Below are 57,671 nucleotides of genomic sequence, written 5' to 3' on the forward strand. Positions count from 1 at the left end.
TTGTCACCGCATCCTACGTGCTGATGCTGTGCTTGCCGCCGCCGTAGGATGCGGTAAGCCGAAGGCGCACCGCATCGTGCGAATCGGGAGCACGGCGATGCCGGAGCGCGACGATGCGGTTGTCACCGCATCCTACGTGCTGATGCTGTGCTTGCCGCCGCCGTAGGATGCGGTAAGCCGAAGGCGCACCGCATCGCGCGAATCGGGAGTACGGCGACGCCGGAGCGCGACGATGCGGTTGTCACCGCATCCTACGTTAGGCCTTCGATCCTGCGTCCGGTCCTCGCGTCGCGACACGACGAAAGGTCGCGGCACGCGCCGCGTAGCTACGTTCTCGTCATTCCCGCGAAGGCGGGAATCCAGTGACTTAGACTCGCTCCGGGTTGCATGCGGGCGCAACGAAGCCGCATCAGTAAGAAGCCTGGGCCGGATTTCGAGCACTCGGCCACGCCTCTGTTACTCGGCGCCCATGGCTGAAGTCACTGGATTCCCGCCTACGCGGGAATGATGGCCATGAGGGTTCTGCCGTCCGGCACCCTTCATTCGCACCAATGCACATGCAACGGCGACCCACGCCCCGCCTCCAGCGCCGCCAGCACCGGATAGCGCTGCACGTCGCCGCTGCGCAGCGCGGCTTCGAACACCTCGCGCTTGCGTTCGCCCTGGATCAGCAGCAGCCGCGTCTGCACGCGCGCCAGGCCGGCCGGGGTCAGGCTGATCCGGCGCGGCCACTGCCGCGCGCCCGGGGCGTCCTGGGCGTCGACGGCGATGTAGGCCTGACGGCTCTCCAGCGCGCGGGGGAGATCGTGGCTGTTCGGGAACAGCGAGGCGGTGTGGCCGTCCTCGCCCATGCCCAGCACCGCGGCGCTGGCGCCGAGTTGGGCGTGGGCGTTGGCGGCGGCGACCGCGTCCTCGATCCGGCGCCCGGCCTGGGTCAGCGGTTCGAAGCGGGCGGCGGCGGCGTGATCGTGCAGCAGATGGGTGCGGACCATGCGCGCGTTGCTGTCGGGATCGTCCGGCAGCAACCAGCGTTCATCGACCAGGCCGATGTCGACCCGGCTCCAATCCAGCGGCGCCTTGGACAGCGCGCGGTACACCGGACCGGGCGTGCCGCCGCCGGACAGCAGCAGGCGCGCACGCGGACGCAGCGACAGGTCGCGGCGCAATTCCGCCGCGATCGCGACCGCACAAGCCCAGGTCCACACATCGCGGCCCCGATGCGCGTGCATCACGTAGGCGGTGGTTTCCGGCTCCGGAGGGCCGGCCGGCACGGGCGACGGATCGTCGAGCATCCACCGATCTTCGCACGATCCACCTCAGCGTGGCGTGTGCCTGGCCAAGGCCGCCGCACCCAGCAAACCGGGCTGCGGATGGGTGACCGCGAGCGTGGGGATGCGCGCCATCGCCGGCGAAAAACGGCCCTTGTGCTCGAAACGCTGGCGGAAACCGGAATGCTGCAGCCAGGGCATCAGGCGCGGCACCAGCCCGCCGGGCAGGAACACGCCGTCCCAGGCGCCCAGGGTCAGCACCAGGTCGCCGGCGGCGGCGCCGTACACGGCGCAGAACACGTCGATCGCGCGCAGGCAGCGCGCGTCGCCTTCACGCGCCATCGCGGTGATGTCGGCCGGCTGCAGCGGGCCCGGGTCCTCGCCGGCGATCTGGCTCAGCGCGCGGTGCAGGTTGACCAAGCCGCTGCCGCTGACCAGACGCTCGTTGGAGACCCGTCCGAACTCGCCCGACAGGCGCTGCAAGATCTCGATTTCCTCGGGCGTGCCGGGCGCGAAGCTGACGTGGCCGCCCTCGGTCTGCAAGGGGTAGTAACGGCCGTCGCGGCGGATCAGACCGCCGACGCCCAGCCCGGTGCCGGCACCGATCACCGCGTAGGTGCGGTCGCCTTCTTCGTCGGCGCCGCGCCAGGCGTTGCCGCCGATCGCGACCACGTCCTGCGCGCGCAAGAGCGACACCGCCATCGCCTGGGCGGCGAAATCGTTGACCAGTTGCAGGCGTTCCAGGCCCAGGGCCTGGCGCGTGCGCGCGGCCGAGATCACCCAGGGATGATTGGTGATGCGCGCCTCGTCGCCGTCGACGCGGCCGGCCACGGCGAATACGGCTTCGCCGGGGGTGGCGCCGATGCGGTCGAGGTAGTGGCGCGCGGCGTCGGCCAGGGACGGGAAGTCGGCGACCGCGAACACCTGCACGCTGTCCTCGTGCAGCGGCTGTTCGCGCTGCGGCGTGGCCAGGGCGAAGCGCGCATTGGTGCCGCCGATGTCGGCCAGCAGCGTTTCCGCGGCGGCCGCGCTCACGGCTGGCCTCCACGGCCCTGGCGCAGCGACGCCGGCAGGAAGTCCGCGGCCTCGCCCGGGCCCCAGGAGCCGGCCGGGTACTCGATCACCGGCTGGGCGGTGCCGCTCCAGGCGCGTTCGACGCTGTCGATCCATTGCCAGGCCGATTCGACCTCGTCGTCGCGCACGAACAGGGTCTGGTTGCCGCGCAGCGCGTCCACCAGCAGGCGTTCGTAGGCGATCCGGCGTTGCGGCGAATTCGACATCGACAGGTCCAGCGACATCGGCCGCAGTTCCAGCGCGCCCCATTCGGGCGCGGCCAGGCTGCCCATCAGCCCCAGCTCCACGGTTTCGTCCGGCTGCAGGCGCATGCGCAGGCGGTTGGGGCGTTCGCGTCCGCGCGCGGGGCGCTCGAACAGCCAATGCGAAACCGGCTTGAACGAGACCACGACCTCGGTCGCGCGCGCGGCCAGGCGCTTGCCGGTGACCAGCCGGAACGGCACCCCGGCCCAGCGCCAATTGTCGATATAGGTGCGCAGGGCGACGAAGGTTTCCACCGGCGACTCGTGGACGAAGCCCTTGACCGCGCGGCCCTCGACCACGCCGGCGCCGTAGCGGCCGCGCACGGTGTCGCGGGCGGCGTCGGCGGCGCTCATCGGGCGCAGCGCGCGCAGGGTCTTGCGCTTCTCCTCGCGGATGCTGTCGGCGTCCAGGTTGGACGGCGGTTCCATCGCGATCAGCGCCAGCAGCTGCAGCATGTGGTTCTGGACCATGTCGCGCAGGGCGCCGTAGCCGGCGTAGTACTCCTCGCGGCCGTCGACGCCGGCGGTCTCGGCGACCAGGATGTCGACCGATTCGATCCAGCGGTGCTGCCACACCGCTTCCAGCAGGGTGTTGCCCAGGCGCAGCGCCAGCAGGTTCTGCACCGCGGCCTTGCCCAGGTAATGGTCGATGCGGAAGATCCGCGACTCGTCCAGGCAGGCGCGCAGGGCGGCGTTGATCGCGCGCGCCGAGGCCAGGTCGCGGCCGATCGGTTTTTCCAGCACCAGGCGCGAGGGATCGGCGAGCACGCCGGCCGCGCCCAGGCCCTGCGCCACCGGCACGAACAGGTCCGGCGGCGTGGCCAGGTAGCTCACGCTGGGGCGGTCGGCGTAGCGCGACAGCGCGGCCGCGATCGCGGCGGTGTCGCGCAGGTCGACCGCGACGTAGGCGATGCAGCGCAGCAGGCCGTCCACCGACGCGGCATCGTCGGCGGCCTCGGCCGCCATGCGTTCGCGCAGCCAGGCGCGGAAGTCCTCGTCGCCCATCTCCTGCCGCCCGACCGCGATCAGGCGGAAGTCGGGCGGCAGCAGGCGGTCGCGCCACAGGTGGATCAGCGACGGAAACAGGTAGCGCTGGGCGAGATCACCCGTGGCGCCGAACAGCAACAGGGTGTCGTGCATGGCGCCGGCGCCTGGTTTGGTCGGGACCGTTGTGGTCGAAGTGCTTAAGGTAGCGGCTCGGACAGCGAACGGCCATGCGTGGCGATCACCTTCGAGTACCACTTGGCGCTGTCCTTGGGCGTGCGGTCCTGGGTCGCGTAGTTCACGTGGACCACGCCGAAGCGCTTGGAATAGCCCAGCGACCACTCCAGGTTGTCCAGCAGCGACCAGACCATGTAGCCGCGGATGTCGCAGCCGGCCTGGATCGCGTCGTGGATCGCGCTGATGTGCTTTTGCAGGTAGTCCATGCGCAGCGGGTCGCGCACGCGGCGCTCGCCGCTGGCGTCGGGCTCGGCCACCGGCGGATCGAAGAAGGCCGCGCCGTTCTCGGTCACGTACATCGGGATGTCGCCGTAGCGCTGCTTGAACCAGGTCAGGGTGTCGGTGAGGCCCTGCGGGAACACTTCCCAGCCGGTCTCGGTGTAGGTGCCCGAGGGCTGGCGCACCACGCCGGTGTTGAGCGGGTAGCTGACCGCGTCCTTGGTGACGCTGCGGGTGTAGTAGTTGATGCCGACGAAGTCGAGCTTCTGCTGGATCAGCGCGTAATCCTCGGCCGGCCATTCCGGCCAGGCCTCGCCGAAGATCTCGCGCAGTTCCGGCGGGTAGGAGCCGAGCAGGGCAGGGTCGAGGTACTGCTCGTTCATGTAGGCGTGGGCGCGCTTGACCGCGGCGGCGTCGGCGGCCGACTCGGTGGCGGCGTACTTGGGCTCGATGTTCACCACCAGGCCGATCTCGTGCCGGCCGATGGCGCGGTAGGCCTGGACCGCGGCGCCGTGCGCGCGCATCAGGTTGTGCGAGGCGATCGGGGCCTCGAAGCGGCTGCGGTGGCCGGGCGCGAGCGCGCCATGCAGGTAGCCGCCGTCGGTGATCACCCAGGGTTCGTTGAGGGTGACCCACTTCTTGACCCGGCCGTCGAGCGCGCGGTACAGCACGCTGCCGTATTCGGCGAACCAGTCGGCGCAGTCGCGGTTGAGCCAGCCGCCGCGGTCGTCGAGCGCGGCCGGCATGTCCCAGTGGTACAGGGTCAGCAGGGGCTCGATGCCGTTGGCCAGCAGTTCGTCGACCAGGCGCGAATAGAAGTCCAGGCCGGCCTGGTTCACCCGGCCGGTGCCCTCGGGCAGGATCCGCGACCAGGACACGCTGAAGCGGTAGGCCTGCAGGCCCAGGCGCTTCATCAGGGCGACGTCGTCCTTCCAGCGCCGATAGTGGTCGCAGGCGACGTCGCCGGTATCGCCGTTGAGGGTCATCCCCGGCGTATGGGCGAAGCGGGTCCAGATGCTGGGACCGGCGCCATCGGCGAGCGGGGAGCCCTCGATCTGGTGGGCGGCGGTGGCCGCACCCCACAGGAACCCCTCGGGAAAGACACGAACTTGGCTCATCGCTGTTTGGCCTCCGGTGCCATCAAACGCGCATGTAAACGGTTACATGGCAGAATAGCCCAGGGCGGCGACAATTGCATCGTCGCCGGGGCCACGATTGGGAGAATTCATGGCGAAGGTCACGCTTGAACGTCTGCGCAAGGTCTATCCGAACGGGTTCGTCGGCGTCGACGAGGCCAGTTTCGAGATCCGCGACGGCGAGCTGCTGGTGTTGGTCGGCCCCTCGGGCTGCGGCAAATCGACCCTGCTGCGGATGATCGCGGGCCTGGAGACGATCAGCAGCGGCGAGCTGCGCATAGGCGACCGCCGGGTCAACGAGGTCCCGCCCAAGGACCGCGACATCGCCATGGTGTTCCAGAGCTACGCCCTGTACCCGCACATGACCGTGGCCGAGAACCTGGGCTTCGGCCTCAAGCTGCGCGGCGCGTCCAAGGCCGAGATCGAGGCGCGCGTGAACGAGGCCGCGGCGACGCTGGAGCTGCAGTCGATGCTGCAACGCAAGCCGGCCGCGCTGTCCGGCGGCCAGCGCCAGCGCGTGGCCCTGGGCCGGGCGCTGGTGCGCCAGCCGCAGGTGTTCCTGCTCGACGAACCGCTGTCCAACCTGGACGCCAAGCTGCGCATGGGCATGCGGGTGGAGATCGCGCGCCTGCATCGCCAGCTCGGCACCACCATGGTCTACGTCACCCACGATCAGATCGAGGCCATGACCCTGGGCCAGCGCATCGTCGTGCTCAAGGACGGCAAGATCCAGCAGATCGACACGCCGATGGCGCTGTACCGGCATCCGGCCAATCTGTTCGTGGCGACTTTCCTGGGCAGCCCGAAGATGAACCTGCTGTGGGGCGAGGTGATCGAACGCGACGGCTTGCGGCTGCGCATCGCCGAAGGCGTGGAATTGCCGTTGCAACCCGACGAGGCCCTGCGCGAGAGCGTGCGCGGCTACCTCGGCCGCCGGCTCACCGTCGGCCTGCGCCCGGAGGACATGCACCTGGCCGAGGCCGCGCCCGAGCGCCTGTCGGCGCGGGTGGAAGTGGTGGAGCCGGTCGGCAACGAAGCCTTCCTCAATCTGGGCTGTGGCGGCTGCGACCTGGTGCTGCGCCTGCCGCCCTACGATCTGCCCGCGCCTGGCGACACCGTGCACCTGGGCTACGTGCCCGAGCGCATGCATTACTTCGATCCCGAGACCGAGCGCAGCCTGCGCGCGCCGGCGGCGGCCGGTTGATCGCGGCGCGTCCCCCCAGGAGTCGAACATGCGGATCGATCAGGCCACGGCCATCCGTGAAGGCGCGATGTTCTGCGTGCCGCTGGCCGCGGGCGCCGGCTACGGTTACGGCTACGTCGCCCTGGCCCGCACCGGCTGGGGCTATCTGTACGATGTGTACGACCGCATCGGTCAGGCCGAAACGCCGCCGGACGGCATCGAGGACGCGAGCCTGGCGGTGCGCAACCTGCTCGGCAGCGGCGGCGAGTTCCTCGCGGCGACTTACAACCCGCGGCCCTGGCGTTTGCTGGACCGGCAGGTGCGTGCGATCGCGCCGCTCGGCCCGGCGCTGTTCCAGGTCGGCAGCAAGATCCTGGACATGCGCGACGGGCGGCAGGTGATCGATGCGTCCATCGAACTCAAGGGCTTGCCGTACAAGGAATACCCGACCGACGACGAGCACTCCTACCTGGTCACCGCGCGGCTGTTGGGCTGCGACTACCGCTACGACCAGGAGCGCGGCGCCTACGAACTGCTGCGTTGAGCGCGCGCAGGCTCAGGCGGAGCCTTGCGCGGCCAGGGCCGCGTCGGCGCGCAGGGTCTGGCGCTTGAGGCCGACGATCGCGATCAGCAGCAGGGCCATCGGCGCCAGCGACAGGTAGAACGCGGTCTCGCCGCCGGCGCGCGCGAACAGCTGGCCGGTGATGAAGGAGCCGGTGGTCCCGCCCAGGGCCGAGAACACCACGATCAGGCCGGTCATCGCGGCGTGGCGCGACTTCGGCAAGGCGCTGAGTACCACCGAATTGATCGCCGGATAGATCGGCGCCATGAACAGGCCGATCAGCGGAAACACGTAGGCCGCGGCCGGAGCGCGGGTCCAGCTCGCGTTCGGGTCCGGGCGCATGCCCGCGGCCAGCGGCAGCGCCAGCAGCACCAGCGCGGCCATCGCCAGCACGCAGGCGATCAGCAGCCAATGCCAGGGTACGCGCCGCAGCAGCAGGCCGGCGCCGAGCCGGCCCAGCGCCAGCGAAACGGCGAAGATGCTCGCGGCCTGCACGCTCATGGTGGTGGGCAGGTGCAGGATCTCGCGGTTGAAGGTCGGCAGCCAGGTGCCGATGCTCTGTTCGATCAGCACGTACAGGAAGGCCGACGCCAGGAACACGCCGATCAACGGCTGCGCGACCAGGCGGAACATGTCGAAGAAGGCCTCGCCCGGCGCGTGGCCGTCGCGCGCGGCGGTTTCGTCCAGGCGGCTGACCGTCAGCAGCAGCGCGGTGGCCGCGGCGACCGCGGCGATCACCCAGTACACCCGCAGCCAGCGCGGGTCGGCCGGCGATTCGGGGTTGATGAAGCTGGCGAACAGCCAATAGCCGGCGAGCACCCCGACCATGAACCAGCCCTCGATGGTGCTGGTCAAACTGGCGTGCTGTTGCTTGCCGTCGGTGAGCAGGCCGATCGAGGAATACACCGAGACCTTGGCCAGCGCGAACGAGGCGCCGACCGTGGCGAACAGCAGCTTGGTCGCCCAGAACGCGTGCAGCAGCGGCATCAGCGCGCAGGCCGCGGCGACCAGGCTCAGGCCCAGGATCATCGCGCGCCGATAGCCCAGGCGCGGCAGCAGCGAGGCGGTGAGGAAGGACACGATCGCGATCGGAAGGTCCTTGAAGGCCTCCAGGAAACTGGCGTCGGCCTTGTTCACGCCGAAGCCCTGGATCGCCTGCAGGATCACGGTGCCGACGCTGTTGAGCAGCACCGCGAACACCATGTAGGTCAGGATCATCGCCAGGATCATGCGGCCGCGGTGGCTGCCGGTGGAGGTCATGCGCTGCTCCGGCGCGCTGCCCTGCGGGGCCGCGCGCTGTGGTTAAAAAGACCGTTCGCGACGGTCGCCGGTGCCGCCTGCGCCTTGGAGGGAGGGATGCGCAGGCGGCGGCTCCGGGATCGCGCCGCGAACGGGCTTCGAAAACCGCGCGCCGGTCGGCGCGAGGCGGTCGAAAGCGACGGAGTCAGCATCGCATGCCGCCGCGTCGCCGCCGCGTTCACCAGCGGTAGGCCGCCGACAGCTGGTAGGAACGTCCCGCGATCGGCCGGCCCAGGAACACCCCGCCAGTGGCCGCGCCGGGCACGCGCACGTTGCCTTCGGTCAGGCCCAGCTCGTCGGTCACGTTGCTGCCGCTGGCGGTGAACTCCCAGTGCTCGCCCACGTGCAGGTTCGCGCCCACGTCCAGCGTGTGGTACGAGGGCAGCTCCTGGGTGTTGGCCAGGTCGGCGTAGCGGTCGCCGATGTGCGAGTAGGTCGCGAACAGCTTGAGATCGCCGACCGGCAGGGTCCAGTAGTAGCTCGGGGTGATCCGGAACTGGGCCTTGGGCTGGCGCATCACCTGGTTGCCGGTGAACTCGCGGTAGTTCTCGTACTGGGCGTCCAGCCACACGCCGGTGGCGCGCAGCTCGAAACCGCCGAAGGGACGGATCGCGCCCTCGACTTCGACGCCGTAGGCGCGCGAATCGCCGACCGTGGTGAAGTTGGTGCCGTCGTCGAGGAAGGCCTGGAACGGCGAATTGGTGAAACTGTTGTAGAACGCGGTCAGGTACAGGTCGTAGACCGAATTGCCGGCCTTGAAGCCGAGCTCGTACTGGTCGACCTCCTGCACCTTGGTGTTGCCGTCGCGCAGGCCGTCGAAGGTCGGCAGCTTGTAGCCGGAGTTGGCGCGCGCGAACAGGCTGGCGCTGTCGTTGAGCTTGAAGTTCAGGCCCAGGGTCCAGGAGAAATGCTTGTCGTCCTGGTCGATGCGGCGGGTGCTGGGCAGCGAGATCGAGGTGTTGTTGTCGTAGAGCGTGTTGGGATTGCCGTCCAGATCGACCGTGGCGGTGTTGTGGACGGTGCCGTCGACCTGCTGCCACTCGTAGCGGATGCCGCCGTCCAGGCGCAGGCGGTCGTTGATCTGCCATTCGTCGGCCAGGAACACCGCGGTGTTCTGGCCGTCGTAATCGCCGCGCAGCGAGAAGAACGAGGTGCCGACGAAGCCGTCGCGGGTGACCTGGCGGCCGTCGGCCAGGGTCACGTCGATGCGGCGCGCGTTGTTCTGCGCGGTCAGCAGCATATTGTTGCCCAGGTACCAGGTGTCCTTGGACGAATAGCGCGCGTAGTAGACGCCGGCGGTGAGGGTATTGCCCTCGAACAGGTCGCGGCTGAAACGCAGGTCGTTGGTGAAGGACTCGATTTCCTTGTCGACCACCCAGAAACCGGCGGTCAGCACCTGCTGGTTCGGATCGACCGCGCCGCCGCCGTTGGTGTAGGTGGCGGTGCCGGGGCTGCCGAAGGAGGCGATGTAGCTGCTGATGGTCTGCGGGCTGGCGCCGGTGAACAGGCCGTTGGTGGGCGCGCTGCCGCTGACGTAGTTGACCCGGTCGCTGATGGTCCAGTCGCCGAGGTAGAAGTCCATCGAGGCGCCGAACACGTCCAGGTTGATGCCGCGGCCGTCGGCCAGATCGCGGCTGACGGTCTCGCCGTTGGCGCCGGTGGGGATGGTCACGCGGCGGAAGTCGTTGCCCAGCAGGGTGCCGGACTGCGCGTCCAGGCCCGGGAAGCTGGACAGGTCCTTGCCGTTGTTGCGCGAGAGCAGCGGGATCGGGGTGAAGAAGGCGTTCTTGTCGTCGGTGTGGCGCGCGTACAGGGTCACCTCGCCGCTGTCCCAGCTGCGGGTCAGGGTGGCGCTGAATTGGCCGCCCTTGTCGGCCGGGAACTGGGTGTCGCGCACGCCGTCGGTGACCCGGTAGAAGCCGCCGATGCTGTAGTACCAGCCTTCGCCGAGCTTGCCGCTGTTGAACACGTCGACCCGGCGCAGGTTGTCGCTGCCGGCGGTCACGCGCAGGCTGCCTTCGGTTTCTTCGCCGCCCTTTTTCTGGATGAAGTTGACCGTGGCGCCGGGCTGGCCGTTGGAGAAGATCGGGCTGGGACCGCCGCGCAGCACTTCCATGCGGTCGATGGTGTCGTCCATGCGGAACAGGGTGGAGTTCTCCAGGAACGACAGGGTCGGCGGCGGGAACAGCGGCGCGCCGTCCATCTGCACGGTCACGAACGGGGCGTCGCCCTCCGAGGGCATGCCGCGCACGAAGATGTTGGCGCCGGTGCTGCCGCCGGCCGATTCGGCCCAGATGCCGGGCACCACCTTGAGCGCGTCGGCGGTGCTCAGCGGCACCGCTTCCTGCAATTGCTCCAGCGAGGCGGTGGTGATGGAGAAGCTGGCGTCGCGCTTGCGCACGCCCTTGAAGCGGGCGGTACCGCTGACCACCACCGAGTCCAGGGTGGTGGCTTCGCTTTCGCCGGCGGGCGGCGCGTCCGTGGCCGGCGCGGCGTCCTGCGCGCGCACGAGGCCCGGGCTCAACGCGGCGGCGATGGCCATCGACAGGGCGTAACGGATCAGAGACTGCTGCTGCATGGTGTTCTCCCCACTCCTCAGAATGTCAGGTTGTGTACGTCGGTGCGCCGGCGGGCGGCGCGTCGATGCGGTGGATGTTCAGCGCGATACGAAGACGTCCAGGTCGAAGGCGGCGATCGCGGGCAGGTGGGCGTCCGCGCCCGGCAGCGCGGCCGGATCGCCGATGCCGACCGCGGGCATGCCGGCGGCGCGGATCGCGACGATGCCGGCGGCCGCGTCCTCGATGCCGATGCAGCGCTCGGGCGGCACCCCCAGCGCCTGCGCCACGCTCAGGAAAATGTCCGGGGCCGGCTTGGCGCGCGCGATGTGGGCGGCATCGGCGACGTAGTCGAAGCGGTCGGCGATGCCCAGCCGCGCCAGCAACGCGGCCGCGTTCTTGCTGGCCGAGGCCAGGCCGAGCTTGAGCCCGCGCGCGCGCGCCGCGTCCAGCAGTGCGGCCGCGCCGGGGTAGAGGTCCTGCGGCCCGACGCTTTCGATCGCGGCGCGGTAATAGCCGTTCTTGCGCGCGGCCAGTTCGCGCCGTTCGGCTTCGTCGTAGGGCCGGTCCGCGCGTTCCAGGATGATCGCCAGCGAGGCTTCGCGGTCGACGCCCTTCAGGCGCAGGTTGACGGTCTCGTCGAAGGGCACGCCGATCTCGTCGGCCAGGCGCTTCCAGGCCAAGTAATGGGTGTGCGCGGTGTCGGTGAGCACGCCGTCCAGGTCGAAGATCAAGGCCTGGGCCGGGCGCGGGAAAGCGGTTGGTGCCGCGCCCCGCGCGTGCGCGAGCGGCCGCTGCTGCGGTGTGCCCGCGCTCAGGCGCAGGCGCTGTCCGGCGTGCACGATCTCCAGCGGTTCGCCTTCGATCAGGCGGTACACGGCCTGGTCGCGTTCGATGCCGACGTGCAGCTCGCGGCCGCGCCAGCGCAGGCCGAAGCCGTAGCCGTTCCAGCGCGCGGGCAGGCCGGGGGCGAAATGCAGTTCGCCCTCGATCGCGCGCATGCCGGCGAAGCCCTGGGTGAGCGCCAGCCAGCTGCCCGCCATCGCCGCCATGTGCACGCCGTGGTCGGTGTTGCCGTGCAGATCGTCCAGGTCCACGCGCAGGCTGGCGTCGAAGTAGTGCAGGGCGCGGTCGGCATGCCCGACTTCGCTGGCGAGGATGCCGAACATCGACGCCGACAGGGTCGAGTCGTGGGTGGTCACCGCCTCGTAGTAATCGTAGCTGCGGCGCTTGCGCGCCAGCTCGATACCGGCGCCGGCCAGCACCAGCGCCATCACCACGTCGGCCTGCTTGCAGACCTGGTAGCGGTAGAGCGTGAGCGGGTGGTAATCCAGCAGCAGCGGACGGTGTTCGCCCTGGCGCGGCGGGAACGGCCAGCGCGGCTTGTCGAGGAATCCGTCGTCCTGCGCGTACACGCCCAGGCTTTCGTCGTAGGGCAGGTACATGGCCTCGGCCGCGCGCTGCCAGTCGGCGACCTCGTCCGCGTCCAGGCCCAGGCGCGCGTCCAGCGCGGCGGCCGCTTCCGGCCGCAGCGCATGCAGGCGCCGCCACACCGCGACCGCGCGCAGCAGGTGCTGCTGGGCCATGCGGTTGGTGTAGTAGTTGTTGTCGACCATGGCCGTGTACTCGTCCGGCCCGGTGACTTCGTGGATGCAGAACGCGCCGCCGCGGCGCGGGTTGTAGTGACCGATCTGCGGCCAGATGCGCGCGGTCTCGAACAGCATCTCGGCGCCGCCGTCGAACAGGAAACCGACGTCGTCGCTGGCGTCCAGGTACAGGCCGATCGCGTAGGCGATGGCGGCGTTGATGTGGTACGCGGCCGAGCCGGACGGGTAGTGGGCGGAGCATTCGCCGCCGGCGATGGTGCGCCAGGGGTAGAGCGCGCCGGCCGGGTGGTTCATCTCGCGCGCATGCGCGCGCGCCGCGGCGAGCATGCGGTGACGCGCCTGCAGCATCGCGCGCGCCACCTCCGGCGCGGTGTAGGCCATCACCGGCAGCACGAAGGCCTCGGTGTCCCAGAAGCAGTGGCCCTCGTAGCCTTCGCCGGTCAGGCCCTTGGCGGCGGTGCCGGACACGCCGTCGCGGCCGGCCGACTGCCACAGGTGGAACAGGTTGAAGCGCAGCGCGAGTTCGCTGTCCGGATCGCCGTCGATGGACAGCTCGGCGTCGCGCCAGAACCCGGCCATGGCGCCGGCCTGCAGCGCGGCCAGGGCTTGGTAGCCGGCGTCGACGGCCGCCGACAGCGCGGCATCCACGCGCGCGTCCAGGCCGGCGGCGTCGGCGGCGCTGGCGTAGGCGACGAATTTTTCCAGGGCGACGCCGGCGCCCGGCGTGAGCTGCGCTTCGTAGCGCTGGGCGACGCGCGCGTCGTCGGCCTCGGCGGCGACGAAATGCAGCGTGGCGGCGGCCGGCGGGAACCGATGGCGCTGGCCGCACAGGACCGCGCCGGTGCCGCGATGGGTGCGCTGGCCGTAACGGGCCTGCACGGCGTCGGCGCGCGCGCCGTGGGCGAGCAGGCCTTCGCTGCCGGACACGCCGATGCGCGGGTCGTCGCCCTGGGCCGCGGCCTGGTGGCCGCTTTCGATCGCCGAAACCAGCGCGATCGGACCGGTGTAGTCGACCGAAGTCGCGCGGTAGCGGATCGCGAGCAGGTCGCAGGCGCCCGGATGCACGTTCAGCGGCACCACCCGCTCGGCTTCGATCTCAAGGGTCGCGCCGTTCGCGCTGCGCAGACGCATGCGGCGGCGCAGGGCGCCGGTGTGCAGGTCGAGCTCGCGTTCGAAGGCGAGCACCTGGGCGGTATCCGGGTCCAGACGCTCGTCGCCCAGCCAGATTTCGATGCGCTTGCCGTCGGCGACCGGGACGCGGGTGTCGGTGCTCAGGGCGAAGCCGCGGAAGCGCTCGTGGTAGTGGATCGGGTTCTGTTCGTAGACCGCGGCCAGGTAGCTGCCATCGCCGTCGCCGCGGCCTTCCTCGAAACCGCCGCGCACGCCGAGCGAGCCGTTGGCGAGCGCGAACAGGCTGGCGTCGCGCCGCCGGCGCTCGGGTTCGTAGCGGTCCTGGCGCAGGCGCCAGGCGCGTTCGGCGTCTTCGGCGTCTAGGTCGGAGAGAGCGGGGGAATTCTGATCGGTCACGCGTCGCTGGCCTGCTTGCTGGACCGCCGGTCGGCGGCTGGAGGCGGACGCTAGAGGTGCATTGTTATCGATGTCAAGTTATCGATAACAAATCGTCGCGAAGGATCGGCGGGCGGCGCCGGACGGCCGCGGATTCAGCTACCCGGTCTGCGCAGCAATATGGGACAAGCAGTTGATTTAAAGCGGATTGGCATCTGCCGGATCGTCGCTGCCCGGCACCGTAAGCGCGGTGTCGACGGCGACCGCCGCCACCGCCATCGCGCTGCGCCGCAGCACGCCGCTGCGCCGCGGGCCGGCCGGTTCAGGTCACCCGCACCACCAGGTTGGTGGCGAGGATCTCGGACTGCGCGGGCTGGCCTTCGATCAGGGCCAGGATCTTGCGCGCCAGCAGCACGCCGGCGTCGGTGAAGTTCTGATGCACCGAGGTCAGCGGCGGCAGATAGGTCGCGCCCAGGGGCGTGTCGTCGTAGCCGATCACCGACACGTCCTCCGGCACGCGCCGGCCGCGCTCGATCAGGGCCCGGATCGCGCCGATCGCCAGCAGGTCGCTGGCCGCGAACAGAGCGTCGAACTGCGGATGCTGGTCGAGCAGGGTGTGCACCGCGGTCGCGCCCGCGCTCACGGTCAAGCCGGACACCGGCGGCATGAGCGGGCTCAGATCGTGGCGGGCGAGGGCGCGGCTGTAACCGTCCAGACGCTCGGCGAACTCGCCGTGGGCGGGGTCGCCCAGGAATACCGGCCGGCGCCGGCCCAGGGCGATGAAGCGTTCGGCCGCGAGCGCGCCGCCGCGCTGGTTGTCGCTGCCCACCACCACCTGCGACTCGTGCCGGCTGACCGCGCCCCAGACCACCATCGGCCGGCCCCAGCGCTGGACCTGGTGCATGGCGTCTTCGTGCGCGCCCTGGCCGAGCAGGATCACGCCGTCGGCGGCCTGCACGCTGGGCAGCGCGCCGCCCTGCAGCGAGGTCAGCAGCACCGCGTAGCCGGACGAGGTCAGCTCCTGGCTGATGCCGCCGAGCAGGTCCAGGGGATACGGCCCGGACATCTGGCGCTCGATGGTCGGGGTCATCTCCACCACCACCGCCACGGTCATGCTGCGGCGCAGGCGCAGATTGCGCGCCGAGATGTTGAACATGTAGCCCTGGCTCTCGGCCAGGGCCTTGATCTGGGCGCGGGTCTCGGGGTTCACCAGCGGGCTGTCGCGCAGCGCGCGCGAGACCGTGATCGCCGAGACCCCGGCCAGCTTGGCCAGGTCGGCCATGGTCGGGCTGTCGCCGGGTTCTTTCTTGCGGCGTTGGGCGCGGGGTCGGCTCATCGGCCTGGCTACCTTGCGTTGCGGACGGTCGCGGACCGCGTCCGGGTCCGTGCGTCATCAATAGCATGACCGCCGTTGCGGTTCGCAGTCCCCGGCGGCGGCGGAAGCCTGTGCCGATCCGGGCCGCCGCGGCGCCGGCGACGGCCCCGGCGAGGCCGGCCCGGGCCCGTTATACTCACGAGGCTGTGCGGCGTTTTCACCGCATATCGTCTATAGTAATCAGTAATTTAGACGAACAACTTCATCTTCCTTGGTATCTACGGCGGCGCCCTCGCGGGCGCGCCAGAGGCAACCCCGCCGCATGCGTCTGTCCACGATCAAGCTCTCCGGTTTCAAGTCCTTCGTCGATCCGACCACGTTGCACCTGCCCACCAACATGACCGGCGTGGTCGGTCCCAACGGCTGCGGCAAGTCCAATATCATCGACGCGGTGCGCTGGGTGATGGGCGAGAGCTCGGCCAGCCGGCTGCGCGGCGACTCGCTGACCGACGTGATCTTCGCCGGCTCCTCGGCGCGCAAGCCGGTGTCGCAGGCGATGGTCGAGCTGATCTTCGACAACTCCGACCACACCATCACCGGCGAATTCGCGGCCTTCAACGAGATCTCGGTCAAGCGCACCGTCAGCCGCGACGGCACCAGCCAGTACTACCTCAACGGCGGCAAGTGCCGCCGCCGCGACATCACGGATCTGTTCCTGGGCACCGGCCTGGGGCCGCGCAGCTACTCGATCATCGAGCAGGGCATGATCAGCCAGATCATCGAGGCCAAGCCCGAGGAGCTGCGCGTTTATCTCGAGGAAGCCGCCGGCATCTCCAAGTACAAGGAGCGCCGCAAGGAGACCGAGACCCGCATCCGCCACACCCGCGAAAACCTCGACCGCCTCAACGACCTGCGCGAGGAAGTCGGCAAGCAGCTCGAGCACCTGCGCCGCCAGGCCCGCCAGGCCGAGCAGTATCAGGCGATCCAGGCCGAGCGCCGGGTCAAGGACGCCGAATGGAAGGCGCTGGAGCATCGCGCCCTGGACCAGAAGCTGCAGTCGCAGCGCGAGAAGCTGTCGCAGCAGGAAACCCGCCTGCAGCAGCTGATCGCCGAGCAGCGCGAGGCCGAGCGCGAGCTGGAGACCGGACGCGTGCGCCGCGAGGAGGCCGCCGAGGCGCTCAACAAGGCCCAGGCCGCCAGCTACGAAGTCGGCGGCGCCCTGGCCCGCATCGAGCAGCAGATCCAGCACCAGCGCGAGATGACCACCCGCCTGCAGCGCGCGCGCGACGAAGCCGCCGCGCAGCTGGCCGAACTCGGCAGCCACATGGGCAGCGACCAGGAACGCCTGGACGCGCTGCGCGCCGCGGTCGAGGACGCCGAGCCGCGCCTGGAAGCCCTGCGCGACAACGACGAGGCGCGCCAGGAAGCCCTGCGCGACGCCGAGACCAAGCTCAACGACTGGCAGCAGCGCTGGGACGCGCACAGTCGCGCCCAGTCCGAGGCCGCGCGCGCGGCCGAGGTCGAGCGCACCCGCATCGAGGGCCTGGACCGCCAGAGCCTGGACGCCGAACGCCGCCGCGAGCTGCTGTCCAACGAACGCACCGGCCTGGACCTGGGCGCCCTGGCCGCGGCCTTCGAACAAATCCAGAGCCAGCACGACGTCCAGAAGGAGTCGCTGGAAGGCCTGACCCACGAGCTGGAAACCCGCAAGGGCAGCGTCACCGAACTGCAGGAGCAGCAGCGCGGCACCCAGTCCGAACTGGCCGAAGTGCGCAAGCAGGCCCAGGCCGCGCGCGGCCGCCTGTCCTCGCTGGAAACCCTGCAGCACGCCGCGCTGGGCCAGGAGCAGGGCGCGGCGGTGAACTGGCTCAAGTCGCGCGGGCTGGACAGCGCCGCGCGCGTGGGCGAACGCCTGGACGTCGATGCGGGCTGGGAGAACGCGGTCGAAAGCGCGCTCGGCCAGCTCATCGAGGGCGTGCTGGTCGAGGCGCCCGAATCCCTGGTCGACGCCATCGGCGAACTCGCCGACGGCCGCCTCAGCCTGGTCTCGCCCGAGGCCGACGACAGCGCCTACGCGCCGACCTCGCTGGCCGCCAAGGTGCGCGGACCGCGCGCGATCCGGCGCCTGCTCGCGCGCCTGCACACCGCCGAGGACTTGGCCGCGGCGCGTGCGCTGCTGCCCTCGCTGGGCGAAGGCGATTCGGTCATCACCCGCAGCGGCGAGCGCCTCGGCGCCGGCTGGGTGCGGGTGCTGCGCTCCGGCGCCGCCCAGCAGGGCGCGCTGCTGCGCGAGCGCGAGATCCAGACCCTGCGCGGCGAGATCGAGACCCTGCTCAACCGCGAGCGCGAACTCGAATCGCTGCTGGTGCAGTTGCGCGACCGCACCCTGGCCGCCGAGCAGCAGCGCGAAGACGCCCAGCGCGGCCTGTACATGGCCCACCGCGGCGTGTCCGAACTGGCCGGCCAGCTGCAGAGCCAGCAGGGCCGCCTGGACAGCGCGCGCGGCCGCATCGAGAAGATCGAGGCCGAGCTGGAACAACTGATCCTCACCCTCGACGGCAGCCGCGAGCAGGCCCGCGACGCGCGTGCGCGCCAGGAAGCCGCGGTCGAGCGCATGGGCGAACTCGAGGACGCGCGCCTGGCCCTGGAGGCCGAACGCCGCAGCCTGGGCGAGGCGCGCGACGCCGCGCGCAACGCCGCGCGCGAATCGCGCGACATGGCGCATGCGCTGGCCCTGACCCTGGAAGCCCAGCGCACCCAGATCGTCGGCCTGTCGCAGGCCCTGGACCGCATGGGCGGCCAGCGCGGCCAGCTCGACAACCGCCTGGGCGAACTCGCCGCGCAGCTGGCCGAGGGCGACCAGCCGGTGCAATCGCTGGAAACCCAGCGCCAGGTCGCGCTGGAACAGCGCGTGCTGGCCGAACAGACCTTGACCAGCGCGCGCAGCCACCTCGACGGTATCGACAACGACCTGCGCCGCTTCGAGCAGACCCGCCATCAGCGCGACGAGCAGGCCCTGCAGCAGCGCGAGGCCATCGGCCAGCGCCGCCTCGAACAGCAGGCCCTGGTGCTCAAGGCCGAGACCCTGTCGGCGGCGATCGCCGAGGCCGGCTTCGTGCTCGAGGACGTGGTCAACACCCTCACCGACGACATGCAGCCGCAGGTCTGGGAGCGCACCGTCGCCGAGCTCGATGGCAAGCTGCGCCGCCTGGAACCGGTCAACCTGGCCGCGATCGCCGAACACGCCGAGGCCGCGACCCGCAAGGATTACCTGGACGCGCAGTACACCGACCTCACCACCGCGCTGGAAACCCTGGAAGACGCGATCCGCAAGATCGACCGCGAGACCCGCGGCCGCTTCAAGGACACCTTCGACCGGGTCAATTCCGGCGTGCAGGAACTGTATCCGCGCCTGTTCGGCGGCGGCCACGCCTACCTCGAACTCACCGGCGAAGATCTGCTCGACACCGGCGTGGCGATCATGGCCCGCCCGCCCGGCAAGCGCGTGTCCAACATCTCGCTGCTGTCCGGCGGCGAGAAGGCGATGACCGCGGTGGCCCTGGTGTTCGCGATCTTCCGCCTCAACCCGGCGCCGTTCTGTCTGCTCGACGAGGTCGACGCGCCGCTGGACGAAGCCAACGTCGGCCGCTTCACGGCGATGGTCAGCGAGATGAGCGAACAGGTACAGTTCCTGTTCGTGAGCCACAACAAGGCGACCATGGAAGCCGCGCAGCAGCTGTCGGGCGTGACCATGCGCGAACCGGGCGTGAGCCGTCTGGTCTCGGTGGACCTGGCCGAGGCGACGCGTCTTGCGGGCGCGGCCTGAACTGCTCCGGGAATCGGGAATTGGGAATCGAGAATGGTTTTAAAGCATTCTTCTCCGTTCTCACGTTGTTTTAATTCGATCATTCGGAATCTGGAATAGGAAGCAGGGAGTCGACAGCGACGCAACGCTTTGACGATTCCCCATTCCCCATTCCCCATTCCCGCTTTACAAAGGAGCAATCGATGTCCGAAGTGACCCTGCTGCGGATCGGCATCCTGATCGCCGGCTTGATCCTGATCGGCGCGATCGTGTTTTTCGGTCGCCCGCGCAAGCCCGGGCAGGGCAAGCGGCTGCCGCGCGAGAGCGGCGCCGACGCGCACAAGGGCGACAGCGGTCGTCGCGAACCCACCCTGGGCGAACTGATCGAAGGCGACGCCGGGGCCGCCGCGGCCGGCGAAAGCACCCGCCAGGCCGAACTGGAACTGTTCGAGCGCACCCTCGAGGGCGGCGCCGCCAGCAGCGAGCTCGGCCGCCGCGCCACCGAGGAATTCGACAAGATCGTCACCCTCTACCTAGCCGCGCGCGCCGGCGCCAAGCTGCACGGCCCCGACATCGTGGTCGCGGCCGAAAAGGCCGGCCTGGTCTACGGCCACATGGGCGTGTTCCACCGCCTGGTCGAAGGCCACCCCGAGCGCGGCCCGGTGTTCAGCGTCGCCAATATCATGAAGCCCGGCAGCTTCGACATGGCCCAGATCCAGACCCTGGAAACCCCGGCGATCGCGTTCTTCCTGACCCTGCCGGCGCCGGTGCCCGCGCTCGACGCCTGGGAAACCATGCTGCCGACCGCGCAACGCATGGCCGAACTGCTGGACGGCGTGGTCCTGGACGAACAGCGCAACGCGCTCGGCCGCCAGCGCATCGCCCACCTGCGCGACGAGCTGCGCGCCTACGACCGCCAGCGCGAAGCGCCGCCGCTGACGCGGCCCACGCGCTGGTAAGGGACGCCGCGCGCTAGCTCGGAAGGGCGACGTCGCGGCTCAAAAGCAAATCCCCCTCAATCCCCCTCTTCAAAGGGGGAAGACAATCGACTTCGCAAGGCCGGCGGCATCGCTGCGACAAGGCCGGCAATATCAGCTGCGACGAAGAGCGCGGCCGCCGTCGCCCGTTGCCCGTTGCTGTTCCCCCCTTTGGAAAAGGGGGGCAGGGGGGATTCGCTCCACCCCACGCAAACTCACCTACCCAGCATCCCCAGATTCGCTCAAACCGGTCAAAATGCACCGATAGCGCTGCAACCGCAGCGCCCTGGATCGCCCGCGATGACCGACTCCGCCAAAGCCGCGCAACGCGCCGCCGCCCTGCGCCAGCAGCTCGAAGACGCCAACTACCGCTATCACGTGCTCGACGACCCCAGCATTCCGGACGCCGAGTACGACCGCCTGCTGCGCGAGCTGGACCAGCTCGAAGCCGCGCACCCCGAACTGCTCAGCCCGGATTCGCCGACCCAGCGCGTCGGCAACGCGCCGTCCTCGGCCTTCGCCGAGGTCCGCCACGCGATCCCGATGCTGTCGCTGGGCAACGCCTTCAGCGACGAGGAAGTGGCCGATTTCGAACGCCGCATCGAAGAGCGCCTGGAGCGCAGCTCGCCCAGTTTCTCGGTCGAGCCCAAGCTCGACGGCCTGGCGATCAGCCTGCGCTACGAGCACGGCCGCTTCGTCCAGGGCGCGACCCGCGGCGACGGCGCCACCGGCGAGGACGTCACCGCCAACCTGCGCACCGTCAAGGCGATCCCGCTGCAACTGCGCGGCAAGGGCTGGCCGGAGGTATTGGAAGTGCGCGGCGAGGTCTACATGCCGCTGGCCGCGTTCAAGGCCTACAACGAGCGCGCGCTCAAGGACGGCGGCAAGGTCCTGGCCAATCCGCGCAACGGCGCGGCCGGTTCGCTGCGCCAGCTCGATCCGCGCGTCACCGCGCAGCGTCCGCTGGCGTTCTACGCCTACGCGGTCGGCGTCGTCGAAGGCTATGAACTGCCGGCCACCCATTCGGCCACGCTCAAGCAACTGCGCGAGTGGGGCTTCCCGGTCAGCGCCGAAAGCGACGTGGTCGCCGGCACCCAGGGCCTGCTCGGCTACTACCGCCGCATCGGCGAAAAGCGCGACAGCCTGCCGTTCGACATCGACGGCGTGGTCTACAAGCTCGACGACTACGCCGGGCAGCGCGAGATGGGTTTCGTCTCGCGCGCGCCGCGCTGGGCGATCGCGCACAAGTTTCCGGCGCAGGAGCAGGCGACCACGGTCGAATCGATCGAGATCAACGTCGGCCGCACCGGCGCGGTGACGCCGTGGGCGCTGATGGCGCCGGTGCAGGTGGGCGGCGTGGTCGTGACCCGCGCCACCCTGCACAACGCCGATCAGGTCGCGCGCCTGGACGTGCGCAACGGCGACACCGTGATCGTCCGCCGCGCCGGCGACGTGATCCCCGAGGTGGTGCGGGTGGTGATCGAACAGCGCCCGCCCGGCACCCGGCCCTGGGCCATGCCCGAGACCTGCCCGCAGTGCGGTTCGGAGCTGGTGCGCGAGGAAGGCGAGGTGGTCTGGCGCTGCTCCGGCGAGCTGATCTGTCCGGCCCAGCGCAAGGAGGCGATCATCCATTTCGCCTCGCGCCGGGCCATGGACATCGAGGGCCTGGGCGAGCGCTATGTCGAGGTGCTGTCGGACCTGGGATACGTGCAGTCGGTGGCCGACCTGTATCGGCTCGGCCTGGACGACTTGCTGGAGATGAAGCGCCGCGCCGACGAGCGCGACGGCACCACGCCCGAAACGGTCAAGGCCGGCAAGGTCGCGACCAAGTGGGCCGACAACCTGATCGAAGCCATCGACCGCAGCCGCGCGACCACGCTGGAACGCTTCCTGTTCGCGCTCGGCATCCAGCACGTCGGCGAGAGCACGGCCAAGGCCCTGTCGGTGTGGTTCGGCGACCTCGAGTTGATCCGGCGCCTGCCGTGGCCGCTGTTCAAGCGCGTGCCAGACATCGGCGGCGAAGTCGCGCGTTCGCTCGGCCATTTCCTGGATCAGCCCGGCAACCAGCAGGCGATCGACGACCTGCTCGCGCGCGGCGTGACCATCACCGACACCCATGAGCCTTCGCCCAAGCTCGGCCCGGATCTGAATCTGGCGACCCTGCTGGTCGATATGGAAATCCCCAAGGTCACCCGCATCCGCGCCGAACAGCTGGCCGCCGCGTTCGCCGACGCGGCCAAGCTGGCGGCCGCGCCCGAGCACGCCTACGTCACCGCCGGTCTGCCCGCCGACAGCGCGCAGGCGTTCGCCCTGTGGCGCGACGACGCCGACAACGCGGCCCTGCTGCAACGCGTGGGCGCGGCACTGGCGCAATTGCAGGCGCGCCTGCCCGATGCGGCCGCGGCGGCCGCGGCCGCCGGCCCGCTGGACGGCCAGACCGCGGTGCTCACCGGCAGCCTCAGCGCCTTGTCGCGCGACCAGGCCAAGGACCACCTGGAAGCGCTGGGCGCCAAGGTCGCCGGCAGCGTGTCCAAGAAGACCAGCTTCGTGGTCGCCGGCGAGGCCGCCGGTTCCAAGCTCGACAAGGCCCAGGAGCTGGGCGTGCCGATCTGGGACGAGGCGCAGCTGCTCGCTTTCCTGGCCGAACACGGCCGCTGGCCGACGTGAGCGGCGCCTACGAACGCGACTGGCGGCCGTCGGCGAGCTTCGAGGCGCTGCGCCTGCGCGCCGCGCTCAATGCGCGCATCCGCGCGTTCTTCGCCGAGCGCGGCGTGACCGAAGTCGAGACCCCGGTATTGTCGGTGGCCGGCAATACCGATCCCAACATCGCCTCGTTCTCGCTGCAGTTCGGCGGCCGCACCGACGGTGCGCCGCGCACGCGCTGGCTGCGCACCTCGCCGGAGTACCCGCTCAAGCGCCTGCTCGCGGCCGGTTTCGGCGATTGCTACGAGCTCGGCCGCGTGTTCCGCGACGGCGAGGCCGGCGGCCGTCACAACCCCGAATTCAGCATGCTCGAGTGGTACCGGCTCGGTTACGACCATCACGACCTGATCGCCGAGGCGGCCGAACTGATCCAGGCCGCGCTGGCCCTGGTCGGGCGCGAGGCGGGGCTGGAGCGCGTGGCCTATCGCGAGCTGTACCGCCAGCGCCTGGGCCTGGATCCGCTCACCGCCGGCGAGGCCGAACTGCGCGCGGCCCTGGGCGATGTGCGGATCGATCCCGAAGGCCTGCTTCGCGACGACTGGCTGGACCTGTTGATGACGCATCGCCTGCAGCCGGGCTTCGCCTCCGACCGCCTGCTCGCGATCTACGACTATCCGGCCTCACAGTGCGCGCTCGCGCGCGTGCGCGCCGGCGAACCGCCGCTGGCCGAACGTTTCGAGCTCTATCTGGGGCCGCTGGAACTGGCCAACGGCTATCACGAACTCGCCGACCCCGACGAACAGGGCGCGCGCTTCGGGCGCGACCTGGCGCTGCGCGCGCAACGCGGCGCGCCGGCGCCGCCGCGCGACGAGGCCCTGCTGGCCGGACTGGCCGCGGGCCTGCCGGACTGCGCCGGCGTCGCGCTGGGCGTGGATCGATTGCTGATGGCGATGCTGAACGTTCCCCGCATCGCCGACACCCTGGCCTTCGATTTCGCGCGCGCATGACAAGCCTGAACGCAAAGCGCCGGCGCGCGCAGTTGCAGGATCTTTTGATTGACCATTCAGGAGCGCGGGGTAGAGTGATCGCGTATCGCACGGGGGAGGTCGCAATGCGCACACGTTATGCCGCGGCACTGTCGCTGGCGCTGGTCCTGGCGGCCTGCGCGGGCAGCGCCATGGCCCAGGCCGGCGGCGAGCGGCTGTACGGCGACCGCGTATTGCGTTGCGAATCCGACGGCGAAACCCCGCGCCAGTGCCCGGCCGATACCAGCGGCGGCGTGCGCCTGGCGCGGCGCCTGTCCGACAGCGACTGCGTCGAGGGCAAGAGCTGGGGCGTCAACCGCAGCGGCGTCTGGGTCGCGCGCGGCTGCAGCGCCGACTTCGTGCTCGGCCAGGGCGGCAGCGGCCGCGACAGCCGCAGCGGCGACCGCGTGCTGCGCTGCGAATCCAAGGGCGGGCGCTGGAACCACTGCCGCGCCGACAGCGCCAACGGCATCCAGTTGGTGCGCCAATTGTCCAAGCGTCCCTGCATCCGCGATCAGAACTGGGGCGTCGATGCCCAAGGCCTGTGGGTCTCCGGCGGCTGTCGCGGCGAATTCCAGCTGCTGTCCGGCGGCGCGCCCGAGCCGGTCGCCAGCGCGCCGCGCGGCAAGCTGGTGCTGTGCGAGTCGATCAAGAGCCAGGCCCAGCGCTGCGCGGTCCAGACCGGCGCCGGCGTGCGCATGCACAAGCAGCTCTCGCGCTCGCAATGCGTGGAAGGGCGCAGCTGGGGCTTCGACGGCAACGGCATCTGGGTCGAGGACGGCTGCCGCGCCGAGTTCGAAGTCGATACGCCGCGCGGCGGCTGAGACATCGCGGCGGCGCCGTGGTCGCCTGCCATCGCCCGGGGCGACCGTCGAGCCTCTCGCACGGCATACTTGCGCCCAGCGCGCCCTGGTCCGGCCGCGGCCCCCGGGTATCGTTAAGCGGCAGATAAACGCATCCCGATCGGGTCCGGCGCAGCGCCGAAATCTTGAACTTGCGTTAAGCGGACGTGGATAGAGTTGCAGCCAACTGACAAAGGAGTGACGGACATGTTCGTACGCATCGTTTCCTGTTTCGCCCTGGCGCTGGGTTTCAGCGCGACCGCACAGGCGGCGCCGCAATACGATTCCGGTTACTACGGCGGCGGCCAGCAGACCATCCGCTGCGAGTCCGACGACGGCCGCAACCGCCAGTGCTACGCCGACACCCGCGGCGGCGTGCGCCTGGTCCGTCAGCTCTCCAAGTCGCAGTGCATCCAGGGCAGCACCTGGGGCTACAACCGCGACACCATCTGGGTCAGCAACGGTTGCCGCGCCGAGTTCGAGCTGGGCCGCGGCGACGGCGGCTGGAACGGCGGTGGCGGTTGGAATGGCGGCGGCAACAACGGCGACACCGTGCGCTGCGAATCCGACGACGGCCGTTACCGCACCTGCGCCATCGGCGGCAATCGCGCGCGCCTGGTCCGCCAGCTCTCCAAGTCGCCCTGCGTGGAAGGCCAGAGCTGGGGCTCGCAGCGCGGCAGCGTGTGGGTCAGCAATGGCTGCCGCGGCGAGTTCAGCAGCGGTCGCGGCGGTGGCGGTTGGAACGGCGGCGGCTGGAACGGCGGCAACAACCAGTGGCGCACCGTGGTCTGCGAATCCAACGACGGCCGCCAGGGCCGCATGCGCCGCTGCAACACCAGCATCCGCGACGGCGCGCGCCTGATCCGGCAGATGTCCAAGGGCGCCTGCATCGAAGGCCAGACCTGGGGCTGGGATCCGAACGGCATCTGGGTGCAGATGGGCTGCCGCGGCGAGTTCAGCGTGCGCTGATCGCGTCCGCCGGACGGCCGACCGAGACGGGCTCCGCGGCGACGCGGGGCCCGTTTTCGTTATGGCGCTTACGCGCCGGCCGCCGGGCTGTCGCGAGCCCGAAACCAGGCGCCGGCGCCGCTGCGATAAACTTGGGCCATGAACGATATCGATTTCGACCGCTACGACCGCATCCGCCCGATCCGTTGGACCGGCGACGCCCTGGAGCTGCTGGATCAGCGCCGCCTGCCGTTCCATGTCGAGTATGTGCGTTGCCAGGACAGCGACGCGGTCGCGGCCGCGATCCACGCCCTGACCGTGCGCGGCGCGCCCGCGATCGGCATCGCCGCGGCCTGGGGCACGGTCCTGGCCGCGCGCGATGTCCAGGCCGACGACGGCGCCGCCGCCTTGGCCGCGCTGGAGCCGGCGATGCAGCGCCTCAACGCCGCGCGCCCGACCGCGGTCAATCTGGCCTGGGCGCTGGCGCGCATGCGCCGCAGTCTGAGCGGTGCGGGCGCCGATTGGCGCGAACTGCTGGCGCGCGAGGCCCAGGCGATCGCCGACGAGGACCTGGCCGCCAACCGCCGCATGGGCGCGCTGGGCGCGGCCCTGATCGTGCCCGGCAGCGGCGTGCTCACCCATTGCAACACCGGCTCGCTGGCCACCGCCGGCTTCGGCACCGCGCTGGGCGTGATTCGCGCAGGCGTCGCCCAGGGCCGCATCGATCAGGTCTATGCCGGCGAGACCCGGCCCTGGCTGCAGGGCGCGCGCCTGACCGTGTGGGAACTCCAGCAGGACGGCATCGCGCCGACTCTGATCGCCGACGCCGCCGCCTCGCATCTGATGAAGAGCGGCCGCGTGCAGTGGGTGATCGTGGGCGCCGATCGCATCTGCGCCAACGGCGACACCGCCAACAAGATCGGCACCTATCAGCTGGCGATCGCCGCGCGCCATCACGGGGTCAAGTTCATGGTCGCCGCGCCGTCCTCGACGGTCGACATGGCCACCGCCTCGGGCGAGGCGATCGAGATCGAGGAGCGCGACCCGGCCGAGTTGTTCGCGGTCGGCGGGGTGCGCACCGCGGCCGAACTGGTGGGGGCCTGGAACCCGGTTTTCGACGTCACCCCGCACGATCTGATCGACGCCATCGTCACCGAGCGCGGCGTGATCGAGCGCCCCGACGCGCAGGCGATGCGGGCCGCGTTCGGGGCCTGATCGCGGCGCCTCGCGCGCGGCCTCGCCAAAGCCTGGAAAAGCACTCGCAAGTGCTTGTTTCTGCGTGGGAATCGGGCTGCCGTCCGACCCCGTTTCGTGCTATCATTTCCTGTCCTTTTGATGCCGCCCCGAGCGAGCCGCAAAACAGGCCCGCACGGGCAGGTTTTCGGCGCCGTCCAGGGCGCCTAGCAAAACCGCTCAGCACGGAACCCTGATGGCCGAACTCGCCAAGGAAATCATCCAGATCAATCTCGAAGACGAGATGCGCCGCAGCTATCTCGATTACGCCATGAGCGTGATCGTGGGGCGCGCGCTCCCCGACGTCCGCGATGGTCTCAAGCCGGTGCACCGTCGCGTCCTGTACGCGATGAGCGAACTCGGCGCGCACAGCAACAAGCCCCACTTCAAGTCGGCGCGTATCGTCGGCGACGTGATCGGTAAGTACCACCCGCACGGCGATCAGTCGGTTTACGACACGCTGGTGCGCATGGCCCAGCCGTTCTCGCTGCGCTACCTGCTGGTCGACGGCCAGGGCAACTTCGGTTCGGTCGACGGCGACTCCGCCGCCGCGATGCGTTACACCGAATCGCGCATGGCCAAGCTCACCCACGAGCTGATGGCGGACATCGACAAGGAAACCGTCGACTTCCAGCCCAACTACGACGAAAAGGAACTCGAACCCACGGTCATGCCGACCCGGGTGCCGAACCTGCTCGTCAACGGCTCGGCCGGTATCGCCGTGGGCATGGCGACCAACATCCCGCCGCACAACCTGTCGGAAGTGATCAACGCGACCATCGCCCTGATCAACGAGCCGGAGTTGGACGTCGACGGGCTGATGGAATACATCCCCGGCCCGGACTTCCCGACCGCGGGCATCATCAACGGCACCGCCGGCATCATCGCCGCCTACCGCACCGGCCGCGGCCGCGTGCGCATGCGCGCGCGCGCCGAGATCGAGGTCAACGAGGACACCGGCCGCGAGGCGATCGCGGTCACCGAGATCCCGTACCAGGTCAACAAGGCGCGGCTGATCGAAAAGATCGCCGAGCTGGTCAAGGAGAAGAAGCTCGAGGGCATCAGCGAGCTGCGCGACGAGTCCGACAAGGACGGCATGCGCATCTTCATCGAGGTCAAGCGCGGCGAATCCGCCGAAGTGGTGCTCAACAACCTCTATCAGCAGACCCAGATGGAGTCGGTGTTCGGCATCAACATGGTGGCGCTGGTCGACGGCCGCCCGCAGTTGCTGAACCTCAAGCAGATCATCGAGGCCTTCATCCGTCACCGCCGCGAAGTGGTGACCCGCCGCACCATCTTCGATCTGCGCAAGGCGCGCCAGCGCGCGCACATCCTGGAAGGCCTGACGGTCGCGCTGGCCAACATCGACGAGATGATCGAGCTGATCAAGACCTCGGCGAATCCGAACGAGGCGCGCGAGCGCATGCTGGCCAAGACCTGGGAACCGGGCCTGGTCGGCGCGCTGCTGGCCGCCGCCGGCGCCGAGGCCTCGCGTCCGGACGATCTGCCCGCGGGCTGCGGTTTCGCCGACGGCCGCTATCAGCTCACCGAGGCCCAGGCCAGCCAGATCCTGGAAATGCGCCTGCACCGCCTGACCGGGCTGGAGCAGGAGAAGCTCACCGACGAATACAAGCTGCTGCTGGAGACCATCCGCGGCCTGATCGAGATCCTCGAGAATCCCGACGTGCTGCTGGAAGTGATCCGCACCGAGCTGCTCAACCTGAAGGAAGAGTTCGGCGATGCGCGCCGCAGCGAAATCCGCGCCAGCGAAGAGGATCTGGACATCCTCGACCTGATCGCGCCGGAAGACGTGGTGGTCACCCTGTCGCATTCGGGCTACGCCAAGCGCCAGCCGGTCAGCGCTTACCGCGCCCAGAAGCGCGGCGGCAAGGGCCGCAACGCGGCCGCGACCAAGGACGAGGACTTCATCGACAAGCTGTGGCTGGTCAACACCCACGACACCTTGTTGACCTTCACCAGTTCCGGCCGCGTGTTCTGGCTGCCGGTGCACCAGTTGCCGGAGGCCGGCCCGAACGCGCGCGGCCGCCCGATCATCAACTGGCTGGCGCTGGAAGCCGGCGAGCAGGTCCAGGCCGTGCTGCCGGTGCGCGAATACGACGACCAGCACTTCGTGTTCTTCGCCACCCGCAAGGGCATGGTCAAGAAGACCCCGCTGACCGAGTTCGCCTACCGCCTGGCGCGCGGCAAGATCGCGATCAACCTCGACGAAGGCGATGCCCTGGTCGACGTGGCCCTGACCGACGGCCAGCGCGAGGTCATGCTGTTCGCGAGCAACGGCAAGGCCGTGCGCTTCGCCGAGAGCGGCCGCGAGGACGAGGCCGAGACCGGCGACGAGTCGGCCGAGGCCGAGGGCGCCGAAGACGGCGTCGAGGCCGAAGCGGCGGGCGAGGGCGAAGGCGCCGACAAGTCCAAGCGCGGCAAGGGCGGCGTGCGTTCCACCGGCCGCAACAGCCGCGGCGTGCGCGGCATCAAGCTGGCCGCGGGCGAGGCGGTGGTCAGCATGATCGTGATCGACGGCGACGGCGACATCCTGACCGCCAGCCAGCGCGGTTACGGCAAGCGCACCCCGGTCGACGAGTACCCGTGCAAGGGTCGCGGCACCCAGGGCGTGATCGCGCTCAAGACCACCGACCGCAACGGTGCGCTGGTCGGCGCGATCCAGCTCAGCGATCACCACGAAGTGCTGATGATCTCCGACGGCGGCACCCTGGTGCGCACGCGCGCGGCGGAAATCTCCCAGGTCGGCCGCAACACCCAGGGCGTGACCCTGATGCGCCTGGCCGAGGACGAGACCCTGCAGACCATCGAGCGTGTCGACGCCTCCCTGGAGGACGAGGCGGAGGACGCCGGCGACAGCGGCCAAACCTCGCTGCCGGCCGCGGACGCAGGAGAGACCACGGGCGACGTGCCCAGCCCGCAAAGCTGATTCGCATTCGTCCAGCCGTCTCGGAAACGCCGCCTTCGGGCGGCGTTTCCGTTTCCGGCGCTCGCGACGGTGTTCTTCCGGAGCTGATGCCGGGCAGGTCGCGGCGTCGATCTGCGTGGCGCCTGGAGCCCCGCAAGTTCGCGCACGATCAGCATGGCCCGGCGCTTGCCCATCCGGTCGAGCGCATGCGCCCGTGCATGCTAGGGTCCGGCCTGGACGTCTCGCCGACGCTCTGCGCCCGCAGCGACGCCGATCGCGGTTGCGCTGTGGCCCGCGTGGCGGCGATTGGCCGGCGCGGCGATGCGCGCGGGGCGGCGATGACGGATGTCACTACCCAGGATCGCGAAGCTGGCCTAGATTCGCCCGGCGCGATCGGCGCGCCGTGGGGCGTCGCAGCAATCGTCAACAGCGAAGGAGAGGACATGAGCAAGCTGATCGTCGATGTCAGTCTTTCGCTGGACGGCTGCATGGCCGGCCCTGAGGTCGGCGTCGACCGGCCGATGGGCGAGGGCGGCGAGCGCTTGCATCAATGGATGTTCGATGAGCCCGACGAAGGCGATGCCGCCCTCGCGCGGGAATCGAGCGCGGCGGTCGGCGCGGTGGTGCTGGGGCGGCGCACTTTCGACGTCGGCATCGGTCCCTGGGGCGACACGCCGTTTCCGGCGCCGAGTTTCGTCGTCACCCATCGGCCGCGCGCGCCGATGGCGATGGCGAGCGGGCGTTTCGAATTCGTCGGCGACGTCGCTGGGGCGCTCGAACGCGCGCGCGCCGCGGCCGACGGCGGCTGCGTGATGGCGATGGGCGGCGAGGTTTCGCGGCAGTTGTTGCGCGCCGGGCAGGTCGACGAACTCTGGCTGCACCTGGTTCCGGTAGTGCTGGGCCGGGGGCTGCGCCTGTTCGACGGCGCCGACACCCTGCTGGAGCTTTGTCCTTATGCGGTGCAGGCCTCGCCGCGCGTCACCCATCTCAAGTACCGCCTGCGTCGCGGCGAAGCGGGCGGCGATTGAAGCCCCTGCGCCTGCGCCCAGTCGTACGCACCGCGACCCACCCGAAGGAACCTCGATGAGCCTGTCCGAAAAGATTCCCCTCGAAACGGCCGGCGCGGTCGCCGCGCACCCGCCGCGCAACCGCTGGATCGCGCTGGCGGTGCTGTGCATGGGCGCCTTGATGATCGTGCTCGACAGCACCATCGTCAACGTGGCGCTGCCCTCGATCCGTACCGATCTGCGTTTTTCCGAAGCCTCGCTGGCCTGGGTGGTCAACGCCTATCTGCTGACGTTCGGCGGCTTCCTGCTGTTGGGCGGGCGCCTGGGCGATCTGTTCGGGCAGCGGCGTTTGTTCCTGATCGGCATCGCGGTCTTCACTTTGGCCTCGCTGGCCTGCGGCATGGCCGGCTCGCAGGCCTTCCTGATCGCCGCGCGCGGCTTGCAGGGCCTGGGCGGCGCGGTGGTCACCTCGGTGGCGCTGTCGTTGATCATGAACCTGTTCACCGAGCCCGGCGACCGTGCCAAGGCGATGGGCGTCTACAGCTTCGTCTGCGCCGGCGGCGGCAGCGTCGGCGTGCTGCTCGGCGGCGTGCTCACCGATACGCTGCACTGGCACTGGATCTTCCTGGTCAACGTGCCGATCGGGATCGCGGTGATCGCGGCGACGCTGCGCCTGCTGCCGCGATCCAGGCCCGCCAGCGGCGACCAGCCCCTGGACTTGGCGGGCGCCATCGCCGTGACTTCTTCGTTGCTGCTGGCGGTGTACGCGATCGTCAACGGCAACGAGGCCGGTTGGCTGAGCGTGCGTACCCTGGGCATGCTGATCGGGGCGGCGCTGCTGATGGCCGCGTTCCTTGCGATCGAGGCGCGCGTGCGCGCTCCGCTGATGCCGCTGGGGCTGTTCAAGCTGCGCAACGTCGCCACCGCCAACGCGGTCGGCGTGCTGTGGGCGGCGGCGATGTTCGCCTGGTTCTTCCTGTCGGCCTTGTACATGCAGCAGGTATTGGGCTACACGCCGATGCAGGTCGGCTTGGCGTTCCTGCCCTCGAACCTGATCATGGCCGCGTTCTCGCTGGGCCTGTCGGCCAAGATCGTGATGCGCTACGGCCTGCGCCTGCCGCTCGCGTTCGGCCTGGGACTGGCCGCGATCGGCCTGGCCTTGTTCGCGCGCGCGCCGGTCGACGGGCGCTTCGTCGGCGACGTGCTGCCCGGCATGCTGTTGCTCGGCCTGGGCGCGGGCGTGGCCTTCAATCCGGTCCTGCTGGCGGCGATGAGCGATGTCGCGCCGGAAGAATCCGGCCTCGCCTCGGGCATGGTCAACACCTCCTTCATGATGGGCGGCGCCCTGGGCCTGGCGATCCTGGCCAGCTTGGCGGTGTGGCGCAGCGGCGAATGGCTGGCCGGCGGCGCCAGTCAGGCGGTCGCGCTCAATGCCGGCTACCAGGCCGCGTTCGTGGTGGCGGCCTGTTTCGCGGCCTTGGCCGCGCTGCTGGGCGGCTTGCTGCTGCGCACGCCGAAGCAGGCCTCGGCCGACAGCGCCGTAGCGCACTAGCCGGGTCGTCGCGACGCGGCTGCGCAGCGAGAAAAAACCCCGGCCGAAGCCGGGGTTTTTCGTTTGCGTTCGCTGTGGCCGGGCCGTCACCTGGCCCGGATCGGGCGATCAGAACGTGATGCTCCACGAGTCGATGCGGCCGGTGTCCAGCGCCGCATTGTCGTTGACGCGCAGCTTCCAGGTACCGTTCAGCGCTTCGCTGGTCAGGTTCTTGGTGAAGGTGCCGGTCACGTTGTCGGCGCTGCCGCCGCTGCGGTTGTGGATGTTGTACAAGGTGCCGTCCGGCGCGACCAGATCGACCTTCAGATCACCCTTGTAGGTGTGGATGATGTTGACGGTGATCGAGGCGTTGCTGGGGCCGTTGCCGGTGCGGCCGGAAACCGGGATCGGGCTTTCGACCGTGCTGTTGTCGGCGATCGGATAGTCGGTGCCGTTGCTGTAGGTCTGGGTGCCGCCGGTGCCGCCGACCGTGACCGAGGAGGTCTTGGTGTTGGTGGCGCCGTCGTCGTCGGTGACCGTCAGCGTGACCGTGTAGGTGCCGGCCGTGGCGTAGGTCTTGCTCGGATTGGTCGCGGTGGACGTGGTGCCGTCGCCGAAGTTCCAGCTGCGCGAGGCGATCGTGCCGTCGCTGTCGGTGGAGGTGTCGGTGAAGGCCACGCTCAGGCCGCTGACCGCGGCGCTGAAGTTAGCCACCGGGGCCGCGTTGCCGCCGCCCGGGCAGTCGACGCCCACCAGCGCGAAGGCCGCACTTACGTCGGCGACGTTGTAGCCCAGATCGGTGGCCGCGGTCTCGACGCCGCAGGAGCCCTGGATGAAGTTGGTGCTCGCGGTCCAGTACAACTGGTTGGCGCGGGCGAAGGCCTTGAACGCCTTCTGCGTATCCCAGCCGGAGGTGGTCGCCAGCTTCCAGAAGGCCTTGTTGTACACGCCGGACGAGTAATGCACGTCCATGCCGCTGGTGTAGTTCGAGGCATGGCCGATCGAGCTGCCGTCCTGAGGCGGATTGGCCATGTAGCGCAGGGCGCCGCTGGCCTTGAAGATCTGCGCGCCGACCAGGAAGTCGTTCGTGCCGTTCATGTAGTACTCGGCGGCTTCGCCGGCCATGTCGGAGAACGCTTCGTTGATGCCGCCGGACTGGCCGGAGTAGGTCAGGTTCGAGTTCTGCTCGGTGAAGCCGTGCGAGACCTCGTGCGCGGACACGTCCAGGCTGACCAGCGGGTAGAAGGTCGAGCCGCCGTCGCCGAAGGTCATCGCCGAGCCGTCCCAGAACGCGTTCTGGTAGCTGTTGCTGTAGTGCACGCGCATGGTCAGCTGGAAGCTCAGCGGCGGCACGCCCACGTAGGCGCCGTACATGTCGTAGACGACCTTGCCGAAGTAGTGCGCATCGTTGAGCGGCGAGTAGGCGCCGTTGATGGTCTTCACGGTGTTGCGCGGGCAGGTGTAGGAGAACGCCGTGCTGCCGCTGGTGCCGTGATTGAGGTTGACCGTCTTCACGTTAGCGTTGTTCATGGTGCAGGTGGTGCCGCTCTGCGCCACGTCGAGATAACCGAAGTTGGTGCCGTACTCGTACTGGCCCGTCTTCTGGTTGCCGCCGGGGCCGGTGCCGTTGGCATGCGCCAGCGCGTCCCACTGCTTGAGCACGCGGCCGCTGCCGGCGTCGACGATCACGAACGGACGCGTCGGCGAACCGCCCTGGGCGGTGTCGGCGAAGTAGGACACGACATAGGCCAGATGGGCGCGGCCGCCGTCGTCGACGTAGATGACCTGCTCGGTCTTCTCGCCGCGCGTGGCCAGCAGGCCCTGGCGGTTGCCCAAGCCGGCGCGCTTGCCGATGCTCAGCGCCTGCGACTTGGCCAGCTTGGGCGTGACGCTGGGCAGGTCGGCGTCGAGGCCGCCGATCATCTGGCCGAACAAGGTGCGCACGTTACCGTTGGCGTCTTCGCTGACCACGACCTGCTCGCCGAAGATCGGCACGCCGCGATAGCTCTGCTGATAGCGGTAGTGGCGGGCGCCGTCGCGGTCGGCCTTGATCGCGACGGCCTTGAGCGTGGACTGCGTGTCCAGCGCGAGCAGTTCGGCGTGGCGCGCGCCGGCATCGGCGCTGGCGCCGACGCTGGCCGTGGCCGCGCGGTACTGCTGGTTGAGCTGGTTGACGTTGCGCTGGTGCAGATCGACGCGTTGCGCCGCATCGGCCGCGCCCGCGGCCAGGACCAGGGCGGCCGCGGCCGCGAGTGCGTGCAGTTTCGGTACGGAATGACGATTCACTGGTGGTACCCCCGAAGCTAGTGTTGTTGGTCGGGCCGCGGTTGCGGCCAGCTCACTGCAGGTGGTGCATCCGCCCCCTGTCACCAACACGCCCTTGCCCTGCGCACCGTTTACGTCCTTGTGCGTGCGGTAGGTCGTGGGTCTATCGGATGCCGGCGCGATGTCCTTCGCGGCGGCGGAGGGACGCTAGGCCTGGCTGCAAATCGGGGTCAAAGGAGTGGAACTAAGTCACATTCGTTAAGGAAGAAAAGCGTACTGATGCGGTGCACGGCACTTGCATCTGAAACCGTTTTTTTGCCGGCTTTGGCGCGTGAATCTTCATTTCACGAGACCGAAATGGTTTTGTAATAATGTTTTAAATGTTATGGTGCGTTGCACAAAGATAATGCGCGACTAGCGGTAGGGGTGCGGATGGATAAATCCGTTGCGAATCTTATTCAGGCAAATCAATGGCTTTCATGAGACAAGCCCGGCGATGAGGGTGTCTCCATTATTTTCGGTTAGATAATCAAGCGGTGAATGTGACCCAATTCCGCGCATAAGCGTGGGCGCTATTCCAGTTGTCGGAGGGCGGGCGGTCGCTTTCGGTTCTGAGCAAAAAGAATCTCCGGCCGAAACCGGGTTCAGGGGCGAATCCAGGCCGGGCAGGCCACCTCGTCCCGGATCGTCGGACGCCGCCCGCCCGGCGTCGGCCATGCTTTGCTTCCAATTGCGCTGGGCTCTCCCCCAGACCGTCAAGGCGATCTCTCCGCCAGGGTTGGCCTGCCGCCGGGACCGATCTGGCATGCCGTCGCCGCCATCGCTAACCTGCCGGCATGCCCGATGTCGCAGCCTCGATCGATACGCCGGAGACCGAAGCCTGGCTTGGGGTGCCGCAGCGCGGGCGGAGTCGCTCGCTGCTTCGCTCCGCGGCCTCCGGGCGCCGCGATCGGCGCCAGGACTGATGGACGAAGACGACATCGGCTCCGCAGGCGGCCCACGCGACGGCGCGCACGACGGCGCGCACCGGAGCTGCGCCGACCCCAGCCGGCGCCAAGCCCTGCAAGCCTTGGCCGCTTGTGTCGCATTGGGGGCGTCCGGCTGCGCCCGCGAATCGCCGGATCGCGACGAACGCTGGCTGCACGACATCAGCGGCATCGACGAGACCCGGGTAGGCCGCGTGCTCAAGCCGGCCTCGGTCGGCGCGGTCGTGGCCGCGTTGCAGCGCCACCCCGGCGCGGTCTCGATCGGCGGCGCGCGTTGCAGCATGGGCGGCCAGACCGTCGCGGACGGATCGCTGCACCTGGACATGCGCGGCTTGAACCGCCTGGTGGCGCTGGACCCGGTGCGCCGCCGCGTGCGCGTGCAGACCGGCATGCGCTGGCGCGACCTGCAGGAGCTGATCGATCCGCACGATCTGGCGGTTTCGATCATGCAAAGCTACAGCAGCTTCAGCATCGGCGGCTCGATCTCGGTCAATTGCCACGGCCGTTACGTCGGCAGGGGCAGCCTGATCCACAGTCTGCGTGCGCTGCAGTTGGTCGACGGCGACGGTCAGGTACGCGAACTCAGCCGCGAGCGCGATCCGCAGCTGTTCCGTGCCGCGGTCGGCGGCTACGGCGGTCTGGGCGTGATCACCGAGGCCGAGTTCGATCTGAGCGCCAATCGGCGCATCGCGCGACGCGCCGAGCGGGTGGGCCTGGACGAATACCCGGCCTGGTTCGCCGAGCGCGTGCTCGCCGATCCGGCCAGCGTGCTGCACAACGCCGATCTGCTGCCGCCCAGCTTCGACGCGCCGGTCGCGGTGACCTGGAGCCGCTGCGAGGAACCGCTGACCGTCGGCGAGCGGCTGATCGCGCGCGACGGCGATTACCGCCGCGATCGCAAACTGATCTGGAGCGTCTCCGAGCTGCCCGGCGGCCCTTGGCTGCGCGAGCAGTATTCGGTCGAACGGATGCTGCGCGAACGCGAGGTCGTCTGGCGCAATCGCGAGGCCAGTCTGGACATCGCGTCGCTGGAGCCGAGCACGCGCCGTTACTCGACCTATCTGCTGCAGGAGTACTTCGTGCCGGTGCCGGCCTTCGCCAGCTTCGCGCGGGCGATGAGACGGATACTGCGCGACTTCGAGGCGCACGCGCTGAACGTGTCGATCCGGCACGCTCCGGCGGACCGGCAATCGCTGCTGAGCTGGTCGCCGACCGAGGTGTTTTCGTTTGTGCTCTACCACAAGCAACGCGGCGGCGGGCGCGCCGACGAGGTCGCGGGGCAGTGGACGCGGCGGTTGATCGACCTGGCCCTGGATCACGGCGGGCGCCACTACCTGCCGTACCGCTTGCATGCGACGCGCGAGCAGTTCCTGCGCGCCTATCCGGCCGCGCCGGCGTTCGCGGCGCTCAAGCGCGGCATCGATCCGCGCGGGCGCTTCCGCAACCGGCTGTGGGACAAATACTTGCCGGAGTGACCGCGGCTGCGGCGGGCCGCTTGGCGATTTGCGGCCAGAACCGCCCGCCACAAAAAACCCCGGCCGTAGCCGGGGTTTCGAGGCGGATCGCGGGCCGGTGCGCGAACGCCCGGCCGCGGCGCATCAGAAGGTGATGCTCCAGGTGTCGATGTAGCCCACGTCCTGGCCGGCACGGTCGGCCGCACGCAGCTTCCAGGTGCCGTTGAGCGGCTCGCTCGACAGGTTCTTGGTGAAGGTGCCGCTGACGTTGTCGCCGCTGGTGCCGGTGCGGTTGTGGATGTTGTAGACCGAGCCGTCCGGGGCGACCAGGTCCACGATCAGGTCGCCCTTGTAGGGATGGACGATGTTGACCGAGATCGAGGCGTTGGTCGGGGCGTTGCCGGTGCGGCCGGACACCGCGATCGAGCTGCTCACGCCGGTGGCGTTGTTGTCGGGAATGCTGACGTCGGTGCCGTTGGTGTAGGTCTGCACGCCGCTGCTGCCGACCGTGACCGAGGCGGTCTTGCTGTGGGTGGCGCCGTCGTCGTCGGTGACGGTCAGGGTGACGGTGTAGGTGCCGGCCGTCGCATAGGTCTTGCTGGGGTTGGTGGCGGTGGAGCTGGTGCCGTCGCCGAAGTTCCAGCTGCGCGAGACGATGCTGCCGTCGCTGTCGGTCGACGAGTCGGTGAACGTCGCCGTCAGGCCGCTGGCCGAGGAACTGAAGTTGGCCACCGGCGCGACGTTGGCGCCCGGGTCGGCGCGGAACGCCGCCATCGCCGCCTTGGTCTGCACCAGCACGCGCTGGTTGTGGCTGAGATTGGTGGTGCCCATCGCCACGCCGTTATAGGTGACGTCCGGATTCGACCAGTAGTTCAGGCGGGTGCAGGCGGTGCCGCTGCACTGGTAGGCCATGATCGTGCGCCAGCGCGCGCCCGAGGCGGGCGCGTACTGGTAGCCGTGACCGTAGGCGTAGGGCGTGCTGGTCGGGTCGTTGGTCGGGTCGTGGCGCGCCGACAGCAGGTGGCCGATCTCGTGGGCGAAGCTGTAGTAGCCGGTCGCGCAATCCCAGTACACGGTGGCGAAGGCGCTGGCGGCGTTGGAGCCGATCGAGCTGGCGCGGCCGCAATTGCTGCTGTCGTCGATGACCAGCACGTTGACGTCGGCGGCGTTGGCGTCGCGGCTGGCGTGGACGTCGTCCATGTAGCCGTCGCTGGTGCCGGCGAAGCGCTGCACGTCGGTGGCGTGACCGTCGCCGACCGAGCTGTACTGCACCGTGCGGTAGTTGGCCAGGACCATGTTGATGCCGACGTTGGAGTTGATGTAGCCCTGGTTGCTCTCGGCCACGGCCAGTTCGATCAGCGCTTCCATATCGCCGCCGTAAGCGGTGACGGCCTGGTTGGTGGCGACCACCTGGACGCGGATGGTGGCGGTGGCGCCGGGGTCGATCGCGGCCGCGCCGACCAGGCCGCCGCTGCTGCGGCTGGCCTGTGCGGCGGCGGCGCGCATGTCGATCTGCGGCAGGCCGGCTTCGTTGTAGTCGGCTGCGTGGTCCGGCGGCAGGCGGCTTTCGTCGACCTCGATCACCGCGTTGCTGCCGTCGGGCAGGGACTGGATGCGGTAGAGCGTGCCGTCGACGCGCACATTGCCGGTGATGCGGTTGCCGTGGCGGACCAGGGCCACCGAGTTGCGTTCGTCGACGCGCACTTCGCGCGTGCCGCGCAGGGCGGAGGCGCCGCGCGAATCGCGCAGGCGGCCCAGCCAGACGGTGTTGCCGCGCTCGGTCTGATGGGCGTTGTCGAGCACGGCGTTGACCAGGCGCGAGCCCAGGCGCAGTTCGATCTCGCGGTTCTGCGCGCTGACCACCGAGGCATCGGCGCGCTCGATGCGCAGGCTGCGGGTGGGGGCGGCTTGCGACAGCTGATGCGCGGTGGCGAGCGCGGCGCGTTGCGGTGCCGGCGCTTGTCCGACGAACAGCGGCTTGGCCGCGAACGCCGGTGCGCTGGCGATGGAAAGAAGCAGTGCGGCCTGGGCCAGGCGCGCTGCGGGCTTACGGGTGGTCATCGGGTTCTCTCTCCCTGGTCGGCCGCTGGAGCGGCCGTGTCGATGGCGATCCCTGGCGCGGCGTGCGGGCTGCCGGTGCGCAGGTTCATGGCGAACGGTGTGGATCCGTTCTTTTTCCAACCTAGCCAAGGAGCTGCCTGGGGTGAGTGGGGGAAACCGGCTGCGGCGGCACCCGCAGTGTGATTGGGGTCATGCATTGGCACTTGGGTTGCGCCAGCTGCGTTGGTCGCTCAGCGATTTGAAACAATGTTTCAGGCTTGCAAACGACGGCGATGGCGGGCGCTCGATCCGGTCGCCGCCGGCATTCGGCAACGCCAGCCAAACGATCGCGATGCGCGGCCTGCAAATCGTCCTCATGGCGAGCTTCGGCGCGCTCTATACTCGTCGCAACCCTAGGGGAGACGACATGGATAGCGTGGTGGGTGGTGTTGCATTTCAGTTCCGGCGCGTCGCGCGCACGGCCGCGGCTTTGGCCCTGGCGCTGCTGCTGGTCGGCGGTCCCGCCGCCTGCAAGCGCGACACCACCGGGCAGCTGCCCGAGGTCAGCGGCGAGGCGATCAAGGCCAAGCGCGAAACGGTGACCGGTTTCGGCCTGGTCGCGGCTTATCCCGATCAGAAAGCCGACGAACAACTCTCGATCGCCCTGGAATTCAGCCAGCCGCTGGTCGGCAGCCAGGCCTTCGACGAGCTGATCGCGGTCGCCGACAAGAACGGCGCCGTGGTCAAGGGCAGCTGGGTGCTGGACGAGGGCGGCAAGGTCCTGCGCTTCCCGCACGTGGAGGCCAGCAAGGATTACGTGGTCACGATCAAGGGCGGGCTCACCGCCGCCGACGGCGACCGCATCGGCAAGGCCGTGACCCGCAACGTCTATACCGGCCCGCTGGACCCGGTGGTCGGCTTCGCCTCGCAGGGCAGCGTGCTGCCGGCGCGCGAGAGCCGCGGCCTGCCGGTGGTGTCGATCAACGTCGCCGAAGTCGACGTCGAGTTCATGCGCATCAAGGACAAGGAACTGCCCAAGTTCTTCGCCGAGTACCAGCGCGGCGGCCGCCGCGGCAGCTGGGAACTGGAGCGCGACTGGGACGACAAGACGCCGCTGTCCAAGCTGGCCGAGCCGGTCTACGTCAATCGCTTCGTGCTCGGCGGCAAGCCCAACGAGCGCGTGCTGACCTATCTGCCGCTGCAGGACATCGAGGAACTGCAGAAGCCCGGCCTGTACTTCGCGGTGATGAAGCGCGCCGGTCAGTTCAAGGACGAGTTCGAGACCGCCTTCTTCACCGTCAGCGACCTCGGCCTGCACGCGCGCGCCTACAAGGACAAGCTGTTCGTGCACACCGCCTCGCTGGAGAACGGCGAGGCGGTCGGCGGCGTGGAGCTCAAGGTGCTGGACGCCAACGGCGAGCCGGTGCTGAAGGGCGAGACCGACCGCAATGGCAACGTGATGCTGGCCTACAAGCTCGACGCCGGGCAGGTGCTGGTGGCCCAGCACGGCAGCGACGTGTCGATGCTGCCGTTCAACCAGCCGGCGCTGGACCTGTCCGAGTTCGCGGTGTCCGGCCGCGAGCAGGCCTGGTTCGACGTGTTCGCCTGGTCCGGTCGCGACCTGTACCGCCCCGGCGAGACCGTGCGCCTGTCGGCGCTGCTGCGCGACCAGGACGGCAAGCCGGTCGCGCTCAAGGGCAAGGCCCTGCAGCCGGTGTTCCTGCGCTACGTCCAGCCCGACGGCAAGACCTTCCTGGAAACGCGGCTGCAGCCCGACACCCAGGGCTATGTGCGCCACGCCCAGGTGATTCCGGCCGACGCCGCCACCGGCCGCTGGCGGGTCGAGTTCCGCACCGATCCGGCCAGCAAGGAAGCGGTGCAGGGCATGACCCTGCGCATCGAGGAATTCCTGCCCGAACGCCTCAAGCTCGATCTGAACGCCCAGCCCACGCTCAAGCCCGGCGAGCCGATCAAGCTGGCCGTCGACGGCGCCTATCTGTACGGCGCGCCGGCGGCCGGCAACCGCTTCACCGCCAAGCTCGCGGTGATGGTGGAGCAGCATCCGCTGGAGCAGCTGCCCGGTTACTTCTTCGGCGACCCGACCCTGACCCTGCCCAAGGAGGTCAAGGACGTGGTCGACACCACGCTGGACGCCCAGGGCAAGCTGCAGCAGAACGTGGCGCTGCCCAGCGAGGCCAAGCCGGTCAGTCCGATCGCCGCCATCCTCACCGGCAGCGTCTACGAAAGCGGCGGCCGCAGCGTCAACCGCAGCCTCAAGCGCGTGTTGTGGCCGGCCGACGCGCTGGTCGGCGTGCGTCCGCTGTTCGACGACAAGGAAGGCACCGATTCCAACGGCAACGCCGGCTTCGAGCTGACCCGCGTCGGCGCCGACGGCAAGCCGCGTCCGGCGCGCGGGCTGCGCGTGACCCTGGTGCGCGAACACCGCGACTACCATTGGAACTACGACGCCGACAGCGGCTGGGACTACGACTTCAACCGCCGCTACGAAGACGTGCAGACCCGCAACGTCGACCTCGGCGCCTCGCCGCTGCGCCTGGACTTCCCGGTGGAGTGGGGCGAGTACCGCCTCGACGTCTACGACCCGGCCACCCAGCTGACCTCGCGTTATCCGTTCAAGGCCGGCTGGAGCTGGGACGACCAGAACCGCGGCCTCGACGCGCGTCCCGACAAGGTCAAGATCGCGCTGGACAAGACCGCCTACAAGGCCGGCGACACGCTCAAGGTCACCCTGACCCCGCCGCACGCGGGCAAGGGCCTGTTGATGGTCGAGAGCGACCGCATGCTGTACGTGCAGGCGATCGAGGTGAAGGCCGGCAGCAGCTTCGAGATTCCGGTCACCAACGACTGGGACCGCCACGACGTCTACGTCACCGCGCTGGTGTTCCGCGGCGGCAGCGCGCCCAGCAAGATCACTCCCGCGCGCGCGGTCGGCATCGCCCACGTGCCGATGGACCGGCGCGAGCGCACGGTCGCGGTCGGGCTCAACGTACCCAAGCTGATGCGGCCCGAGCAGGACCTGCCGGTCACCGTGAGCGCGCCGCAGCTGGCCGGGCAGGAAGCCTACGTGACCGTGTCCGCGGTCGACGTCGGCATCCTCAACATCACCCGTTTCCCGGTGCCCGACGCGGCCGCGCATTTCTTCGCCCAGCGGCGCTTGGGCGTGGACGCCTACGACGTCTACGGACGCGTGATCGAGAGTTTCGAGGGCGGCACCGCCAAGATCCGCTTCGGCGGCGACGCCGCGCTGGAGGCCTTGCCGCAGGCGCGGCGTCCGACCGCCAAGGTGCAGACGGTGGACCTGTTCGCCGGGCCGGTGCGCCTGGACGCCAAGGGCAACGCCTTGATCAAGCTGGCGGTGCCGGACTTCAACGGCACCCTGCGGGTGTCGGCGCTGGTGTACTCCGGCGGCAGGTACGGCAAGCGCGATCGCGAAACCATCGTGCGCGCACCGGTGCTGGCCGAAGCCAGCACGCCGCGCGTGCTGGCGCCGGGCGACCGCAGCAACGTCACCCTCGACGTGCAGAACTTCACCGGCAAGCCCGGCGAGTTCGAGGTCAAGGTAGAAGGCATCGGCCCGCTGTCGCTGAGCGACGGCAATCGCAAGGCCAGCCTGGGCGTGGAAGCCAAGACCACCTACACCTTCCCGATCGTCGCCCGCGAGGGCTACACGGTCGCGCAGGTGCGCGTGCGGGTGGAGGGCAACGGCTACAAGGTCGACCGGCGTTACGAGGTGCCGGTGCGTCCGGCCTGGCCGCAGGTGCTGCGTGCGCGCACCCAGGTGCTGGACGACAACGCCGGCGTGCGTCTGGGCGCGGATTTCGCCGAAGGCCTGATGCCCGGCTCGGTCAATGCGCGCATGACGGTCAGCGCACTGCCGCCGATTCCGTTCGCCAGCGCCTTGCAAGGCGCGCTGGAGTATCCCTACGGCTGCGCCGAGCAGACCACCAGCAAGGGCTATGCCGCGCTCGAACTGGACGAGGCGACGGCGAAGATGCTCGGGGTCAAGGGCCTGGACGCCAAGCAGCGGCGCGCGCGCATGGAAGGCGCGTTCGGCCGCCTGGCGGCGATGCAGATCGGCTCGGGCCACTACTCGATGTGGGGCGACGGCGACTACGTCAATCAGGCGATCACGCCCTACGTGGTCGAGTTCCTGCTCGACGCGCGCGACGCCGGCTTCGCGGTGCCCGAGACGATGCTGCAGAAGTCGCTGAAGGTGCTCAACGAGGACCTGCTGTCGGGCGGTGCCCAGTTCTTCGGCTACGACCGTCGCGAGCACCTCAAGTTCGCCTACCAGGCGCATGCGGGCTATGTGTTGGCGCGGGTCAACCGCGCTCCGCTGGGCACCTTGCGCGCGCTCTACGACAACGAGCGCAAGAACAGCGTGACCGGTCTGCCCCTGGTGCACCTGGGCCTGGCGCTGTCGATGCAGGGCGACAAGGCGCGCGGCAAGAAGGCGATCGCCGAAGGCTTCGCCAAGGACTCCAAGGACCGTCCGGAGTACCTGGGCGACTACGGCAGCCGCGTGCGCGACGACGCGCTGATGATCGCGCTGGTGCACGAACGCGGTTTCGCCACGCCGGCCTACGACGGCCGCGCGGTGCCGCTGGGTCTGGAACTGGACGTGCGCCGCAACCGCGGCTGGCTGTGGCTGAGCACGCAGGAGCAGGTCGCGCTGGCGCGCCTGGGCAAGGCCCTGATGGCCGACCAGGCCAAGACCGTGTCCGGCCAGTGGAAGGTCGGCGACGTCGCTTCCGACGCCGGCGCGGCCAAGATCGTCGGCCGTGTGTTCGACTACGACGCCTTGGCCGCGGGGGTGAGCTTCGCGCCGGTCGGGCAGCCGCCGTTGTACGCGAGCATGGAAGTCGCCGGCGTGCCGCGCCGCGCGCCGGATCCGGACAACTCGGTGATCGAGGTCAAGCGCAAGTACTACACGACCAAGGGCGAGGAGTGGGAAGGCGGCAGCCTGGAGGAGGGCGAGGCCCTGATCGTGCAGGTCAGCATCAAGGCCAGCCGCGCCATGCCCGACGCCTTGCTCACCGACCTGCTGCCGGCGGGCCTGGAGATCGAGAACTTCAACCTCGGCGACGCCAAGCAATGGGCCGGCGTGGTGGTGGACGGCATCGAGATCTCCGACCGCGACGACGCCGCCGAAGTGCGCCACGAGGAGTTCCGCGACGACCGCTACGTGGCCGCGCTCAAGCTCGACGTCGGCGATACCGCGCGGGTGTTCTACCTGGTGCGTGCGGTCACCCCGGGCACCTACACCGTGCCGCCGTCGCTGGTCGAGGACATGTACCGTCCCGATCTGCGCGGCGTCGGCAGGGCGGTGCCGGCGATGCTGACGGTGAGGCAGCCGGGCAAGTGAGGTAGCGCCGCGGGCTCGGATGCCGGGCTCGCGGCGGCCCTCACCCAACCCCTCTCCCGCAAGCGGGAGAGGGGCTAAGGCAGGCGAGGCGAGTGATGGCCCTCCCTCTCTCGCTTGTGGCGTCCGAAGGGCGTCCAAAGACGAGAAGGCGCGCAGGGCGGATAAGGGCAGCGAGCGCCGCGAGTTTCCATTCCCCAGTACTTCCAGTAGACGAAAGCCGGTACATCCAGTGAGCAGTACGGAACCTCCGGCGTCGGAGCGGCCCTCAGCCCAAGCTTCTCCCGCAAGCGGGAGAGGGGGCATGGGCGCGTGGCAGCGCTGGTGGCGCCGCGCGGGTGGAGCGAAATCGGATCCGGCAGCGGCCACGCCGCCGAAGCCGCGCCGCCTCGGCATGAAGCTGCTGCTGGCCACGTTGCTGTTCGCGACTTCGGCGATGCTGCTGGATCTTGCGTTTCCCCTGCCGCTGCCGCGCGACGGCCAGGCCGGCGCGGTGGTGGTCGCGGCCGACGGCACGCCGCTGCGCGCGTTCGCCGACCGTGGCGGGATCTGGCGTTACCCGGTCGGCATCGAACAGGTCTCGCCGCTGTACCTGCAGGCCCTGCTGAACTACGAGGACCGCTGGTTCTGGAAGCATCCGGGCGTGAATCCCTACGCCTTGCTGCGCGCGGGCGGGCAGTGGCTGGGCAGCGGGCGGGTGGTGTCCGGCGGTTCGACCCTGACCATGCAGGTCGCGCGCATCCTGGATCCGCATACGCGCACGCCCTGGGGCAAGCTCAAGCAGTTGTTGCGTGCGCTGCAACTGGAAGCGCATCTGTCCAAGCGCGAGATCCTCGTCCTGTACCTCAACCGCGCCCCGTTCGGCGGCACGGTCGAGGGCGTGGAGGCGGCCAGCTGGGCCTATCTGGGCAAGCCCTCGTCGCGGCTGTCGCATGCCGAGGCCGCCTTGCTGGCGGTGCTGCCGCAATCGCCTAGCCGGCTGCGTCCGGACCGCGAGCCCGAACGCGCGCGCGTCGCGCGCGACAAGGTGCTGGCACGCATGGCCGTCCTGGGCGTATGGTCGCGCGCCCTGGTCGCCGACGCGCGCATCGAGCCGGTGGTGGCGCGCTCGCTGCAGCCGCCGCAGCACGCGCCCTTGCTCGCCCAGCGCTTGCGCTACGCCCAGCCCAAGGCGGCACGGCTGCGCTCGACCATCGACATCGAACTGCAGCGCACGCTCGAAGACCGCGTCGCGGCCTATTTCTCCAACCTGCCCGAGCGCACCTCGGCGGCGCTGCTGGTGATCGACAACGCCAGCCTGGAAGCGCGCGCCTACGTCGGCTCGGCGACCTTCGCCGACAGCGCGCGGCTGGGCCATGTCGACATGGTCAAGGCCTGGCGCTCGCCGGGCTCGACCCTCAAACCCTTTCTGTACGGGCTGGCCCTGGACGACGGCCTGATCCATTCCGAAAGCCTGCTGGTGGACGCACCGCAGTCCTTCGGCGATTACCGGCCCGGCAATTTCGACGCCAACTTCAATGGGCCGGTCGGCGCGGCCGAAGCGCTGCGGCTGTCGCTCAACGTGCCGGCGGTGGATCTGCTGGACCGGGTCGGCCCCAGCCGCTTCTCGGCGCGGCTCGCGCACGCCGGCATCGAACTGCATTGGCCGCGCGGCGCGACGCCCAACTTGTCGATGATCCTGGGCGGCACCGGCGCGCGCCTGGAGGACCTGGTCGGCGCCTACGCCGCGCTCAATCGCGAAGGCCTGGCCGGACGCGTGCGTTACCAGCCCGATGCGCCCTTGCTGGAGCGGCGCCTGCTGTCGCCGGGTGCGGCCTGGATCGTGCGCGAAATCCTGGAAGCCAACCCGCGCCCGGGCAGCGTCGCCGACACCTTCGACACCTCGGGACGGCCGCGGGTGTCCTGGAAGACCGGCACCAGCTACGGCTTCCGCGACGCCTGGGCGCTGGGCAGCACGCGCCGCTACACGGTCGGGGTCTGGGTCGGCCGGCCGGACGGCACGCCCTTGCCCGGCCAATACGGCGCGGTTACCGCCTTGCCCTTGCTGTTCGAGGTGGTCGACAGCCTGCCGCGCCAACGCGGCGACGGCGCCCTGAAGCCGCCGCCGGCGAACGTGGCGCAGATCGAGGTGTGCTGGCCGCTGGGGCTGCCGCAGGACCCGCAGGCGCCGCAGCTGTGCCAGAAGAAATTGCAGGCCTGGACCCTGGACGGTTCGGTGCCGCCGACCTTCGCCGAACGCGATGCCCGGCTGTGGAACGCGGGCGTGGAGCGCTTCGAGGTCGATGCGCGCAGCGGCCTGCGCCTGTCCGCCGACTGCAGCGCGCCCCATGAGCGGCGCAGCGCCCAGATCGCGCGCTGGCCGGCCCTGGCTTCGCCCTGGTTGGCGGCGGAGACCCGCCGCGCTTCGCGCCTGCCGGCGCTGGCGCCGGACTGCGCGGCCGACGGCCGCGACGCCAGCGAGGAACTGCGCATCGAGGGCCTGGCCGACCAGGCGACCATCGCGCGCGCGCCCGGCAGCGTGCATGCGTTGCGGCTGTCCTTGCGCGCGATCGGCAGCGCGGCGCGCATCCGTTGGCTGCTGGACGGCCGTCTGATCGGCGAGACCGAGGGCGACACCGCGTTCGCTCACGATTTCGGCGAGCCCGGCGATCACCAGCTCACCGCGCTGGCCGACAGCGGCGCCTGGTCGCGGGTGAGGTTCCGGGTCTTGCGTTGAGGCGCCGGGAGCCGCGCTTCAGTCGTCGTTGCGCGCGTTGCGGCGGCGATGCTCGTCCAGCGACACCACCTTGCCGCGCTCGCTCTGCGCGCGCGGTTTGGGCTTGGCCGGCCTGGGCCGTTGCGCGCGCGTGCGCCAGCGCTGGCGCAGCCGGGGCAGCACGCGCCAGGCGCGCGCGCCGTCCAGCGGCGCCATCGGCAACAGGTTGAACGCCAGGATCAGCAGGTTGACCGGGCCCCAGACGACCACCAGCGCGGTCTGCAAGGAGCTCAGGGTACCGGGCGAGGAGGGCAGCAGGCCGATCAGCATCGCCAGCGCGAACAGCAGCGCCTGCGCGGCGACGCCGCCCCAGGCGATCGCGATGTCCTGGGCCGGCGTGCGCGCCATCTCGTGCACGCACTGGCCGTGCATGGGATAGATGCGCAGGCTGTCCACGTACAGCCGATGACGGCGTGCGACCCAGGCGTGGCCGGCTTCGTGGGCGACGATCAGCAGCAGGTAGGCGAGCATGCCGACCAGGGCTGCGAGCGGATTCCCGTTCAAGGACGAGGCCAGGATCAGCGCCGCCACCAAGGGCACGCTCCAGTGGAACACCACCGGCGCGCCGAGCAGGCGGAAGGGGACGAATTCGCGCGGCAGCCGCATGCGGACCCGGCGCCTCAGTCGCGTGCGCGCACGGCGGCGACCACGTCGCCGATCGAGTCCGCGCCCGGCGTATGGCGCGCGCCGGCGTAGCCGAGCAGGGCCATGATCAGGGCCACGCCCAGCACCGGCCAGAGCGTGCGCCGCAGCGCCGTGCGCAGCCAGTGCTGCGACTGGATGCCGCGCAGGCGGCGGTACAGGCCGCCGGCCAGGGCCAGGTCCAGGATCAGTTCGGCCATCAGGCTCGGCGCGATCCAGACCACCCAGCCCACGGTCAGCAGCAGGGCGCTCAGGGCCGCCGCGACCGCCAGCAATAGCAGGACGATCGCGCATCCGGCCTCGTCGGCGGCGCCGGACAGGGCATTGGGCAGTTCCAGTTTGGACAGGGCGCTGTCGGTCTCGGGTGCCGCGGGCCAGGATGCGTCGGGTTCGACTTCGTAGGAGGCCGACGCGCCGCCGCCGCCGCTGTGCCCGCCGCCGCCAGGGGCGTTGCCGCCACCTCCGCCGCCGGAGCCGCCGCCATCGGGCAGCAGGTCGAGCCAGTTGTGGGCGTCGCGCTCGAAGTACCGCGCCCATAGCCACAGCAAGGCCAGGAACACGGCGTAGGCCATGGCGACCGCGAGCGGGTAGCGCTGCCACATCGCGTCCATGCCGCCGCGCAACAGCAGGTAGGACGCCAGGAAACCGACGCCGCCGGTGATGGCGACGATCGTCGCCATCTGCAGGCGCGGCCAATGCGCACGCTCCAGGCGGGCGCGCATGCGGGCGATATGGACCAGGCGGCTCATGCGGCGAGTCTAGCAGCGGCCGCCGGAGCGGCTGCCGCAGCAACCGGGCGTGCCGCGCACCCCGCCGCCTGTACGTTTATCTGCCGGTCCAGCCGTCGAGCAGGTCCGCCAACTCGTCGGCGTGCTCCTCTTCCTGGGCCAGGATCTCTTCCATCATGCGCTTGGTGGTGGTGTCGCGCTGGCCCAGGTAGTCGATGATCGCTCGGTAGCTGTCGATGGCGATGCGCTCGGCGACCAGATCCTCCTTGACCATGTCGCGCAGATCGCTGCCTTCCACGTATTCGGCATGCGAGCGCTTGGACAGCACGTCGGGGTTCAGGTCCGGTTCGCCGCCGAGCTGCACGATGCGTTCGGCGATGCGATCGGCGTGCGCCTGCTCCTCGTTGGCGTGTTCGAGGAACTCGGCCTTGACCGCGTCGGCCATCAGGCCGCTGGCCATGAAGTAGTGGCGCTTGTAGCGCAGCACGCAGACGATCTCGGTCGCCAGCGCTTCGTTGAGCAGTTTGATCACGGTGCCGCGATCGGCGGTGTAGCTGCTGGTGATCGCGCCGTCCTGGATGTGCTGGCGGGCGCGGGCGCGGATGGCCTTGACGTCGGCGATCACGGCCGCTTCGGGCTTGCGGCCGACCTTGGCGGTCACCGCCGCTGCGGATTTGGCTGCGGGTTTGGCACTCATGTCGACCTCCTGGCGGTCGCTGGGGGCGAGTGCCCCCAACGATGCCCCGCGGCCGGTGACGGCGGCGTAGGCGCCGCCGCCGCGCGCGTTCAGACCAGCGACAGCATGTGTTCGGCGGAGGACACGCGGTATTCGCCCGGCGCTTCGATCTCCAGTTGCGAGACCACACCGTCCTCGGCGTAGAGCGCGAAACGCTTGGCGCGCGTGCCCATGCCGTAAGCGCTGGCGTCCAGTTCCAGGCCGAGCGCGCGGGTGAAATCGCCGTTGCCGTCGGCGAGCATCATCAGGCCTTCGGGCACCTGCTGGCTCTGGCCCCAGGCCTGCATCACGAAGGGGTCGTTGACCGCCATGCAGGCGACTTCGATGCCCTTGCTGCGGAATTCGTCGAAATGGGCGACGAAGCCGGGCAGGTGCTTCTCCGAGCAGGTGGGGGTGAACGCGCCGGGCACGGCGAACAGGACCACCTTGCGGCCGTCGAACAAGGCGTTGGTATCGACGGTCTCGACGCCTTCGCGGATGCGTTGCAGATTGACTTCGGGCAGGCGGTCGCCGACCTGGATGCTCATGGGACTATTCTCCGGTGGGGGTGGCAGTCTGGTCGGCGCGCGCGTAACGGCGCGTCAAGACCGTCGTACAGCGTGCATTGTGCGCGCAAGCATTGAAAAACGCAGGCGCAGCGGCCATGTCGGCCCGGTCTTCCCGTGCGGTCGCGCGCCGCCTAACCTGTGGGCCGGTGTCGGCCGCTCACCAGCGAGCTTGAGGGAGCCGCGATGCAGTTCAAGGATTACTACGAAACCCTGGGCGTGGAACCCAGCGCCGGCGAGGCCGAGATCAAGACCGCGTACCGGCGGCTGGCGCGCAAGTACCATCCGGACGTAAGCAAGGAGGCCGGCGCGGAGGAGAAGTTCAAGGCCGTCAACGAGGCCTACGAAGCGCTGCGCGATCCGCAAAAGCGCGGCGCCTACGACCAGTTGCGCGCGCGCGGCTACCGCCCCGGCGACGAGGTCCAGCCGCCGCCGGGCGGCTTCGGCGGCGGTTACGGCGGCGCCGATTTCGACGAGATCTTCGCCGGCGGGGGCGCCGGCGGCGGTTTCAGCGATTTCTTCGAAAGCCTGTTCGGCCGCGGCCGCGGCCCGGCCGGTTTCGGCGGCCCGGCCGGGCGCGCGCCGCCGCGCGGCGACTCCCGCGCCAAGCTGGCGGTGGCGCTGGAGACGGTCTACCAGGGCGATTCGGTGCGCATCTCGGTCAATGGGCGCACCTTGGAGGTGCGGATCCCCAAGGGCATCCAACCGGGGCAGATGATCCGGCTGGCCGGCCAGGGTACGCACGGCGATCTGTTGCTGGAAATCGAGTACGCCGCGCATCCGCATTTCGAAGTCGACGGCCGCAACGTGATCCACGTGCTGGCGCTGGCGCCGTGGGAGGCCGCGTTGGGCGCGACGATCAGCGTGCCGACCCTGGGCGGTCCGGTCGAACTGAAGATTCCGCCGAACTCGGAAGCCGGACGCAAGCTGCGCCTGCGCGGGCGCGGCCTGCCGGGCACCCCGCCGGGCGACCAGATCGTCGAGCTGGAGGTGCTGGCGCCGCGCGCCCACACCGAGGAGCAGCACGAGGCCTACGCGCGCATGCGCGACGCGTTCGGCGACGATTGGCGGCGGGGTTGAGTGCGATGCCGGCGCCGGCGCGGGCGACCGATTCACGTCGGGTGATGCGGTTCGCCTGCGGCTCACCGCATCCTACGTGGAGGTTTGCCGGCGGCGAGGTCGCGTCGTTGGCCGATAGGGCGCGCTCGCAACTCGCGCAGCTGACCGGAAACGCGACGCAACCGTAGGGTGTGGTGAGCCGAAGGCGAACCGCGCCGGCGCGGGCGTCCGATTCGTGTTGGGTGATGCGGTTCGCTTAGGGCTCACGGCATCCCTCGTAGAGGTTTGCCGGCCGCGGGGTTACGTCGCTGGCCGATAGGGCGCCATCGCGACTCACGTCGCTCTCACAGACATCCACGGCCCTATGCCGCTCGCACGGCCTGACGCTGCCGCGATGCCGCGGCAGGCGGGGCGGAGTGTGGGAGGGCGCGATCAGCCCGGCAGCAGCTGGGCGATGATCTCGGACAGATCGCTTTCGCTGAAGGGCTTGGTGATGTAGGCCTTGGCGCCCTGGCGCATGCCCCAGACCCGGTCGGTGTCCAGGTCCTTGGTGGTCACCAGCACGATCGGGATGTGCTTGGTGCTGGCCTCGCGACAGATCGAGCGCGTGGCCTGGAAGCCGTTGAGGTTCGGCATGACCACGTCCATCAGGATCAGGTCGGGGATTTCGCGCTTGGCGGCTTCGACGCCGGCGGCGCCGTCTTCGGCAGTCAAGGCCTCATGCCCCAGCTTCTCGACGATGCGGCGGATGCCCATCAGCTGAGACGGTGAGTCGTCGACGATCAGAATACGCGCCATGTGTTTCCCCCGGAATTGCCTCGATTGTAGCGATGCGCGCTGACGCCGCAATGCCAACTAGATCACGACCAGCGTGCGGCCCAGGGAACCCCCGGCCAGCATGCCCGGGAATACCTGGGGCAGGTCCGCCAGCCCCACTTCCCGGGTGCATATGCGGTCCAGGTGCGCGGGTTTCCAGTCGCTGCCCAGATGCCGCCAGACTTCGTCGCGTATCTGGCGCGCGGTGCCCGCCGAGGCCACCCCCAGCAGGGACACGCCGCGGATGATGAACGGCATCACCGTGGCGTCCAGCGCCGGGCTGGCGGCCAGGCCGGCGCTGGCGACGTTGCCGTAGGGCGCGGTCTGGGCCAGCAGGCTGGTCAGCATCGGCCCGCCGACGTTGTCTAGGCCGCCGCCGAAGCGCGCCGATTCCATCGGCCGGGCGGTGGCGAGCGCGTCGCGGCCCAGCACCTGGCTGGCGCCGATCGACTTCAGGTACTCGGCCTGCTCGGCCTTGCCGCTGATCGCGTGCACTTCGTAGCCGGCGCGGCTGAAGATGTCGATCGCCAGCGAGCCCACGCCGCCGCTGGCGCCGGTGACCGCCAGCGGGCCCAGTTCGGGCGTCTGGCGGTTGTCCTGCATGCGATGCAGGGCCAGGGCGGCGGTGAAGCCGGCGGTGCCCAGGATCATGCTCTCGCGCAGGCTCAGGCCGCCGGGCAGGGGGATCGCCCACTGCGCTTCCAGGCGCGCGTACTCGGCATAGCCGCCGTCGCGGGTTTCGCTCAGGCCGCAGCCGGTGACCAGCACCGCATCGCCTTCGCGGAATTTGCCGTCGGTGGAGGCGACCACATGCCCGGCCACGTCGATACCGCCGACCAGCGGGAAACGGCGCAGGATTTTGCCTTCGCCGGTGCCGGCCAGCGCGTCCTTGAAATTGATCGAGGAGTAGGCGGTCTTGATCACGATCTCGCCGGGCGAGAGCGCATCGAGGGTCACGCTTTCGATGCCGCTGCGGTAGCCGTCGGCGTCGTTGTGGATGCGGAAGGCGTTGAAGTCGCTGGGCATGGTCATGGCGCGATCTCTGCAGACAGAACGCGATGATAACCGAGCGCGATTGCGCGCCCGCTCATGGCCGGTGCGGCCGCTTCAACCGATCGGGCTGGAGGTCGGTGCGGCTTCGTGCTTGCGCTCGATGCCGTCGCTCCATTGCTTGAGCCTGCGGTAGTCGGGCTCGTCCGGGCCCAGCAGCCGGATGCGGCCCCGCTCGACCTTCCACAACTGCTCGTTCTGGGTGGTGAATACCACGATCGGCGTGCGGTACTGCAGGCTCATGAACACATGGAACATGGTCGGCGCGGCCGAGGTCAGGTGCGAGACGAACAGCGAATCGGGCTTGCGCGCCTGGTCCAGGGTCGTGTTCACGCAGCCGCGGGTCTGTTCGTAGCGATCGATCAGGCGTTCGCCCTGGGCGTCGATGCGGTACATCGCGTAACCGCCCAGCGGCACGGACTCGTCCAGCCATGGGGTCATCACGAACACCAGGATCTGGTCCTGGCCGTCCTCTTCGTATTCGAAGGCGACGGTATTGGGCGGCCGTTGGCTGCAATAGACCTGGTCCTGCTGACGGGCCAGATGCAGCGCCGCCATCAGCCGTTGCTCGCGCGGCTGCGCGGGCTGCGGCGGTTGCAGGCGGGTGGCGTCGCGCACACCGTGGGGGGCGAAGCCCAGGGTCGCCGATGCGAACGCGACCAACTGGCCGTCGACCTTACTGAAGTAGCGCACGTCGATGTCGTCGTCGCGCTCGAGGGTGAGCCAACCCGAGGGCTGGCCGGGCGCGTCCGGCAGGGCCTTGATCTTGACCAGCTCGTCGGTGGTCAGCCAGGCCGCCAGGTCGTGGCGGCGGATCGCGTTGCCGATGTACTCGGCGATGGCGACGTCGCGGCGGTACTTGTCGGGAATAGTGCAGGTCAGGCGGCGATCGTTCTCGCCGGCGTCGGCGGGCAGGTCGGCGAGTTCGGCGCAGTCGTAGGCCGATTTGGCCGCTTTTTCCCTGGCGCCGGCGGCGAGCGGCCAGACCAGCAAGGCCGCGAGCGCGGCGGTCGCGAACGGATTGCGCATCGGATGTTCCGGATTCTGTATTCCCCGACGCGATCCTAACGCAGCCCGGGGCGGATCCGGGCCGGCGTCGCGCGCGTCGTCGTCAGTGGGAATTGTCCGCCGGGCGGCACTGCCACGGCGGCGACAGGCGTGGATCGGCCGGGTTGCCGGGCGCTTCGAGTTCGGCGCTCCAATAGGTGGCGCAGCTGGCGCTGTCGATCAGCTCCACGGCTTCGCAGAACACGTCCGGCACCCAGCGCGCCGGCTTGCCGGCCGCGGCGACCGCCGGCAGCGCGCCCGGCTGCTTGCTGTCGCGCAGGCAGGCGACGCCGTTGTTCGAGACCGAGCGGGTGCCTTGGCGATCGGTGATGGCGATCGTCGTGGTCTGGCCGTCGGTGCCCCCGGCGCTGTAGACCGGTTCGAGTTCGGCGTAGCGCTGGGAGAAGATCAGATCGAACATCGCGCGGCGATGCGGGTAGGCCAGCGCATAGGCCCTGACCAGATCGCCGTCCTGGTTGCGCTCGGGATGCTGGCCGGTTCGATCGCGGCCGACGAACACCACGTTACCGCCGGGGCCGATATGCACTTCGTAGGGCGCGCACGAACCGGGGCAGCCGCTGCGCTTGAACACGACATGGGTATCGTCGCGGAACTCCGGCTCGACCGGCTCCGAGGGTTGGCACGCGCACAGGCTCAGCAGCAACGGCACCACGGTCGCGCGCATCGTCCGGTCTCTCCCTGAATCGGTGCAGCTCAGCGCAGCGCGTTGCGGCGTTTCTCGTCCATCCACTTGCTCGCCTCGGCGGGGCGATAGGCCTGCATCCAGGCCAGCATCGCGTCCATGTCGTCGCCGTGCCAGAGGTCGCGGCGCTGGTCGGGGTGCAGGAAGCGTTCGGCGACCATGCGGTCCAGCATCGCCATCAGCGGGGAGTAGAAGCCGTCGACGTCGAGGAAGGCGCAGGGCTTGTCGCCGATGCCGAGCTGGCGCCAGGTCAGCATCTCGAACATTTCGTCGAGGGTGCCGAAGCCGCCGGGCAAGGCCACGAAGGCGTCGGCGAGGTCGAACATGCGCGCCTTGCGCTCGTGCATGGAACCGACCACTTCGAGTTTGGTCAGCCCGCGATGGGCGACTTCCCAGTTGACCAGTTGCTCGGGGATCACGCCGATCGCTTCGCCGCCGGCTTCCAGCACCGCGTCGGCGACCACGCCCATCAGGCCGACGTTGCCGCCGCCGTAGACCAGGGCGATGCCGTCGCGGGCCATGCGCTGGCCCAGCGCCATCGCGCGTTCGGTGTAGATCGGCTGGGAGCCGGAGTTGGAGCCGCAGTAGACGCAGAGGCTTCGCATGGGATTCGGGAGTCGGGATTCGGGATTTGGTAAAAGCAAAACGCCAGGCGGGGGCCTGGCGTCTGCATGGGATCCGGAAAAGGGCGGGCCGCTGTTGCGAATCCCGAATCCCCAATCCCGAATCCCGGCCTCAGTTGGCCTTGTGGATCGCGCGCTTGTCGACCGCCATGGCCGCGTCGTGGATCGCTTCGGACAGGGTCGGGTGGGCGTGGCAGATGCGGGCCAGGTCGTCGGCGGAGCCGTTGAACTCCATGGTCAGCACGCCTTCGTGGACCAGCTCGGAGACGCCGACGCCGACCAGGTGCAGGCCGAGCACGCGGTCGCTCTCGGCGTGCGCGATCACCTTGACGAAGCCGGCCGGCTCGCCCATGGCCACGGCGCGGCCGATCGCCGCGAACGGGAAGCTGCCGGTCTTGTAGGGCACGCCTTCGGCCTTGAGCTGCTGCTCGGTCTTGCCGACCCAGGCGATTTCCGGCTCGGTGTAGATCACCCACGGCACGGTGTCGAGGTTGACGTGGCCCGGCAGGCCGGCGATCAGCTCGGCGACCGCGATGCCTTCCTCGAAGCCCTTGTGCGCCAGCATCGGGCCGCGCACGCAGTCGCCGACCGCCCACACGCCGTCGACGCCGGTGTGGCAATGCTCGTCGACCTCGATCTGGCCGCGCTCGTTGAGCTTGACCCCGGTGCCTTCGGCCAGCAGGCCCTTGGACGCGGCGCGGCGCCCCACGGCCACCAGCAGCTTGTCGACGACCAGTTCCTGGTCGGCCTTGCCGTCGTTGTAGGTCAGGTGCACGCCGTCCTTCTTGATCTCGGCCTTGCTGACCTTGGCGCCCAGCTTGATGTCCAGGCCCTGCTTCTTGAATTCCTTGGCCGCGGTCTTGGCGACCTCGGCATCGGCGGCGGCGAGGAAATCGGGCAGGGCTTCGAGGATGGTGACCTCCGAGCCCAGGCGCTTCCACACGCTGCCCAGTTCCAGGCCGATCACGCCGGCGCCGATCACGCCCAGGCGCTTGGGCACTTCGGTGAAGTCCAGCGCGCCGACGTTGTCGACGATCTTGTCGCCGTCGAACTTGGCGAACGGCAGTTCGATCGAATCCGAACCGGCGGCGATGATGACGTTGGTGCCCTTGAGCTCCACGATGCTGCCGTCGTGCTGCTTGACCTTGACCACGTTGCCCGGGTGCAGGGTGCCGAAGCCGTAGTACGGCGTGATCTTGTTGGCCTTGAACAGCATCGCGATGCCGCCGGTGAACTGCTTCACGATCTTGTCCTTGCGGCCGATCATGGTGGCGACGTCGATCTTGGCGTTGTCGGTGGTGATGCCGTGTTCGCCGAACAGGTGCTGCAGGTTCCAGAACTGGCGCGAGCTGTCGAGCAGGGCCTTGGACGGGATGCAGCCCACGCGCAGGCAGGTGCCGCCGAGGGCGGGCTTGCCGTCCTTGCCGAGCGCGGCGTCGATGCAGGCGGTCTTCAGACCGAGCTGGGCGGCGCGGATGGCGGCGTGGTAGCCGGCCGGACCGGCGCCGATGACGACTACGTCGAATTGTTCGCTCATTTCATTCGCTCACGGGATTCGGGATTGGGGATTCGGGATTCGTTCAAAGCGCGTCAACGCTGCGAATTCCGGATCCCGCGAAGGTTGCTGCGGAAGCTGCGGGAGCTCGGGACTGGAAAGGAATTCGCACGACGCTCTCGCCCCTGCGAATCCCGAATCCCCAATCCCGAATCCCGGCTGGGCATCACATACCCAGCAGCATGCGGTGCGGGTTCTCGAGCTGGTTCTTGATGTCGACCAGGAACAGCACCGCGTCCTTGCCGTCGATGATGCGGTGGTCGTAGGACAGCGCGATGTACATCATCGGCGCGGCGATCACGGCGCCGTTCTCGACGATCGCGCGTTCCTTGATCGCGTGCATGCCCAGGATGGCCGACTGCGGCGGGTTCACGATCGGGGTCGACATCAGCGAGCCGAAGGTGCCGCCGTTGGTGATGGTGAAGGTGCCGCCCTGCAGGTCTTCCAGCGCCAGCTTGCCGTCGCGGGCCTTCTTGGCGTAGTCGCCGATGGCCTTCTCGACGTCGGCGAAGCCCATGCGCTCGACGTTGCGCAGCACCGGCGTGACCAGGCCCTTGTCGGTGGACACGGCGATCGAGATGTCGGCGTAGCCGTGGTAGACGATGTCGTTGCCGTCGACCGAGGCGTTGACCACCGGGTGGCGCTGCAGCGCGTTGGCGGCGGCCTTGGCGAAGAAGCTCATGAAGCCCAGCTTGACGCCGTTGGCCTTCTCGAAGGACTCGCCCAGCTCCTTGCGCATGGCCATGACCTTGCCCAGGTTGACCTCGTTGAACGAGGTCAGCATCGCGATCGAGTTCTTCGACTGCATCAGGCGCTCGGCGATGCGGGCGCGGATGCGGGTCATCGGCACGCGCTCTTCGGCGCGCGCGCCGGCGGCATTGCCGACGCCGCCGGACTTGGCGTAGTTGAGGATGTCTTCCTTGGTCACCGCGCCCTTGCGGCCGGTGCCTTCGACCTGGGAGGCGTCGATGCCTTCCTTGTTGGCGGTGAAGCGCGCGCCCGGGGGCAGCTGGTCGTTGCCGGCCGGCGCCTTCGGGGCCTCGGCCTTGGGCGTGATCGGCTGGGCGCCGGCGGCCGGCAGTTCGGCGGCCTTGGCGGCGGCCGGCGCGGCGGCTTCGGCCGGAGCGGCGGCAACGGCGCCGGCTTCCACGATCGCGATC

General features: G+C 69.6%; 37 protein-coding genes (1 of these 37 running past the window's edge). 16 read left to right on the forward strand and 21 right to left on the reverse strand.

Annotation, left to right across the window (positions count from 1 at the left end):
- Positions 1-539: 539 nt before the first annotated feature.
- The 4 genes from pgl to V1318_RS00850 all read right to left on the reverse strand — a co-directional run bounded on the left by pgl (position 540) and on the right by V1318_RS00850 (position 5,142).
- On the reverse strand, positions 540-1,229 hold the full coding sequence (gene pgl / locus V1318_RS00835; RefSeq protein ID WP_332938284.1) for a 6-phosphogluconolactonase: 690 nt from the start codon (positions 1,227-1,229) through the stop codon (positions 540-542).
- 87 nt (positions 1,230-1,316) lie between these two features.
- On the reverse strand, positions 1,317-2,303 hold the full coding sequence (gene glk / locus V1318_RS00840; protein ID WP_332936879.1) for a glucokinase: 987 nt from the start codon (positions 2,301-2,303) through the stop codon (positions 1,317-1,319).
- On the reverse strand, positions 2,300-3,724 hold the full coding sequence (zwf, locus tag V1318_RS00845) for a glucose-6-phosphate dehydrogenase (protein WP_332936880.1): 1,425 nt from the start codon (positions 3,722-3,724) through the stop codon (positions 2,300-2,302). Before zwf ends, glk begins: the two co-directional genes overlap by 4 nt.
- Before the next feature lie 44 nt (positions 3,725-3,768).
- Positions 3,769-5,142 carry a GH1 family beta-glucosidase gene (locus tag V1318_RS00850; RefSeq protein ID WP_332936882.1) on the reverse strand — a complete coding sequence of 458 codons (1,374 nt, stop codon included), beginning with the start codon at positions 5,140-5,142 and terminating at the stop codon, positions 3,769-3,771.
- 109 nt (positions 5,143-5,251) lie between these two features.
- On the opposite strand from V1318_RS00850, the gene ugpC reads away from it, so the two are divergent.
- Both ugpC and V1318_RS00860 read left to right on the forward strand, forming a co-directional pair.
- Entirely contained in the window at positions 5,252-6,364 is a 1,113-nt protein-coding gene (gene ugpC / locus V1318_RS00855) for a sn-glycerol-3-phosphate ABC transporter ATP-binding protein UgpC (RefSeq protein WP_332936884.1), read from the forward strand.
- A gap of 28 nt (positions 6,365-6,392) precedes the next feature.
- Positions 6,393-6,887 carry a hypothetical protein gene (locus tag V1318_RS00860; protein ID WP_332936886.1) on the forward strand — a complete coding sequence of 165 codons (495 nt, stop codon included), beginning with the start codon at positions 6,393-6,395 and terminating at the stop codon, positions 6,885-6,887.
- Positions 6,888-6,899: 12 nt separating this feature from the next.
- Here V1318_RS00860 and V1318_RS00865 read toward each other — a convergent pair whose 3' ends face one another.
- The 4 genes from V1318_RS00865 to V1318_RS00880 form a co-directional block, all read right to left on the reverse strand.
- Positions 6,900-8,165 (reverse strand): MFS transporter, encoded by a 1,266-nt coding sequence (locus V1318_RS00865; RefSeq protein ID WP_332936888.1) that lies wholly within the window; start codon positions 8,163-8,165, stop codon positions 6,900-6,902.
- A 217-nt stretch (positions 8,166-8,382) separates the two neighbouring features.
- Positions 8,383-10,782, reverse strand: coding sequence for a TonB-dependent receptor (locus V1318_RS00870; RefSeq protein WP_332936890.1), 2,400 nt, complete (start codon positions 10,780-10,782; stop codon positions 8,383-8,385).
- Between the two features lie 78 nt (positions 10,783-10,860).
- On the reverse strand, positions 10,861-13,893 hold the full coding sequence (gene pgmB, locus V1318_RS00875) for a beta-phosphoglucomutase (protein ID WP_332936891.1): 3,033 nt from the start codon (positions 13,891-13,893) through the stop codon (positions 10,861-10,863).
- A gap of 301 nt (positions 13,894-14,194) precedes the next feature.
- On the reverse strand, positions 14,195-15,208 hold the full coding sequence (locus tag V1318_RS00880) for a LacI family DNA-binding transcriptional regulator (RefSeq protein WP_332936893.1): 1,014 nt from the start codon (positions 15,206-15,208) through the stop codon (positions 14,195-14,197).
- A gap of 301 nt (positions 15,209-15,509) precedes the next feature.
- On the opposite strand from V1318_RS00880, the gene smc reads away from it, so the two are divergent.
- The 10 genes from smc to V1318_RS00930 all read left to right on the forward strand — a co-directional run bounded on the left by smc (position 15,510) and on the right by V1318_RS00930 (position 32,145).
- Positions 15,510-19,013, forward strand: a complete 3,504-nt coding sequence (gene smc / locus V1318_RS00885) for a chromosome segregation protein SMC (RefSeq protein WP_332936895.1) — start codon at positions 15,510-15,512, stop codon at positions 19,011-19,013.
- 182 nt (positions 19,014-19,195) lie between these two features.
- The gene (zipA, locus tag V1318_RS00890; RefSeq protein ID WP_332936897.1) at positions 19,196-19,951 is read left to right on the forward strand and encodes a cell division protein ZipA; all 756 of its coding nucleotides are present in this window, start codon (positions 19,196-19,198) and stop codon (positions 19,949-19,951) included.
- A gap of 318 nt (positions 19,952-20,269) precedes the next feature.
- Positions 20,270-22,636 carry an NAD-dependent DNA ligase LigA gene (ligA, locus tag V1318_RS00895; protein ID WP_332936898.1) on the forward strand — a complete coding sequence of 789 codons (2,367 nt, stop codon included), beginning with the start codon at positions 20,270-20,272 and terminating at the stop codon, positions 22,634-22,636.
- Positions 22,633-23,619, forward strand: a complete 987-nt coding sequence (gene epmA, locus V1318_RS00900; RefSeq protein WP_332936900.1) for an EF-P lysine aminoacylase EpmA — start codon at positions 22,633-22,635, stop codon at positions 23,617-23,619. Before ligA ends, epmA begins: the two co-directional genes overlap by 4 nt.
- A gap of 104 nt (positions 23,620-23,723) precedes the next feature.
- Entirely contained in the window at positions 23,724-24,461 is a 738-nt protein-coding gene (locus tag V1318_RS00905) for a DUF3011 domain-containing protein (protein WP_332936902.1), read from the forward strand.
- Positions 24,462-24,686: 225 nt separating this feature from the next.
- Positions 24,687-25,448 (forward strand): DUF3011 domain-containing protein, encoded by a 762-nt coding sequence (locus tag V1318_RS00910; RefSeq protein ID WP_332936904.1) that lies wholly within the window; start codon positions 24,687-24,689, stop codon positions 25,446-25,448.
- 138 nt (positions 25,449-25,586) lie between these two features.
- The gene (gene mtnA, locus V1318_RS00915; RefSeq protein ID WP_332936906.1) at positions 25,587-26,642 is read left to right on the forward strand and encodes an S-methyl-5-thioribose-1-phosphate isomerase; all 1,056 of its coding nucleotides are present in this window, start codon (positions 25,587-25,589) and stop codon (positions 26,640-26,642) included.
- Between the two features lie 214 nt (positions 26,643-26,856).
- Positions 26,857-29,607, forward strand: a complete 2,751-nt coding sequence (gene gyrA, locus V1318_RS00920; protein ID WP_332936907.1) for a DNA gyrase subunit A — start codon at positions 26,857-26,859, stop codon at positions 29,605-29,607.
- 86 nt (positions 29,608-29,693) lie between these two features.
- Positions 29,694-30,614: a dihydrofolate reductase family protein gene (locus tag V1318_RS00925; RefSeq protein ID WP_332936908.1), complete on the forward strand. Its 921-nt coding sequence runs from the start codon at positions 29,694-29,696 to the stop codon at positions 30,612-30,614.
- A 55-nt stretch (positions 30,615-30,669) separates the two neighbouring features.
- On the forward strand, positions 30,670-32,145 hold the full coding sequence (locus V1318_RS00930; protein WP_332936909.1) for a DHA2 family efflux MFS transporter permease subunit: 1,476 nt from the start codon (positions 30,670-30,672) through the stop codon (positions 32,143-32,145).
- A gap of 108 nt (positions 32,146-32,253) precedes the next feature.
- Here the strand turns inward: V1318_RS00930 and V1318_RS00935 are convergent, their stop codons facing one another.
- Positions 32,254-34,410 carry a M4 family metallopeptidase gene (locus V1318_RS00935; protein WP_332936911.1) on the reverse strand — a complete coding sequence of 719 codons (2,157 nt, stop codon included), beginning with the start codon at positions 34,408-34,410 and terminating at the stop codon, positions 32,254-32,256.
- A gap of 943 nt (positions 34,411-35,353) precedes the next feature.
- Between V1318_RS00935 and V1318_RS00940 the strand changes: the two genes are divergently transcribed.
- Positions 35,354-36,850: an FAD-binding oxidoreductase gene (locus V1318_RS00940; protein ID WP_332936912.1), complete on the forward strand. Its 1,497-nt coding sequence runs from the start codon at positions 35,354-35,356 to the stop codon at positions 36,848-36,850.
- Between the two features lie 123 nt (positions 36,851-36,973).
- On the opposite strand, the gene V1318_RS00945 is transcribed toward V1318_RS00940, so the two are convergent.
- Positions 36,974-38,890: a M12 family metallo-peptidase gene (locus V1318_RS00945; RefSeq protein ID WP_332936913.1), complete on the reverse strand. Its 1,917-nt coding sequence runs from the start codon at positions 38,888-38,890 to the stop codon at positions 36,974-36,976.
- A 406-nt stretch (positions 38,891-39,296) separates the two neighbouring features.
- Between V1318_RS00945 and V1318_RS00950 the strand changes: the two genes are divergently transcribed.
- Both V1318_RS00950 and pbpC read left to right on the forward strand, forming a co-directional pair.
- Positions 39,297-44,255 (forward strand): alpha-2-macroglobulin, encoded by a 4,959-nt coding sequence (locus tag V1318_RS00950; RefSeq protein WP_332936915.1) that lies wholly within the window; start codon positions 39,297-39,299, stop codon positions 44,253-44,255.
- Positions 44,256-44,646: 391 nt separating this feature from the next.
- Positions 44,647-46,968, forward strand: a complete 2,322-nt coding sequence (gene pbpC / locus V1318_RS00955) for a penicillin-binding protein 1C (protein WP_332936917.1) — start codon at positions 44,647-44,649, stop codon at positions 46,966-46,968.
- An 18-nt stretch (positions 46,969-46,986) separates the two neighbouring features.
- Here pbpC and V1318_RS00960 read toward each other — a convergent pair whose 3' ends face one another.
- The 4 genes from V1318_RS00960 to V1318_RS00975 all read right to left on the reverse strand — a co-directional run bounded on the left by V1318_RS00960 (position 46,987) and on the right by V1318_RS00975 (position 49,640).
- Entirely contained in the window at positions 46,987-47,613 is a 627-nt protein-coding gene (locus tag V1318_RS00960; RefSeq protein WP_332936919.1) for a hypothetical protein, read from the reverse strand.
- A 14-nt stretch (positions 47,614-47,627) separates the two neighbouring features.
- Entirely contained in the window at positions 47,628-48,398 is a 771-nt protein-coding gene (locus V1318_RS00965; RefSeq protein ID WP_332936920.1) for a hypothetical protein, read from the reverse strand.
- 76 nt (positions 48,399-48,474) lie between these two features.
- Entirely contained in the window at positions 48,475-49,074 is a 600-nt protein-coding gene (locus tag V1318_RS00970) for a ferritin-like domain-containing protein (RefSeq protein WP_332936922.1), read from the reverse strand.
- Positions 49,075-49,163: 89 nt separating this feature from the next.
- The gene (locus tag V1318_RS00975) at positions 49,164-49,640 is read right to left on the reverse strand and encodes a peroxiredoxin (RefSeq protein ID WP_332936924.1); all 477 of its coding nucleotides are present in this window, start codon (positions 49,638-49,640) and stop codon (positions 49,164-49,166) included.
- A gap of 204 nt (positions 49,641-49,844) precedes the next feature.
- On the opposite strand from V1318_RS00975, the gene V1318_RS00980 reads away from it, so the two are divergent.
- Positions 49,845-50,738: a DnaJ C-terminal domain-containing protein gene (locus V1318_RS00980; RefSeq protein ID WP_332936926.1), complete on the forward strand. Its 894-nt coding sequence runs from the start codon at positions 49,845-49,847 to the stop codon at positions 50,736-50,738.
- A 411-nt stretch (positions 50,739-51,149) separates the two neighbouring features.
- On the opposite strand, the gene pilH is transcribed toward V1318_RS00980, so the two are convergent.
- The 7 genes from pilH to sucB form a co-directional block, all read right to left on the reverse strand.
- Positions 51,150-51,515, reverse strand: a complete 366-nt coding sequence (gene pilH, locus V1318_RS00985; RefSeq protein WP_332936928.1) for a twitching motility response regulator PilH — start codon at positions 51,513-51,515, stop codon at positions 51,150-51,152.
- 57 nt (positions 51,516-51,572) lie between these two features.
- Entirely contained in the window at positions 51,573-52,565 is a 993-nt protein-coding gene (locus V1318_RS00990; RefSeq protein ID WP_332936930.1) for a YhdH/YhfP family quinone oxidoreductase, read from the reverse strand.
- A 75-nt stretch (positions 52,566-52,640) separates the two neighbouring features.
- A complete protein-coding gene (locus V1318_RS00995) occupies positions 52,641-53,612 on the reverse strand; it encodes a hypothetical protein (protein WP_332936931.1) in 972 nt (323 codons plus the stop codon).
- A gap of 82 nt (positions 53,613-53,694) precedes the next feature.
- Complete coding sequence (locus V1318_RS01000; protein WP_332936932.1) at positions 53,695-54,315, reverse strand: hypothetical protein; 621 nt, start codon at positions 54,313-54,315, stop codon at positions 53,695-53,697.
- Positions 54,316-54,344: 29 nt separating this feature from the next.
- Positions 54,345-54,938, reverse strand: a complete 594-nt coding sequence (locus V1318_RS01005) for a TIGR00730 family Rossman fold protein (RefSeq protein ID WP_332936934.1) — start codon at positions 54,936-54,938, stop codon at positions 54,345-54,347.
- Between the two features lie 130 nt (positions 54,939-55,068).
- Positions 55,069-56,493: a dihydrolipoyl dehydrogenase gene (gene lpdA, locus V1318_RS01010; protein ID WP_332936936.1), complete on the reverse strand. Its 1,425-nt coding sequence runs from the start codon at positions 56,491-56,493 to the stop codon at positions 55,069-55,071.
- Between the two features lie 184 nt (positions 56,494-56,677).
- A protein-coding gene (gene sucB, locus V1318_RS01015) for a dihydrolipoyllysine-residue succinyltransferase (protein WP_332936938.1) crosses the window boundary here: on the reverse strand, positions 56,678-57,671 show its 3' portion. It continues 215 nt past the right edge of the window; 994 of the gene's 1,209 nt are visible here — the last part of the coding sequence; its start codon lies beyond the right edge, outside the window — the gene reads right to left on this strand; it ends in the stop codon at positions 56,678-56,680.

This window comes from Lysobacter sp. CCNWLW3 (assembly GCF_036697405.1).
Lineage (GTDB): Bacteria > Pseudomonadota > Gammaproteobacteria > Xanthomonadales > Xanthomonadaceae > Lysobacter.

Excerpts from the sequence above, each read along its gene's own strand:
- pgl (WP_332938284.1), bottom strand. The coding sequence starts at position 1,229 with ATGCACGCGCATCGGGGCCGCGATGTGTGGACCTGGGCTTGTGCGGTC.
- zwf (WP_332936880.1), bottom strand. The coding sequence starts at position 3,724 with ATGCACGACACCCTGTTGCTGTTCGGCGCCACGGGTGATCTCGCCCAG.
- V1318_RS00850 (WP_332936882.1), bottom strand. The coding sequence starts at position 5,142 with ATGAGCCAAGTTCGTGTCTTTCCCGAGGGGTTCCTGTGGGGTGCGGCC.
- ugpC (WP_332936884.1), top strand. The coding sequence starts at position 5,252 with ATGGCGAAGGTCACGCTTGAACGTCTGCGCAAGGTCTATCCGAACGGG.
- V1318_RS00860 (WP_332936886.1), top strand. The coding sequence starts at position 6,393 with ATGCGGATCGATCAGGCCACGGCCATCCGTGAAGGCGCGATGTTCTGC.
- V1318_RS00865 (WP_332936888.1), bottom strand. The coding sequence starts at position 8,165 with ATGACCTCCACCGGCAGCCACCGCGGCCGCATGATCCTGGCGATGATC.
- V1318_RS00870 (WP_332936890.1), bottom strand. The coding sequence starts at position 10,782 with ATGCAGCAGCAGTCTCTGATCCGTTACGCCCTGTCGATGGCCATCGCC.
- V1318_RS00880 (WP_332936893.1), bottom strand. The coding sequence starts at position 15,208 with ATGAGCCGACCCCGCGCCCAACGCCGCAAGAAAGAACCCGGCGACAGC.
- smc (WP_332936895.1), top strand. The coding sequence starts at position 15,510 with ATGCGTCTGTCCACGATCAAGCTCTCCGGTTTCAAGTCCTTCGTCGAT.
- zipA (WP_332936897.1), top strand. The coding sequence starts at position 19,196 with ATGTCCGAAGTGACCCTGCTGCGGATCGGCATCCTGATCGCCGGCTTG.
- ligA (WP_332936898.1), top strand. The coding sequence starts at position 20,270 with ATGACCGACTCCGCCAAAGCCGCGCAACGCGCCGCCGCCCTGCGCCAG.
- V1318_RS00905 (WP_332936902.1), top strand. The coding sequence starts at position 23,724 with ATGCGCACACGTTATGCCGCGGCACTGTCGCTGGCGCTGGTCCTGGCG.
- V1318_RS00910 (WP_332936904.1), top strand. The coding sequence starts at position 24,687 with ATGTTCGTACGCATCGTTTCCTGTTTCGCCCTGGCGCTGGGTTTCAGC.
- mtnA (WP_332936906.1), top strand. The coding sequence starts at position 25,587 with ATGAACGATATCGATTTCGACCGCTACGACCGCATCCGCCCGATCCGT.
- gyrA (WP_332936907.1), top strand. The coding sequence starts at position 26,857 with ATGGCCGAACTCGCCAAGGAAATCATCCAGATCAATCTCGAAGACGAG.
- V1318_RS00925 (WP_332936908.1), top strand. The coding sequence starts at position 29,694 with ATGCCGGGCAGGTCGCGGCGTCGATCTGCGTGGCGCCTGGAGCCCCGC.
- V1318_RS00930 (WP_332936909.1), top strand. The coding sequence starts at position 30,670 with ATGAGCCTGTCCGAAAAGATTCCCCTCGAAACGGCCGGCGCGGTCGCC.
- V1318_RS00940 (WP_332936912.1), top strand. The coding sequence starts at position 35,354 with ATGGACGAAGACGACATCGGCTCCGCAGGCGGCCCACGCGACGGCGCG.
- V1318_RS00945 (WP_332936913.1), bottom strand. The coding sequence starts at position 38,890 with ATGACCACCCGTAAGCCCGCAGCGCGCCTGGCCCAGGCCGCACTGCTT.
- V1318_RS00950 (WP_332936915.1), top strand. The coding sequence starts at position 39,297 with ATGGATAGCGTGGTGGGTGGTGTTGCATTTCAGTTCCGGCGCGTCGCG.
- pbpC (WP_332936917.1), top strand. The coding sequence starts at position 44,647 with ATGAAGCTGCTGCTGGCCACGTTGCTGTTCGCGACTTCGGCGATGCTG.
- V1318_RS00960 (WP_332936919.1), bottom strand. The coding sequence starts at position 47,613 with ATGCGGCTGCCGCGCGAATTCGTCCCCTTCCGCCTGCTCGGCGCGCCG.
- V1318_RS00965 (WP_332936920.1), bottom strand. The coding sequence starts at position 48,398 with ATGAGCCGCCTGGTCCATATCGCCCGCATGCGCGCCCGCCTGGAGCGT.
- V1318_RS00970 (WP_332936922.1), bottom strand. The coding sequence starts at position 49,074 with ATGAGTGCCAAACCCGCAGCCAAATCCGCAGCGGCGGTGACCGCCAAG.
- V1318_RS00975 (WP_332936924.1), bottom strand. The coding sequence starts at position 49,640 with ATGAGCATCCAGGTCGGCGACCGCCTGCCCGAAGTCAATCTGCAACGC.
- V1318_RS00980 (WP_332936926.1), top strand. The coding sequence starts at position 49,845 with ATGCAGTTCAAGGATTACTACGAAACCCTGGGCGTGGAACCCAGCGCC.
- pilH (WP_332936928.1), bottom strand. The coding sequence starts at position 51,515 with ATGGCGCGTATTCTGATCGTCGACGACTCACCGTCTCAGCTGATGGGC.
- V1318_RS00990 (WP_332936930.1), bottom strand. The coding sequence starts at position 52,565 with ATGACCATGCCCAGCGACTTCAACGCCTTCCGCATCCACAACGACGCC.
- V1318_RS00995 (WP_332936931.1), bottom strand. The coding sequence starts at position 53,612 with ATGCGCAATCCGTTCGCGACCGCCGCGCTCGCGGCCTTGCTGGTCTGG.
- V1318_RS01000 (WP_332936932.1), bottom strand. The coding sequence starts at position 54,315 with ATGCGCGCGACCGTGGTGCCGTTGCTGCTGAGCCTGTGCGCGTGCCAA.
- V1318_RS01005 (WP_332936934.1), bottom strand. The coding sequence starts at position 54,938 with ATGCGAAGCCTCTGCGTCTACTGCGGCTCCAACTCCGGCTCCCAGCCG.
- lpdA (WP_332936936.1), bottom strand. The coding sequence starts at position 56,493 with ATGAGCGAACAATTCGACGTAGTCGTCATCGGCGCCGGTCCGGCCGGC.